Source organism: bacterium, assembly GCA_041649255.1.
Classification (GTDB): domain Bacteria; phylum Hydrothermota; class UBA3073; order JACQXS01; family JAQTXJ01; genus JAQTXJ01.
Map to the genome: position 1 here is coordinate 1 of JBAZNK010000007.1, position 57671 is coordinate 57671.

Consider the following 57671-nt stretch of genomic DNA (forward strand, 5'->3'; position numbering starts at 1 on the left):
GTGGTGGTGGCTTCGGCGGTAGAGGCGGCGGTAGAGGTGGCAGAGATGGTGGCAGAGGTGGCAGCAGAGGCGGCAGAGGCGGAAGCAGAGACAGCGGCAGAGGTGGAAGATAATTATTTCCGATAAAGCCTGATTAAATAGAATTTTACTAATGGGCAGATTGACGACGAGTCAGTCTGCCCATTTTTTATTTTACTTGTTGGGTAAGATTTTATAAACAAAAATTACAGCGATTGGGACGCTGTAATTAATCGAATTTTATGTAAGTTTGCGCTTTTTTAAGTCTTTTCCCGGGCTTGCCTAAATCTTCTATACTTCTTATTTTTGAGCCTTCTTCTCGGGCTTGAAGAATCAAATCTGATGTAATCAATCCAAAACCGGGAACACGAAGAAGTTCATATTTGTTCGCTTTATTAATATTGACGGGAAAGAACTCAGGATGATTATTTGCCCAAACTTCTTTCGGGTCGGCAATAAGCGAGAGATTTCCTGTCGGGTCAAAAGGAATCTCATCTTCCCTGAAATTATATTTTCGTACCAGCCAGTCCACCTGATACAAACGATGTTCCCTTGTTAAAATCTCATCGTTTGTGTGCGGGGACAGTTCGCCGGGAAGGTCGGGTTTGCCGAGTCCTCGTTGGTATGCGCTGAAATAAACGCGATTAAGGTTTAATTTTTTATATAATCCCCAGGAATATTTTACGATTTCCTTATCGGTTTCATCGGATGCGCCGACGATAAACTGTGTTGTTTGAGAGACTCTGCTGTAACGCGAGCCTTTTTCCGTTAATTTGCTAATCAACTGCATTGGATGAATAATATCTTTTATGTAATTTTTCTTTGTGCTTAGGTTGGAAAAATGTTTTTCGCCTGCCGTTTCTATATTAACGGAAACGGCATTTGCAAGTGCCACGGAATGTTTTATCGCTTCATCCGAAGCTCCCGGGATAACTTTTAAGTGTATATATCCTCTGAATCCTTGTTTTCTTAATATGGAAGCAGTTTCATTAATTCTGAGCATTGTATTATCGGGAGTGCCGATTACACCGCTGCTCAGGAACAATCCCATAACTCTTCCCGCATTATAATATTCAAGAAAAACTTTTGCGAGTTCTTCAGGCGGTATTGCGCATCTTCGCTGGTCATTTTCTTCACGAAGAGGACAATATTTACAGTCATTAGCGCAAACATTAGATATAAGGGTCTTAAAAAGTAACACTTCCCGCCTGTCGGGAAGAACTACCGGATATACCCATTTGTCGTCTTTTGAACGGTGTCTTCGGTCGGCATCCTGCATACTGCAAGCGCAGGCAAGGTCATATTGCGAGTCCTGCGAAAGGATTTGGAGTTTTTCCCGTGTGTCGGGAGTTTTGTTTATAAAGGCCATTCTAGTAGTTGTCTTGCCAGAAAACTATCGTCCCTGCTTGCGGCAGAGCAGGGACGGGTTTATTATAATATTACGAAAAATTACTATTCATTCATCCGTTACATTTGGTATAGACGTTATTACTTTTCCTTGAATGTGGAAATCTCTATTTAGGACAATAGGTTTATGTTTTTTGTTTTTGGATTTAGGTTTCAATACGATTGCATTTGGAGAAGAATGAAATTCTTTTATAGTTGCTTCTTTATCAATTAGGGCAACAACAATATCCCCGTTTTCTGCTGTAGTTTGCTGACGCACAAGCACCAAATCGCCATTATTGATGCCTTTCTCGTCCATGGAATCGCCTTCAACTTTCAGTAAAAAATATCTATGCGGTGGTCGAGCCAGTTTTACAGATACGGAAACCATCGTCTCTATATTTTCTTCGGCAAGCATTGGTGTACCTGCGGCTACTGTTCCTATAAGCGGCACATCAACCGTTTGTGCGTTCGTCTTATCGTCAGGAATATTTTTCAGGAATCGAAGTTTGCCATCCTGTTTGCGTTGCAAAATTTTTTTCTCTATCAAACCATCAATAATTATCGAGATAGAACGCGGAGATTGATAACCCATAGAGACCATAAGTTCACGCATAGACGGGGAATCTCCTCTTTGCATCATCGAATTGTAGATATGGCGTATTGCTTCTAATTCTTTTACAGAGAATGATGTTTTTTTCATTATACAGCAGTATACACTTTGAATAAAACTTGTCAAGTTTTTTGTGGGTATTGATTTGCCGCAAAAGTGAAAAGGCCCAAAGAGCAGTGAAAAGAAACAAATCTAAGGGGGTGTCCGCGAACAGACACAAATTAAAGTGAAAATGAATAGTGCAAAAGAGTATGGTGTATGTGCTAACGCAGAAAAAAGGATTTTTGTTGACAAGGGGCGCTATTTTGGGATAGGTTTAACATAATGAAAATAATTTTTTGTTTATTGGCTTCGCTGTTTTTGGCAATCCCGCTAAATGCGGATATGTATGGGTATAATGATTCCGTGCAGTTATATGTTCCGAAGGAAGGCGTTGTTTCTGCCGAGAAAATGGAAGAGTCAATAGAGAATACGGGGAAGTGGGTGACAATTGTTACCCGTGAAGACATAGAAAAAAACTTTGATATTACGGTGCTTGAGGCGATAAGAAATTTTTCCGGTATTCATATAATTCCGAGAGGACCTTTTGGCGGGTATACGGAAACGCATTTGAGGGGAGGAAGGGCCGGAGATGTGTTAGTGCTTATCGACGGTGTAAAAGTTAATAACCCTGCATCTATTGACAGGAGTTTTGACTGGGGTACGCTTTCGACTTCTGCCGTGGAACGGATAGAGATAATTCGTGGCCCTCAATGTGCATTATACGGGAGCGATGCAATCAGCGGGGTAATTAATATTATCACAAGAAAAGGTCAGAAAAATCTAATAGACAGCGGCAAAACATCAACTGTTAAAAGTTATGGAAGCGTTGTCTTAAGACCCTGTTTTATCCCTACTGCTATAAAAGGTATGTATAATATTTTTAGTGAACAAGCCGGATTTATTGGTGCGACAAATAAATTCGACTATTCGCTTTCCGTGTTTAATATTAATTCGGGAGGCTTGTCTCAGGCGTTAGGTCCGGACAGTTTGCCGGCTCCGGAGAAAGATGGGTATGTCAACAGAGAAGCTTTTGCGAAGTTGAATTTTTATCCGTTAAGTAAATTATCAATTGGATTAACCGGAGGATACAGGGATTCAAAAATAGATGTTGATGCGGGCCCATTCAGGGATGATTCTAATGCTGTGACTTCCGTTGTTTCTAAATTGGGTAGTTTTTTTATAAACCATAAGTTAACAAATTCGTGGAATTATAAGTTAAGCGTAGCAGCTAATAACATAGAGACGACGGATAAGGATGAACCTGATATGTTTGACAGTACAAAGAAAGATGACTCTTATGAGGGTAATTATATTATTGGTGAATGGCAGAACAATTTTAAGGTTAACAAGTTTCTTAATACAATAGCCGGTTTTGAATATGCGAAAGAATCCGGTAAATCCTGTGGGTGTGAGCGAAATGCGCATACGCAGGACACAACTAATTTGCCACTTAAGTATTTATCCAACCGAAGTGCATATGTAGAGATTATGCCTCATTACAGGAGCATATTTTTTAATCTTAACGGACGGATTGACGATTATGTAGAGTTCGGCGCATATAAAACATGGCAGGCTTCGTTATCTTTTCTTGTTAATTCCACTCAGGTTAAAGCTAACTATGGGATTGGATTCAAGATGCCATCTCTTTACCAGTTGTTTAGTCCCCAGTACGGGAACAGCGAGCTTATCCCGGAAACTAACCACAGTTTTGATGTAGGAGGGGAAAGCAGGTTTAAGAACGGGATAATGAGTATAACGTATTATCACCAGCATATAGTAAATTCCATAGACCTTCTGGATAGATATAGGAATAGGGAACCGGGGATAGAAATATGTACGGAGGGCGTGGAGATTTATTATCTTCTTTACATTACGAAAGACATAAGCACGGACATATCATTTACCGGACTGGACAAGATAAATAACGCAAAAGATTATTTGCTTCTGCCTTCTCTTGATTACAGATGGGGGATGACTTACAAATGGTTTAATGTGAAGTTTTGTTGTATTGGCAAGAGGCAGGACATTGATTATTTAAATGGTTTGACAGGGATTACGGATGTAAGGTCTTGTTCGCATATAGATTTAACGAATTCTTTCAAGTTCAAAGGAATAAAAATTCAACTAAAGATAGAAAATCTGATAGATGATAAATCTATGGAAGCGGAAGGGTATACTGCGACAGGGAGAGGTTTTAATATCGGGATTTCTTATTAAAGTTCAGAAAATTTGGGGTGGGTAACCGGATTTGAACCGGCAACATCTTGCTCCACAGGCAAGCGCTCTAACCGAGTTGAGCTATACCCACCACACATAAAATCAAAAAGAAAATATCAAAAATCAAAAAAAATACTAAAACCGGACTTAAATTAATCAAGTCCCTACAAAACACCTAAATATCAAATTCCAATCTGCCAAACTACAATTGGATTTTTTTAATCTAAAGCGGGAGACGAGACTCGAACTCGCGACCCTAACCTTGGCAAGGTTATGCTCTACCAACTGAGCTACTCCCGCACATACATATCAAATATTAGGAATTAAATATCAAAAATTAAAAAAAGCAACAAAAAAATTAAAAATCTCATAATAAAAGTTGGAATAAACCTCCGGTTCACAAGTTCAAGCATCGGAATTCTAAATTAGACGTAGTGAATCAGGTTTTTATAAATTGTAATATTATCCAACTTTTCCACAACAATTTTTATATTTTTTACCTGAACCACAAGGGCAAGGGTCATTCCTGCCTACTTTATCATCATTTCTCTTGAAAGTAACTACAGTTGGTTGTTCTTGTGGCATTTCATGTCTGCCCTGTATACCGCCAAATCCACTGCCCATATTTCTATGACGTTCAACTATAGCAGGTGTTGGAGCTTGAGCGTTAGCGTTGGCTACGTTCATAGCGGCAACTTCTTCTTTAACGGCTTTTGCCTGTAATTGAGCATTTTCATCTGCCTTTTGTTCTGCTTCTGTTCTTAATCTAAGAGCGAATAGATTTCTGACGGTTTCTTTATTTACGTTACCAAGAAATTCTTCGAAATATTGGAAAGCTTCTCTTTTATATTCAATCAAGGGGTCTCTTTGAGCATATCCTCGTAAACCGATACCTTCTTTAAGAGCATCCAGTTCGTACAAATGGTCTCTCCAATTTTTATCTATGACGTGTAACATAACCTGTTTTTCCAGGTCACGCATAGTATCTGCTCCAATTTGTTGTTCTCTCATAGCATATAAATTTAATATAGCATCCGTTAGTTTTCCTTGTAAGTCTTTTTTATCAGTTTGTACTTTTTCTTCTTCAGAAATCCTAAAATCAAACATAAAAGTGGTTCGTAACTCTCTCGAAAAACCTTCCCAGTCCCATTTTTCAGGGTTATCGCCTTCCACATAAGTATCTATTATTGTATTTATGGCTTCATCAATCCGTGCTTTTGCTTTTTCGGAAAGGTCTTTGCCTTCCAGTATTTCATCTCTGAGGCCGTATGTCGCATCTCTCTGATAGTTCAGGACGTTGTCATATTCAAGTGCATGTTTTCTAATGTCAAAGTTCCACATTTCAACTCTTTTTTGTGCGCCTTCGATTGCGCGGGTAATGAGTTTATGTTCAATAGGTTCGTTTTCTTTAGGTCCCCATCTGTCCATAGCGCCGGCAATCCTGTCAGAGCCAAACAATCGCATTAAATTATCTTCCAGAGAAAGATAAAACTTTGAGCTTCCCGGGTCGCCTTGTCTTGCGCATCTTCCTTTAAGCTGGCGGTCAATTCTGCGGGCTTCGTGCCTTTCGCTTCCTATTATGTGCAATCCGCAAGGAAGCGCTTCCGCGCATTTTTCTTTTTTCGTGCCTGTAGGACACTTGGAACAATCATCCGAACAACCTATACAACATCTTGGGCAATGTATAACGTCATCGGTTAGTTTGATATCCGTTCCTCTACCTGCCATATTTGTGGCGATGGTAACTCTACCCTTTTGTCCCGCTAAAGAGACCACTTCAGCTTCTCTCTGGTGTTGCTTTGCATTTAATACCTGGTGAGCTATCCCTTTACGGTTAAGCATACGGGATAACGTTTCCGAGACATCAACGGAAGTAGTCCCAAGCAGGACAGGTCTTCCCAACTTATTCATTTCTTCTACTTCTTTTATAATGGCGTCGTATTTTTCGCGTCTTGTTTTGTATATGGCGTCCTGGTATTCGATTCTTCTTATCGGTCGGTTAGTTGGAATATTAATGACTTCCAATTTATAAATATCAAAAAATTCTTTAGCTTCGGTCATCGCGGTTCCCGTCATACCTGCCAGTTTTTCGTACATTTTGAAGTAATTTTGTAAAGTAATTGTAGCGAAAGTTTGGGTTTCGGATTCGACTCGCACCCCTTCTTTGGCTTCAAGCGCCTGGTGCAAGCCATCCGAGTATCTTCTGCCCGGCATAAGTCTGCCGGTAAATTCGTCAACGATTATGACTTTATTTTCCTGTGTGACGTAATCTACGTCTTTTTCAAACAAAGAATATGCTTTTAATAATTGGTTTATCGCGTGCAAACTCTCCGATTTCTCGGCATAACTTCTTTCCATTGCCTGTTTAGCAACAAATTTTTCTCTTGGAGATAATGCCTGGTTCTTATCTATGATAGGCAGTTCATAGAACAAGTCCGGCAATGTGAAGAAATCCTGATTCCCCGGAGCAATGTTTTCCCTGCCTTTTTCCGTTATGTTTACGGAATTCCCTTTCTCGTCTATAGTATAATAAAGCTGCTCCTCTAATTTATGGATTTCGGTTTCTTCTTTTTTGATGCTTGTTTTCTGTGCAAGTTCTCCGCCAATTAATTTTTTTTCCGTAACTTCAAGTAATTTTAATATTTTGCCTTCTTTTTTAAGTTTCATTAACCTATTGTTTTTAGGAGAGCCTTTTTGGACAATAAATAATTTTTTCCCAGCCTCTTCTTCCTTTTCTTCACCTAATAATTTTTCGGCTTCGGCTACCAATTGGTTACAGAAAAGAGTTTGTTTGTGAACCATACGTTCAACAGTAGGTTTAAGTCTTGCATATTCCCGATTTATGACATGTTCAACTGCGCCGGAAATTATAAGTGGTGTTCTTGCTTCATCAATAAGAACGGAGTCAACTTCATCTACGATGGCATAATTGTGCCCGCGCTGGACTTTGTCTTCAAGTCTCCAAACCATATTGTCTCTAAGATAATCGAACCCGAATTCATTATTGGTGCCATAAGTAATATCGCAGTCGTAATGCGGTTTTCTTTCTTGCGGACTCATTCCATTCTGTATGCATCCTACGGAAACGCCGAGAAAATTAAATACTCCACCCATCCACTGGCTGTCTCTGTTTGCAAGGTAATCATTTACGGTTACAAGATGACATCCGTAACCCGTAAGTGAGTTAAGATACAACGGCATAGTGGCGACGAGGGTTTTCCCTTCACCTGTAGCCATTTCAGAAATTTTCCCCTGATGTAAAACTATCGCGCCGATAAGCTGAACATCAAAGGGAACCATATTCCATTCCCATTCCCTGTCCGTAACTATCCATCTTCTGCCGACAAGCCTTCTGCAGGCGTCTTTCACGACGGCATAAGCTTCCGGGAGCAAATCGTCTACTGTTTCGCCGGCTTTAATTCGTTCTCTAAATTCGATAGTTTTATGTTGAAGTTCTTCATCGGTGAGAGTTTGCAGGGTATTAAAGACTTTATTAATTTTTTCTACGGTAGGTAATATTTTTTTAACAACTCTTTCATTGTGGGACCCGAGTATACCAGCTATGGAGGTTAAAAAATTAGCCATATATTATTCTTTATTTAACTCCTCTGACAGGTCTTTTGTTATGTTGGGGAACTCCTCAATGGCTTTTTTATCCACCCATATTCTTATTTCGCCTGCTTTATTTGCGCTGAATGCCCATACATTCATATTTCTGTCATTAAAAATATTGAATATGGTTGCGGCTATTCCTTTTTTCTGGGCGAGGTTCCCTCCACATAATACGATGGTAACTAATTCCTCAACATAAACATTAGGATAAAGCAGCCCCTGCATCTGGATTTCTTTTGCAAGCCTGCCAAGGAAATAAGTAGCTTCTGCCAAATCCGTTTCCTCAACCTCTACTAAAACATCTACCTTATCTTTCCCCGGGACACTGAAGACATTTAATGATTCGATGTTTATGTTATGTTCCGACAGTGTGCTGCAAATTTTAACTCCGACGCCGGGTTTGTTCAAAACCGAAGATAACAAAATAAAAGGAGACGCTTTATCTATTTTTACTTCTATTTTAGAATTGGACATAACAGCAGTATTAAAAATTTAAAAACGGGATTTGTCAAGAGTTTTATTAGTTAATACCGCCTAACATAGTTTATATTTTTTACAGGGATTTCCCCCCTAACTACGTTAGTGATAAGAATCCCTTATGTTATGCGTTTTCTTTAGTCCCGGGCTTGTTACGGGATATGTCTTTGTTCCTGATACTCTGATAACTTGGTCTCCTGCCTATACGAAGCCCTTTCCGCCTCTGGCGGATTACTTACAAGCCCTTATGTAAATTAGGAAAAAGATTGTGGAGCATTAGCGACATCCCGCCTTGGCTGGATTGTCCGGAATCTTTTGCCGGAGGGATTCTTTAGAAACTCTTTCCGACATAGGCGGATTAGAGTTTCTTATCCTGCTCTGCTGGGTATCCCGTAGCGAAGTGTTGGATATCCGTAGCGAAGCGCGGGAGACGATTAACGAATCCCATAGAGACCCGCCCTCTTTTATTCATATATGTCTAGGGATACGATTTATCGTGTCCGCTTGCCTTTTCACTGTTCATTACTTACTGTTACTTATTCACTTTTTCTCTTGACATTTGTTTTAGAATAACTAAATTATTATCAGAAAGAATAGTGGTTAATATATATTATAACAAGAGTTTATGTATAAGGAGGTTATAATGAGACGACTTTTTTGGATTATATGTTTTTGTGCCGTTGTTCCCCTAACTTCTTATGGTTCTGGCATTTTGAAACTCGTTGATATGTGGTGGACGCCTTCAGATGCTAATACCGGCAACATCGCAGATAAATATGTAACGGTTACTAATACCGGCGATAAATGTGTGAATAACGCTTCATTGAGGTTGTCTTTAGCCAGCTATGGATTCTATCTCCAATATAGCGATGTTATTAGTGACACTCTCGCTTTTTTATGTCCCGGGGATACAGTTACACTTTTATATAAAGAAGCCCATAGATGTAATGAGAAGATTACTTGGGATACTATCCCTGTCTACTCACTCCCTATCTTTTCGGTTCATTACCAAGCCTGTCCGATAGAGTTGGATTCCTCATATAGTTACCCGTTCTGGGTTGGTCACCCCGATACTACTTCCCCTGATTCAATCAAGGTCCTTCTCACTATTGATTATCCCGATAGTGCAAAGTGTTGGGTTGGGGTTTCTCCAAATCCTGTTACAGTTCCGCCTCATGATTCTGCGTTAGTGTCTTTAACACTTGTAGATAGTGCTTATCATGACTCAACAGGTGTAGACGGGAGACCGATATATGTTGAAGGAACTGCTACAAGTAAAAAGGGAGACACTATTGGACTTACACAAGGAGCTATGGTACATCAAAAGTATATGCTTGGAGATATAGACTGGGGTGGTTGGAAATATCGTGCAGTAGAAAATTATTATGGATTAGCTGCTTGGGGAAATAGGAGTATAGACAATTCTACGATTGTTATGCGTGGCAACTATAATTTTATAACAAACGGAGGAACTCTTAGTTTGAACTGTGTTTCTTTATACGCTGACACATTAAACCCCAGTGCCTTTTATGGTTTGGTTGTAGCCTCCACCGGAGGCTTGGATGCGAAATATCTCTACATAGATGATGCCTCAACAGGACCCGGGAGTGATAACGGAGCTTTGGAAATATATTCTACCAATGTAAACTTAAGAAAATCATGGATACACAATGCGCGACATACCGGAATCAAAATAACTAAATCTACTCCCAATATTGCATATTGCCGTATTGATAGCGCAGAATGCGGCATTTTGATTGATACCTGTTCCCCTGTCCTCAATAATCTAATTATCAATGATTGTAATACGGATATTCGTGTTCGTAAAGGAAATCCAAAATTCATAAGCTGTGAGTTTGACCCAACTAAAACGGATATTAGTCTCGGTGACAGCATAAGCACGCTTCGCACTCTGTATCTGAAAGTATTTAACGGTAGTTTACCTGAGAAAGATGTAAATGTAGTTATTAAAAATGTGAACGGCGATACTGTATGCGTATGCGTTACAAATACTTATGGTCGTATTGACCGGTCGTTACTGGAGTATTTGAAATATAAAGATGGTGGTGGATTACACGATGTTTATTATGCTCCTTACACTATTTCCCTCAAAAAAAATGGATTCTACGAAGCCGATACCTCTGTGAGCTTTGCTGGAAAGGATTTGTATGTTGCCTTTGACATCAGCTCATTTGCAGTAGAGGAGAATACAAATATACCTGACGACTACAACTTATCTCTCACAAGTGTAAATTCTACATCTTCTAAATACACATTCTCGTATGCTTTACCTAAGACTGGCAATGTTAAAGTTTGCGTATATAACGTCCTGGGGCAGAAAATAGCTACTCTGGAAAATAAGGACAGGAAAGCAGGAGTGTATAAGGTTATATGGAATGGGAAAAATATGTCCGGTAAAAATTGCTCAAGTGGCGCTTACTTTGTTCGTATGAATACTGGCGAAATTTCCCGCTCATTACAATTTGTATTAGTCCGTTAGAAAATTAGGTGTAGTGACTATTTGTTTTTTGTTAGTATAAAAAACTAATATACTCGGATTTTCTATCCCCTGCCGTTTTCCCATCATAATCCCCTCTTCTCTGTGTCCTCTGCAGTAAAGATTTTTGTTGCCTGTTTGCAGTTCGTTTTTTAACTCTAACCTATCTGCTGGGTTGGTGAATGCCCATCTCAGCTGGACTTCAATCACTGTTAAAAGCAAATCTGTTCTTTTTGTTCTTCCTCAATTTTTTACTCTCTATTCTAAACTGTTCTTTTTCGTGTAATTCTTTGGTAATAAGCTCTTTCAGCTTGTGGTGGATTGCTTTCAATCCCTGTTGAAAATAAATCTGTTTTCTTTTCTCTGCGATCTCTGCGACTCTGCGGTGAAAATTTCTTTTTTTGTCATTTAGAATAACGGCATCACGTAAGTCCTGACCAGGAATATAATAGTTCCAGCGACAAGAGGAACTATCAAGTTATCGTCTACCGTTTGTTCGTTCATTCTGAATTCTACGACTTCAGCCGTCATTGCGCCAACACTTGCAAGTAGCGCTTCAAGCGGAGAAACAAAAAACATTGCCCCGATAAAAGCAAAAAGCGTTCCTACGAGTGTTCCTTCTATTAGTTTTTCCTTGCTAAGCGGGTGTTTGAATTTTCCAATGCGTATGCCTGCAATATGGGATATCGAATCTCCAAGTGCAAGTATCATTATTGATGCATAAGCGATATCTGCGGGGAAAAGCATTAAAACGAGCAATGTACCGGCAAAAAAGTAAATCACGCCTCTGCCGGGAAATCTCTTTAACTCTTCTTTTCTTTCAAATTTCAGAAGGAACCAGTGTATTATCGGGATTTTAACTTTTTTAGCTATTATGGAAAGTATAATTCCGAAGACAAGGACAATGAATATCCTTGCAGGATTAAGTATGCCGTATTTTATAAGGAGTAAAATTAAAACACCTGCGGATACGTGAAACACCTGCCTTCTCATTTCCGAAGTTTTAAGCATTTTGATAGAATATATTGTAATAATGAAAAGTCAAGAACTACAAATTTGGATGTTTTTTAATTGACTTTTCCCATTCCTACTGTCTGTCATTCTGAGTCGAAGACGAAGAATCTCTCTGTTGCCGTTCTCTACGAAAAACAAGTTTTACGATTTCAACGGCTGACTTTTTTCACTTGTTTCAACTTATCGTTTACAAAGTATAAACGGTACAAAGAAGGTTTTTTTATTTGAGGCTTTCCTATGTCGGATTCTTTTTTTAATTTGTATACCAGAGTTGTAATTTTCTGGTTTCGTTCATTTGTGTACCACGATACGACGTTATTGGGTTTCCCGATTATACTGCTAACTTCTTTTTTTGACATCCCCATAGAAAGATACTTGAGCTCTTCCTGGGTATGGACTCTTGCCGCACATCCCGAAACTAAAATCAAAACTCCAATAAATAACAATTCCATAATCTTCCCCGAAGTTCTAATCATCTAAAACTACAATATATTGCAATACCGAAAAGTCAAGAACTACAAATTTCCCTTGTTCGTTTAGAAACTCTTAGGCGTTAGCCTTAGAGTTTCTTATCCAGCTCAGCTGGGGTCCGTTATCCGTGGCTATAATTTTATCTGTTTTCTGTTTTTTATCTCTTTAAATTCTCTTCAAGTCCCTGTTAAATTATATGTTCTTCTTTAATCCTCTTATCCTGTAAATCCTGTCTAAATTTTCTGTATTTTGTTGTTTTTTTCTGTATAATCCGTGAAAATCCGTGTCTGTTATCCGTGGCTAAATTCTCTCTGTTCCCTATTGACCGAAATCCGGTCAAAAAACGCGAAATCCGTTCCAAAAACGTAAATTTTGCGGTTTTTTTGCATAATCCACAACCGCCAAAAACCACCCTAATTCCTTACCAATCAATAATTTTCACCCATTTCCTTCAATTTGTCACGCATCTTGCTTTACTATGTAGGTATGCAAAGTCCTGAAAAACAAAAAGGAGGTGAAAAACTATGGACCTAAAAATCGTATTAATCAGTATTCCGTTCTCTGTTATTTTTTTAACTCTAATTTATCTTTTCTCGGCGCCCTCTCTGCTTTATATCTCTATTCTATTCTCTGTTATTTTTGTTTTTGTTCTCTGCGTGCTCTGCGACTCTGCGGTGAGAAATTCTGTTGTCTGTTACAATAAATTACTACAAGTTACTATAAATTACTATTATTTACTAAGGAGGAACGATGATTCTAACTAACTGGCCTATGCAATTCAGGGGAACAATCAAACGCATTTCCCCCGAACAGGCAAAAAAGATGTTTAAATTCAATCTGCCGCCCGACGCGAAAGGCGTTACTTTCCAGTACAGGAAAAACAAAACCGTAATCTATTCCTATTCCCCGGAAAAGAACAATAATCACCTTCCCAAATCCCAACAATTCAAATCGAATTACGCAAACTTCTCCAAACTCAATAGAATTACTCACCGGATACTCAAAACTATCATCCACCCGGTATGGACTAAAATCGCGGACAGGGAAAAATATTTCTCCGGATACCATCTGTTTGTCAGTATAAACATTAAGCGAATACAAAAAGGTCTGGAAAACATTCTTTTCACTGTCGGCGACTTACCCGCTCCACAAATTCGTTCTATAGAAATTACGGATTCTTACATAGAATTCCAATTACAAAACCACAACCCCGAATACGAACTCGGCATCGTTATAATGGATTCCGAAACTCTTAATATAAACCAATTCCCTCCGGCATTTTACCCTGACGAACCTATCTCAATTCCTATTGAAGGAAAGCCAATGCTCTTCCTATATTACAAACAAGATAAAATCTACTCCCCCTCAGTCTGTATTTACCAGCCCTTGAGCCATCTAGGGCTGGTTATCCCGCTTCAGCGGGGCTTCCCAATAACCCAATAACTTAATGACCAATGACCCAATAACCAATGACTTAATAACCCAATAACTTAATGACTAATAACCCAATAACCCGTTCCGCCTTGGCGGAACAAAGGAGGTAACAATGGCAAGATGTTTTGGTGGACCGTATGGAACCATTAGGGGTTCCATCGGAAATTTAACTTTCTCTTATAGAAAGGGAAGTCAATTTGTTTATCTGAAACAGGACTATACGCCTTCGCCTGCAAGGCAGCCTGTAGGGTTCAAAAATGCGGGCAAAATGTTGTCGTTAACGATGAGGGTATACCACCTCTTAAGACCCGAACTCTACAAATACTGGCAAACTTACAAAAGAAATATGATGGAACATAGTTCTTTTATCCGGCAGAATTTGGGCGCTATTTTTCAAACTATCCCCGATAGAAAACAACCAATTACTAAAGACAACTGGGTAGACCTCTCAAAAATGGAGCTCGTTTATAACGGAAGAATATACGAACCCAAAATGAAAATAGAAAACCTTACTTACGATTCAAATAGACTCCATCTGAAATGGCATACAGGTGTCTGGAGAGACGGCAAACCCGACGACACTGCTCATATTATAGTTCTTTACTGCATTCCTTCCAATGAAGATATCAAAGTCCCGGATTGTTTGTATACAAGCTATCCCGATGCTCCTCCCCAAATACTGAACTCGATCCTATCCGATGGAACATCGCGTGGAATAAGCCGTCGAAGCAGCACAGCAAACTACGAACTCAAAATATTTTATAATAAGTCTGTCAGGGAACAAGGCGAAGCAACGATATTAATAGACGAAAACCTGAACCCCAAATTCCTATCCACATTCCTCTTCTTTTCTAATAATATTACTTGCTCCGATATCTCAGGTGCAGCTCTTATTAGAAACCCTTAATTGCCGAAAGGCAATTGTAGGGATTCTTATCCCGAGTCTTTTCCGGGAGAACTTTAGTTCTTAGAGATACCTATCCAGAAGCGAAGCGTAGGATCCTATTAACGAATCTTTTTCTCATTGAGTGCGTAGGATCGTCAGCTCTGTCATTCTGAATGAAATGAAGAATCTCTCTGTTTGTAGGGCAAGGCTTTAGCCTTGCGTCTGTTCTCTGTGTAAATCGCGTGGTTAGTTGGAGTTTGTTTCTTTAGAAACATTACTCCAACTTATCCAGCTCAGCTGGGAATCTCGTGGTTCCGATTTGTTAATCTTTCTGTAATTACAAATTTGGATTGACAAATCTAGATTTCAGGGACATTAATTATGCGTCTTATTGAAACGTAAAAATTTATTTCGTATTTGTAGGGACTTGATTCATCAAGTCCGCATGTTTGTAGATACGAATTAGTAGTCTGTCATTCCGCTTCAAGGGGAAAGGAAGGTAAAAATGGATAAATGTGATATCGGAGCACTTTTACAAAGAGTTGACCGTTTAGAACGTGAGAACCTGACTGCCGTCAGGCAAGTCAAATTAATGAAACTGGCAGGACTTGCGGTAGTATTAGGCATTGCCGTAATACTTTTTTGTGGAGCAAAAACATCAAACAATAAAGTCATCGAAGCCCAGGAGTTTAGAGTGGTGGACAGAAATGGAAAAAGTCATGCTATTCTTGGCATCTTGAGGGATGGAAACCCGGAATTGGTTTTTTGGGATGAAAATGGACAAAATCGTGCTGCTCTTTATATTACGGATGGAGTTCCGGGATTGACGCTTCGGGATGAAAATGGAAAGCAGCGCGCTTCACTCTGTCTTACAGGAGGAGATCCGAGATTGATGTTTTATAATGAAAATGGAGTGTTAAGCGTTCATCTCAGTGGTATGAAAGAAGATCCGGGATTGATGCTTTCTGATGAAAATGGAAAGGCAAGCGTTATTTTAACTGGTATGAATGGAAATCCGGGATTATCGCTTTTTGATGGAAATGGAAAGTCAGCCGCTATGCTCAGCATTATGAAAGGGAAGCCAGGATTGTCGCTTTTTGATAAAAACGGAAACCCTTTACCTGTAAGATAAGTTGGATACTTTGACCGACGTCGGTCAAAAATCAGGGACAGCGAGGCTGTCCGGTAATGCTAATTTATGAAAATTTACTAAATTGCCTAGCATATAAGATTCGTGCCTTATTTTTGCTTCGCAAAACTTTTTTTATACTGGGAACATTAGGCGATATTTTGGAGGTTGAACAATGTCATATTTTGATGATGCGAAAAGCTTGGTAGAACATGCAAGTAATCAGTTTAGTGAAATCAGAAGTATTTATGAACAATCTCTTCATGAAAAATCCATCAAATCAGAACTTTCAATTGAAATAAAAAATTTAATGGAAAACTTAAGATCTGCTTTAGACTTTACCGCCCATGGATTGTTTAGTAAATATGGCGACAAAACAAAATCAAACCTAAAGATATACTTTCCTTATGCAACAGAGAATCAGTCTAGATTGGATTTTCAAAATCAAAACAGGATTGAAAGATGCATATATGGATTAAATGTATCACGTCCTGATATTGTTAAAAGGATTGAGTCATATCAACATTTTTCTGACCCAAATAATATCTGGCTACCCCAATTTATGGATTTGTGCAATGAAAACAAACATCAACAATTAACGCCTCAGGAGAGAAGGGAAGTTAAACAACTTAAATTAACCTCTGGCGGAACAAATATTAGTTTGGTGGAAGGAGCTTCTATATCAATGGACTCAGGAACACAAATTCAAATGGGAGGGATGATAATACCAGGGGACCAAAGGTTCGATGTAAATAATCCTCCTGTAACTGTTGGTTCTGGAAAAAAGGAAATAATCACATGGGTTTCATTTCACTTCTCTTCAAATAATCAACCGGTTATTCCATTTTTAGAACAATGTGTAAACGGTGTTAGAAAGATTGTGGAGGAAACATCAAAATTGTAAAACATCAATTCTGGGAACGCAATACTTAATTTCTCATAAAACAAGCACGGTTTCCTATTTTTTACCTGTTAGTATAAAAACTAATATCCCCCGATTTTTCCCCTTCCAATCTTTTCTTTGCGGTAAGAAGCTCTTGGACGAAGTCCTTAGAGATTTCCTATCCTGCTTTGCTGGACTTTGCGTGAGAATCTCTTTTGTCCGTTTTTCTGTAATTCTGCCTGCCCGCCGCAGGAGGGTTAATCCTGTCAGAATTTCTTTTTGTGTTCTGTTTTTTGTGCTTTAGTGTTTTTGTGGCAGGCTGTTCTTTTTTCTAATCTCTTAAGTTCTCTTTCAATCCCTGTTAAATTATCTGTTTTCCGTGAAAATCCGTGTCCGTTATCCGTGGCAAAAAATTCTTTCTGCTTTTCTTTTTTTTTGTCTCTTTAAAGTCTCTTTCAATCCCTGTTAAATTATCTGTTTTCCGTGTTTACAAGCTCTTAATCTATTCTGTAGAGCTTGTTATCCAGAGGGGAATTCTGTGTGCATCTGTGGCAAGATTCTCTTTTTCTGTTTAGTGCAATTTTGTGCTTTAGTGCTTTTGTGGCAGGCCTTTAGTATAGTCCGTTAAACTTTTTCCTTGCTAATCTCTCCCGATTTATCGGGACATCATCACCAGTTTCCTGGTTGTTTTATAATTATTACTTTCTAATGTCACAAAATAAATCCCTCTCATCTTTATTTTCGCATTAAACTCATAACTCCCCTTCTCCAAAATCCCCTCATACACCACTTCCCTAATCCGCCCACATAAATCGTATATTTTTAATTCCGCATCCATCGCCTTCGCTACACCCAAATAAATCTTATCTTTTATAACTCTTAACTCTGTACTTTCTACTCTCAACTCTTTGTTTTTATCCTCTATCCCGGTTATTATACAGCTGTCTATCCAGCTTTTTAAGGTCGTTTCGCTAAACCCTTCCATCCCGTTATATACCTTGCCGTCCTGCTTGATTACATAATTAAGCGGAGGATAACCTCCTATCGAATAATCATTAAATACGGAACCTGTGGCGTCTATGAGGAAAAGAGCGCTGTTCCCCCTTGCATACGGCTTTACTGCGCTTGCGCTCCCTTGTTTGATAATCGAAATTACTTTTACTTTCCCTGTGCCGTATAAATCTTGTAACGCTCCCAACCTTGGTAGCTCCGAAACGCAAGTCCCTCACCCAAGCCCCCAAATGTTAATCAAAACCGCTTTGCCGCTGAAATCAGAAAGAGAATGATAATTGCCGGCCGTGTCTGCTAAAGTAAAGTCAGGAGCGGTAGTCCCGGGCGCAGGCCATTCGGGACTGTCTGCGTTATATACTGTCCATAAGGTATCATCGAACTTTGCCAACCCGCCACCCGTTGTTCCAATCCATTTCGTATGACCCTCTATCGCTATCGCATTAATTGAATTATCCGGCAGACCGGAATTATCCGTATTATAAACTGTCCAACTCGTATCATCAAATTTTATCAGCCCTCCGCCTGCAGTCCCAATCCATTTTGCCCCTCCCTCTATGGCAAGCGCGGAAATATAGTCGTACGGCAAACCTGAGTTTGTCGTATCATATACTGTCCAGTTGGTGTCGTCGAATTTGGCCAGCCCCCCTCCAATCGTTCCAACCCATTTAGTATGCCCCTCCACGGCAAGAGCATAAGTAAAATTGGATGGTAACCCCGAATTACCCGTGGTGTAAACAGTCCAGTTTGCCCCGTCTATCTTTACCAACCCGCCGCCGGTTGCAGCCCATTTTATGCTGTCTTCCACGGCAAGAGCATAAACGGAATTGTGTGGTAAACTCGAATTGCCGGTATTATAAACGGTCCATGTCGTGTTGTTGTACTTCGCCAATCCAAGAGCAGTCCCGGCCCATTTTGTCGTCCCTTCTACGGCTAACGACATAACGTATTTCACATTGTATGCTGTCCATGTTGTCCCGTCAAGTTTCGCTACCCCGTCATTGGCTGCGCCAACCCATTTTACGTTGCCTTCCACTGCAACTGCCCTGAAATAGTTCCCGGGTATGTTCGAATTTGAAGTGTCATACACAACCCAGTTCGTGTTATCAAACTTTGCTAACCCGCCGCCATATGTCCCTATCCATTTTGTAGTCCCTTCTATCGCAAGAGCTCTGATATAGTTGGACGGAAGTCCCGAATTCCCCTTGTTATGCGCCGTCAAACCTGCATTCACAGTATTATAAAGAAACACAAATAATATGATGATTGTTGCTCTGTATAATTTTTTCATAGTTTCCCTTCCTGAATTTGCCATTACTTGCCTGTCAGGTTATTCGGCCTGCAACTTTAAGCTGTTTTTACCCTCACTTTCTTGGAAAGTCAAGGAAAAATCCTTCAAGTTTACGGCAGAGAAAATAAGTCCCCCCCTTATCTTTAATCTGCCGCATCTGTTAAGGGATACTCCCTAATCTGTTGCAGGATCTGAGATAATCCCCTCAATTATATCTGTTTTTTTATCTCTTTAAATTCTCTTAAAGTCCCTGTTAAAAAAACAAACCTTTTCTTCTGTCTTTCTGTTATCCGTGGCTATAATTTTATCTGTTTTCAGTGTAATTCTGTGTGCATCTGTGGCAAAACTTTCTTTTTTTGTTTAGTGTTATTTCGTGTCTTAGTGCTTTTGTGGCAGGCTTTTAGTATAGTCTGTTAAACTTTTTCCTTGCTAATCTCTCCAATTGCTATATGTTTTCCACTAACTTATGCAAGAACCCAACTACACAACCAACATTTCCCGCGAACTCGGCTTAAAAGACCAGCAAGTCGCAAACGTCCTATCCCTCATTGACGACGGTTGCACCGTGCACTTTATCGCCCGCTACAGAAAAGAAAGAACAGGCAACCTTAATGAAAATGTAATAAGAGAAATTATCGAACTCAAAACCAAATTAGAAAATATTTACAAAACAAAAGTAACCGCATTAACCGCTATTGCCGAACAAGGTAAACTAACCGAAGAATTACAAAATAAAATCGAAAATGCCCAAACCTTAGTTGAAGTAGAAGACTTATACGCCCCTTACAAGAGAAAGAAAAAAACTAAAGCCGATATTGCCAGGGAAAAAGGTTTTGATGTCGTTGCTCAACAAATCAAAGACCAACAGACCATTAATATCCCGCAAGAACTTCTGGCACTGTATCCCGAAGAGGAAATCATAACCGGCTCAAAAGATATCGTAAGCCAGGATATTGCGGATAATCCGGTATTAAAAGATTTTGTCAGACAGTATTATGTGAAATACGGCAAAATCGTTTCTAAGGCGATAAACCCTGATAAACTTGACGAAAAACAAAAAGAGGAAGCTTATAAATTTAAGATTTACCAGAGTTTTGGCGGAAACGTTACCACCCTGAAAAGCTACCAGACGCTTGCCTTAAATAGGGGAGATAACCTTGGAATTCTAAACGTGGGTATGGATAAAGATGACAACTTTTTTGAAACGTTTCGTAAAAAGATCATCGTTAAACCCGATAATACGGCGCCTCTTGAGGAATGCGTTAAAGACGGATACGGCAAAATTTTTGCGTCTATCGAACGAGAAGTTAGAAACATCTTGACCGAAAAAGCAAACATTGATGCAATTAAGATTTTCCAGGCTAACCTGAAAGAACTGTTAATGCTAAAACCTCATTACGGAGAATCCGTTTTGGCGATTGACCCGGGTTACAGAACAGGCTGCAAAATATGTATTCTTGATAAAAATGCTTCTCCCGTTTATTTTTCAAAAATCTTTTTAGACAAGAAAGAAGAAACTCTCCAAACCCTGAAAACCTTGTTTTCAAAACATAAAATAGACGTTATTACAATTGGCAACGGCACTGCTTCGGGAGAAATATTTGACCTGATTAAAAACAATTTCGACTGCGCAACCGTGTTGGTTAACGAATCAGGCGCTTCTGTTTATTCCACTTCTGAAGCCGGTCAGGAAGAATTTCCTGCTCTTGATGCAACGGACAGGGGAACTATTTCAATCGGCAGACGTTATGTGGACAGCCTTTCCGAATTTGTAAAAATCCCCGTTATCAGCGTAGGCGTTGGAATGTACCAGCACGATATGAACCAGAAAGAGCTTGAACGAAAGTTAAGCGATGCGGTGGAAGACGTCGTAAACCTTGTCGGAATCAATGTGAACGGCGCTTCAACTTATTTGCTTTCTTATGTCTCGGGACTTAGTAAAAAAGATGCGAAAAAGATTTTCGAGAATAAACCGTATAAGTCGAGAGAACAACTGAAAAAACTTTTGGGCAAAAAAGCGTACGAACAGGGAGTCGGATTTTTAAGAGTCCCCGAAAGCGAAAACGTTTTTGACAGGACGGCGATTCATCCCGAACAATATAAAGTTGCAAGTTTTATTATTGAAAAAATGGAAGAGAGTAATTTGTTTCCGACATATAGAAACGATATGGATAAGCTGTATCCGGGTATTACAAACGAAGTCGTTCTTGATATTATCAGCAATTACAAAAATGCGGGTAAAGAATTAAGACAATACGAAGGCAGTTTAAAGTTGCGGGCGAGCATTAAAATAGAAGACTTAAAAATCGGGGATATGGTTGAAGGCATTGTGCGAAATGTAACGCAGTTCGGAGCTTTTGTCGACATAGGATTAAAGAACAATGCGCTTATCCATATCTCTCAACTTGCGGACAGATTCATTAAAAATCCGTTGGAAGTAGTTTCCATAGGAGAAGAACTAAAAGCCAAAGTCCTTGATATCGATATTAAAAACGGACGAATCAGCCTGAGCCTAAAACACTAATGCTTTATTTCTCTTTTGAATTTTGATTCTCTTCCTTCCTACTCAACCTACTTAACTTACTCGACTCACTAAACTCACTCAACTTTTTGATAAGTGCGTAGCGAACTTCTCCGCCAGCTTGCTTACCGATCTTTTTGGCAGGTCTGTTTGGAGGAAGTGGAGGGTTTTTGGGCTTTAGCCCTGTTTTCTCCCCCATTTCTTAAATGTTCAAAAATGTTTTTGTAGGGGCTTGATTTATCAAGCCCATTTGTCATTCTGAGCGTAGCGAAGAATCTCTCTTTTTCCTCTGTATCTGCGTTCATCCCTGCCTGCCGGCAGGCAGGTGCGTCTAAAAATTTTCTTTCCTCTGTGTCCTCTACCTTCTCTGTGGTCTCATTCTATTTTTTGTTATCCGTTACCCATCAACTGTCTTTTCTCTGTGCTCTCTGTGGTTAATCTTTCTGTATTCTTGTGTAAATCGTGTTGAATCTTGTGGTTTCAATTTGTTAATCTTCTAATCTGATATGCTATCTTTCTCCGAATAACTAATACACTAATATCCTATTAACGAATTCTCCCAACTCCCTCTTTTCCCTTGACAAAAAATTTCAATACAAATAAACTAACACCATAACTACGGGAACAGGAGGAAAAATGAAAACAATTACAATATTTGTTTTGTTGATTTTTTCGATAACAAAAACCTATGCGCAGAACTATCAAATCACCTTTGCAGGAACAGGCTCAAGCACAACCGTTGATTCCGTAAAAGTAGAAAACCTGACACAATGCACAAGTTTAAATCTTAGCGGGAGCGATACATTAGAGCTTGAAGTAACGGGAATAAACGAATTGGATTTGAATACCGTTTCGGATAATACTATGCATATCTATCCAAATCCAATGACAGGGAATTGTTCCATAGATTTTGAAGTCCGCCTCAGGCGGAGCAAAACAACTCTTAACCTGTATGATATAACAGGAAAAAGAATCTTGCAAACACAGGATTTCTTATCAAAAGGTCATCACACTTACAACCTGAGCGGACTTACCAGCGGCGTATATCTTTTAAAAATAAAGTCAGGAGAATATTCCTATATGGCAAAAATAGTAAGCAATAATTTATCTCCCGCCTTGGCGGGAACCGAAATAAAATATGTTGGCATAACGTCAAGCATAGATAAGCAAAATACGGCTTCAAATACAGGAAAGACTAAGAGTTTGAAAAGCGATAAATCAGTAATAAATATGCAATATACTACAGGCGACAGGTTGAAGATAACAGGAAAATCAGGGATTTATCGTACTGTTTTTATGCTCATACCAACCCACAGCCAACCCGTAACTTTTAATTTTGTTGACTGCACGGATGCAGATAGCAATCATTATGCAGTGGTGCAAATAGGCACACAGGTATGGATGGCAGAAAATCTTAAAACCACTAAATACCGCAATGCTTCAAGTATACCTAATGTAACTGCCGACAGTTCGTGGAAGACTTTAACAACTGGAGCATATTGTAATTATAATAACAATCCGGCTGAAGGCGATACTTATGGTCGTTTATATAATTGGCATGCGATAGCAGATAGTCATAATATGTGTCCTGTTGGATGGCACACACCTTCTGATAGCGAGTGGACAATTCTTACCGATTACTTGGGTGGCCCAGCAGGTGGCAAACTGAAAGAAAATTGCACAACGCTTTGGTGGAGTCCAAACACCGGCGCAACTAATGAAAGTGGTTTTTCGGCGCTTCCGGGTGGGTGTCGCAGCAGCTACCATGGTGGTGTGTTCAAAGATATGGGACACCGCGGTTACTGGTGGTCGGCTACGGAGTTCGATGCCTTCTACGCATGGTTCTATTTCCTGTTCCATAATTTCGTTTCTGATTGCAATTTCAATCTCGGTATAAAGGAGGATGGCCATAGCGTCCGCTGCGTTAAAGATTAATTAAATTCTCTTTCTGTTTTTCTTTAATCCGTGTAAATCCCTGCCTGCCGGCAGGCAGGCGTGTCCGTTATCCGTGGCTGAAAATTCTTTCTGTTATTTGTTTTAATCTTGTGTAAATCGCGTGAAATCTCGTGGTTTCAATTTGTTAATCTTCTAATCTGATTTCCTATCTGCCTGCCCGCCGTTTTGTTTGGCATGGTCCGCGGTTAAAAATTTCTGTAAACTTTTTCCTTGCAATCCTCCTAAATTAGTATAATAAATTCTTATATAGTGACCAATATCCTAATTAAGGTAGGAGATAATTGTTATTGTTGAATTATAAAAACAGGAGATTCTGATGAAAATATGCAACTTTGCCTCAAAACAAGGACAACTAATTTTTATAGCTCTTTTATTTATAGCTTGTACCGGTAAAGCAAGTATGGTAGAAAAGACCGATAAAGACGGTACCCCCTATAAAACGATAAAAATCGGAAATCAGGATTGGATGTCGGAAAACCTAAACGTAGAACATTACCGTAATGGCGACCTAATTCCGCAAGTCCAGGACGCCGATGAATGGGCAAAATTAACTACCGGCGCATGGTGTTATTATGAAAACAATACGGAAAATGGAAAAACTTACGGCAAGTTATATAACTGGTATGCCGTAAACGACTCACGTGGTTTAGCGCCCGCAGGTTGGCACGTTCCTTCTGATTCAGAATGGGCAATCCTTACAAACTATTTGGGTGGAGATAGTTTGGCAGGCGGGAAAATGAAAGAATCAGATACGACATATTGGAAAAGCCCAAACACCGGCCCAACTAATGAAAGTGGTTTTTCGGCGCTTCCGGGTGGTTGTCGCGGCAGTAGTGGTAAGTTCTACGATATGGGAAACTACGCTTTCTGGTGGTCGACTGCGGAGGTCAATGCGGCAAACGCTTGGAACCGTCACCTGTCGTACATTAGCGCTGATGTGTCCCGTTACTATGGCTCTAAAATATGTGGCTATACCATCCGCTGCGTAAAAAATTAATTAAGTTCTCTTTCTGTTCTTCTCTCTGTATACTCTGCGGTAAAATCTTTTTTATTTATCTTTGTTTTTTTAACTATTCAATCTCTTTCTTTTGCTGTTTTTAAACTTTTTAGTTCTTCTTCTCTGCGTTCTCTGCGACTCTGCGGTGAGAATTTCTGTCGTTTTACAAGATAATATCTTTCAGTTCTCTTTTTGGAACATGATGAACGTTCTGTGCGTCACGCCAGTATTTGATATCTTTCCCCGGTTCTAACTTGTCTATCACAACCGTTTCTTTAGGTTTGCCGATAGCCAGCGCAAGCAGTATCTCGTATTGAGCGGGAATATTCAAGGCTTTTCTTAGTTCTTCTTTTTTTATTGAAGCCAACATACATCCGCCAAGACCTTTATCTACTGCTCCGAGAAGGATAGTCTGAGCGGTTATGCCATAATCACATCCGAATGTTTTGGCTATTTCCGTATCCCCGAGTATAATTATGTATGCCGCCGGTCTTTCCCCTTTAACCGGACCGTCCCAGTCTTTGAGGTAACCTGCCCACGCAAGGTGCTGGAAAATTAAAGCATTTTTATCGGGCTCACAGGAAAGAATATATTTTAATGGCTGTAAATTAGCCCCGGATGGAGTTAATCTTGCAAGGTCAACTAATTCTTTAAGTGTTTCAATTGTTACGGTATGGTCTTCGTAAAATCTCCGGTAACTTCTGTTTTTTAATACGGTGTCTTTAAACATTTCTCCCCCTTGGTCTTTTACAACTCTACTATTAAGTTTGCCATTTTACCGTGTTTTTACCATCTTTCTTGATATACTGAAATCACCCGTTGATAAGTGTATGAAATATACGCCCGCTTTTGCTGTCATTCCGTTATTATCTTTCCCATCCCATATTAGAGTGGTCATTTGTTTATTAGGTGATTGAGTTATTGGAAAGGATTTTACTAATTTCCCACTTATATCATAAATCGTTAATAGTGCCTGCCTGCTCGGTAGGCAGGTATTAGTATAATCGTTATTAGTAGATTTGTTCCCCGAATAACTAATACCCGAATAACTAATAACGGTGTTTCCAATAAACGGATTTGGACTTGCAGTCAATTCCGCATTCCGCAATCCCCGATCCGAATTCGATTGTTCTTCTATGCCAAAACTTGGGATTGTTCTCTTCGCGCTCTGGTATACTTCCTTAGTTGTCCCCTGAACAAAGGCGACAATTTGACAATTTTGATAAACCCAACTTGTATTCATCGTAAAATTCCTTGATTTTGTAATGGAATCCCCAACAGGTATGGTAACGACTTCGCCGTTTTGATTCGGGAGCATGTCTCTTGCGACAAAAAATAAAGTATCTTCCGTTTGCCATGCATAAGGGATGTGAGTTTCGACTATTACAAATTGAAGCGTACCGGTTACAGGCGTTCCGCTTGTATTGGTAATACACGCGTTTGCCGCTCCCTGTCTTGTCCCTGTATTATAATCGCCATAAATTCTTATTAATAGGGGAGAGGAGATAACTTTTCTCGTATTAAAATCCGAACGATATTGTGCATAATTACCTGAACCCCCTCCGATCCTTTTAATAAGCCCATCAGAATATACTGTCGGATGTCCTGAACCTCCATAATAAGTGTCTTCTCTGTTAGTCATCTCCGTAGTTGTAAAAGTATCCCACCCGGCAGAGTTATGATACTCTATGAAACTCATAGAGTCACCCACTTCAGAAGCAAGCTTATGCATTGCTCCTGAGGAGTATATGCATCCTCCTCAAGCTACATCCGTAAATCCTTCCAGCAACACCGTTCGTTGTGAAGATACTGCTATCCCGGCATTAAAAGATAATGCAACGAGAGAAATCCAAAGCACATTAGAGAATTTCATAATTCCTCCTTTTTCTGATCCCATTTGTCATTCCCGTTTACCTACCGAAGGTAGGCGGCGGTCGAAGACCCCGCCTCCTTGGCGGTGGCGGGAATCCATCTTTCCAAATGTCCAAATTACTCTATTTCACTCAACCTACTCAACCTACTCAACTTACTCAACTTACTCAACCTACTTAGCTTACTCAACTCACTCAACTTATAGCAAGCCCTTTTCAGCTATGCTGGATTATAGTCAAGCTCTTAGGAGTTTTACTCCTTAGAGATTGCTATCCGGAATCTTTTACCGGAGAGATTCCGTATCCAGCTCAGCTGGACTCAACTCGCTTTACTCGTTACAAAACTATCATTGTTTTTGTGATAGAATTATAACCTTTTATATTTAACTTGTAGAAATAAACTCCACTGCTCACAGAACTGCCGTCATCAGTTTTCTTATCCCACGATGCATTATTAAAACCGGGTTTCTGTTCGGCATTGACAAGAGTTCTGACTGGCTTTCCGGTAATGTCATATATAGTTAAGTTTACTTTTCCAGTTTGTGGAATCGTGTAAGATATAGTTGTTCCTCTGTGAACCGGGTTGGGAGTGTTTTGATTGAGAGTAACTTTTGTCGGAGCTTTTATTTCGGATTCTTCCACGCCTAATTGAATTTCTGCCCTTATCATAAGGTCGCCGGTTACATTCCAATTTCCGCTTCCCTGTGTAAGAACTGTCCATCCCTGAACATCGGATTTGCCTGCGTTCCCACCGGTATTATTTATTCCCCCATCAGTAGTAACAAGAATAATGTTTGTATCCGGACTCCATCTTTCAGGTGGTATCAAAACGCCTACCCAAAAACTTACCCCCGCGTTAAAAACGGGTGGAATGGCAAAGTCAACCGTATTCCAGTTTGCAATACTATCTTCAATCGGTGAAAACATTGTAGAGTCTTTCAATGTTCCGGGCAGACCTGAATTATCATCCCATATATAAGCGCAGCAAAGTTCGGATACGCCTCTCCATATATGAACCATTGGTTTTGCCTGCATAACCTGACATTTTGCCGATGCAGTAAATTTTACAGCATAATATCCCGGACATCCACTGCTATTAGAAAACATATTAGTAGGAGTCCCATCATCATAAGAAAGTTCTACTCCGTATGTGTACGAAGTTAAAAACAAAGCTACTGCCAAACTTCCGAATATTTTCATTTTCATATCTCTTCTCCTTTTCTTTCTACCCGCCAGTTTGCCTGCCAGTTTGTTGAGCAGGATTGTCATTCTGAGCGTAGCGAACCTGCCTACCGCAGGCAGGGAATCTCTCTGTTTACTCTTTCTTTTACTTTTTTAATATATAATCCTTTTATTTATCATCACCCCCTCTAAAAGCAAAATTATTACTTCAATTATTATTATATTATATAGTTCTTTGTGAATTAAAAGTCAAGCGAAAAAGTTTGCTGACTTGTAGACCAGACTAGTAGGGCAAAGCACCTGTTCTTTATTCTATGTAATTCTCTAATCTGATTCCCTGCCTGCCTGCCTGCCGTTCTTTTTGGCAGGCCTTAATTCTATCCTTTTATTTTTGTTTGTTATTTTTCAATTTGTTCTTTTTTACTCTTAACTCTTTACTTTAAACTCTCAACTCTTTTTTGTATCCTGATAATCTGCGACTATACTTTGTTTTTTCTAATCTCTTCTAATCTCTTCTAATCTCTTAAAACCCCTGTTGAAAATAAATCTGTTATCTGTTTTTCTTTAATTCTGTAATCTGTGTAAATCCCTGTCTGCCGATCTGTTGGAATGTCCTATTCCTTTGTGTTTTTTCCTTTAACTCTATAACTTTCCTGTCTTTTGTTGTTTTTTCTGTATAATCCGTGTAAATCCGTGGCTATAATTTTATCTATTTTCCGTGTAATTCTGTGTGCATCTGTGGCAAAACTCTCTTTTTTTGTTTAGTGTTATTTTGTGTTTTTGTGGCAGGCTTCCTATCTTTTTATCTTCTCTGCGACAATCTGCGTTAATCCCTGCCTGCCGGCAGGTAGGTGCGTCCAAAAATATTATGTTTTCTGTTTTCTACAAATTAACCTTGACAGAGTAGTAACTTAAATATAATTTTCAGCATTAAAGAAACAGGAGGCAAAATGACGAACTATTTAAAAGACCTTAAGCTTTTCAAGGAGTTAAAGACGGATGAATTAAGCAAATTGTCTGCTATTTGCAAGGAAAAAAATTTCAAAAAAGGAGATGTTATTTTTTCCAAAGACGACATCGCAACGGAATTATACATACTAAAAGAAGGCGAATGTGAAGTGAAAGCAGCGCTTGGTGGACCAACGGAATATTTTACGCTTTTCCGCTTAAAAGGAGAACAAATTTTTGGTGAAATTGGTTTCCTTGAGGGAAAGAAAAGAACTGCTACCGTAAAATGCGCAAAAGATTCAAAAACTTTAATAATTAAAAGAAAAGATTTTGATAAACTTGTAGAAGAACATCCCAAAATAGGTTTAATGGCGTTTAAAAATTTATCCAAGATGCTTGCCGAAAGATTGAGGAGTATGGATGACCAGGTTGGAAACTTTTTTAATACTCGCTCGTCGTCAGGTAGATTGTTCTAAAAACTTTTATTTTCGTTGTAATAAATGGGACGTCCTTCCTGTCCGCCGTTCTTTTGGAGAATCCGCCTTAAGTGGAGCGGTGATAGAAAATGAAATTTTCTGCATTAGAAAGTATTGTTAAAAATGGTTTGAAATCCGATAAATCCGGGCATGATTTTAAACATATAATGCGGGTTTATAAATTTGCCCTGGAAATTGCAAAAAGCGAAAAAAAAGTAGATTTGGAAATTTTAAGAGCTTCCACATTGCTTCACGATATAGCCTTTTCAAAAGGATTCTTCAAAGGAGAACACGGGGACGTAAGCGCTAAACTTGCTAAACCGATTTTGTTAAAGTCCGGCTTTCCAAAGTCAAAAATCCCCAATGTTTTAATTGCAATTGAAGTCCATAATTACTGGTTTCATAATGAAAAGAACGTTCCTATTGAAGCAAAAATCCTTCGTGATGCTGATAAGCTGGATGCTATCGGTTATAACGGTATTATAAGAATGATTTTATATTGCATTAATGCTAACAAAAGTATAAAACAAGAATTAAGAGATTTGTCAAAAATAGAATCCAGGTTTGAAACCAAAAAAGGAAAACAACTCGCTAAAGAACGGATAAAAATAATTAAGGATTTCTCAGCTAATCTGGATAAAGAATAATTCTATTATAGCTTCTTACTAACCCCTATTTTTTTAATGGAGATGCTTGTCTGTAGCAGGTGAAAAAGTTCTTTTCATTTTGTTTACAAGCTTTTATTTTTATTCTAAAACTTGTGTTTTACTGGACATTCTTGCCTGTTTACCTGGCGAAGGTTCGGTCTACCGGTCTTCTTGGTAGGTTTTCCGTTATCCTGCGTAAATCCTATTCCGTTGATCTTTTTTTTCTGCCCCTCTAACTTTTTTGTCTTTTTCGTTTTCTGTTTTTCCTTATCCTGTTGACCTGCGTTTATCTGCGTCCAAAAATTTCTTCTATTTTATATTTTTCGTGTTTTCTTTGTGCTTTCATACTTTCGTGATTCTCTGTTTCCCGTTATATCTTTTCTGTCTTTATCTGTGCCTGCTCGGATTAGCCTTGCGAAAAGTTGTTAATTCTTTCCTTTTAATTGGGGTAATTTACGAGACTTCAAAAATCTTATTTCATCCGCTTTTGTCCTTATCTTGCCGTCAAGTTTTCCATACAAAATCGAAGATAAAAGCTCTGCATAAAGCGGTCCCGATTTTATTCCAAGTTTGGCAAGCTCTTTCCCGGTGATATTAATACGCACTTTGTTATATACGGTTAAGAATTTAAGAATTTTACTTTTTACGGAAGGCACCGCAGATATTACAAACAACAATGATTCTTCCTGCATAGAATGAAGTTGTTTGTATATTTCGCTTGGGAGTTTAGCTTTTTTTAATTTGGAAATTCCGGATAATAATAAGTCAATTTGTTTTAAGATAGAAAGTTCTTCTTTTGTTAATTTAATAAGAGTAGGTAATTTTTTGTAGTCAATAAGTGCGCAAAAATAAACAAACCAATCATTTTTTATCTCTTTGTTAAAACAAGGAAGTTTAAGATTTGCCGTAATGGCATCAAACAGCTTTTTATCTGGCATTTTCAATCCTATATGTTTCAGCAGTATCGGCTTAAACTCATTCATAAACTTGATTATTTCGTATCTTTTGGGCTCTTTCAGTATTAATACAATTTCATTCTTTATCCTTTCAGGAGTTAGTTTTTGTATAAACCCGCCGGAAATCGCTTCCCGTATTAATTCTGCAGTCTCTTTTTCCGGCTTGAAACCAAGCCTGCCGGCAAACCTGAATGCGCGGAAAATCCGCGTAGGGTCATCTTCAAAACTTTTATCGTGCAAAATTCTTATTAGTTTTAGTTTTAAGTCCTGCTGTCCGTTAAAAGGGTCTATAAGTTTATTCGTTTGTAAGTCCAGCGCCATTGTATTTATTGTAAAATCACGCCGTTTTAGGTCTTTGAGAAGAGTGGAGTTCTTAACGATTGGTAGTTTAGCTGGCGCGGAATATTTTTCTTCCCTGCAGGTTGCAATGTCAAGCTTGCCTGTCTTGAAAATTAATGTTGCAGTGCCAAAATCAGGGTGGACAATTAATTTCCCGCCTAATTTTTTCTGGAGCAGTTTGGCAAATGTTATGCCATCCCCTTCAACCGTAATATCGGGATTGTCTGTTTTTTTGCCGAGTAATTTATCCCGAACAATACCTCCGACAAGATAAACGGGTATGTTATTTCCCGAAGCAACGGCTTTTATTTCCTTTAAAAGATTCATTTTCAGATAATCTTATATTAATTTTAAACTGTCAATTAAATTCAACTTTATTGAATAAGTATTTTTGGCATCTTCAATTTTTTGCTTCGGGCTTTTTGATTTTGTCATTCTGAACGAAGTGAAGAATCTCGCAAATCAATGTTAATAAATATATTGTGAGCAATAATCTCTTCATATTTTTACCTTACTTTAATAAGTTTTATAGGGGTGTCGTTCTTATCTGTATTCAATTTCACAAAATATACTCCTGCCTTTGCTGTTTTCCCATTATTATCTCTCCCATCCCATTTGAGACTCGTCATTTGGTCATTAGGTAATTTGGTTATTGGAAAGGATTTTACCAATTTCCCACTTATATCATAAATAGTTAATAGTGCCTGCCTGCTCGGTAGGCAGGTATTAGTATAATCGTTATTAGTAGATTTTTCCCCCGAATAACTAATACCCGAATAACTAATAACGGTGTTTCCAACAAACGGATTAGGATACGCCTCTAATTCCGCACTCCGCATTCCAAAATCCAAATTTGACTGTTCCTCTATCCCTACTTTCCCTACAGAATCGGTTTTTATTAGATAAACATCAGAAGAATCAGTAATGTCATTTTGGAATCCCGTAATTATATACCCGCCGTTTTGGGTTTCCTGAACGAATTCTCCACCTGCGCCGTGATTATTTTTGTCATAAATTCTTGTCCACAAAGTATCTCCTGAAGAATCCGTTTTCACAAGATAAACATCAGGAGTGCCTGCGCTAAATGAATATGTCCATCCCGTAATTATATATCCCTTATCGCTTGTTTGTTGGACGGACTCTCCGTAATCCTGATTGGCTCCACCATAAGTTTTTGCCCATAAACTGTCACCCGAAGAATTTGTTTTTAGAAGATAGAAATCAGCTACACCTGCCCCGAATGAGTTTGTATAACCTGTAATAATATATCCGTCATCTTGCGTTTGTTGAACAAAATACCCGCCATCGTTTTGACTTCCGCCATAAGTTTTTATCCATAATATATCCCCTGAAGAGTTAGTTTTTACAAGATAAACATCCAATAATCCTGCGCCAAAAGAGTTTGTATATCCCGTAATAATATACCCGCTGTCTTTTGTTTCTTGAACGGAATGCCCATAATCACTGCCACTTCCACCATAAGTTCTTGTCCAAAGAGTATCACCCGAAGAATTGGTTTTTATAAGATAAACGTCGGCGCCACCTGTACCAAAAGAGTTTGTATATCCCGTAATAATATATCCGCTGTCTTTTGTCTGTTGCATAGAACGCCCGTAATCCTGGTTAACTCCGCCATAAGTTTTTGTCCAGAGAGTATCCCCTGAAGAATCGGTTTTTATAAGATAAAAATCGGCTCCACCTGCTCCGAAAGAGTTTGTGGAACCCCCAATAATATATCCGCTATTGTTAGTTTGTTGGGCAGAGTACCCATAATCGTTTTGAGTCCCGCCATAAGTTTTTGTCCATAAAGTATCGCCTAAAGAATTGGTTTTTATAAGATAAACATCTGCGTTACCAAAACCGAATGAGTTCGTGTAACCTGCAATAATATATCCGCCGTCTGAAGTGGACTGAACGGAGTATCCATAATCGTTATTATCCCCCCCGTAAGTCTTCTCAAAAGTACCAATCCCGTATACCTGCGAAAAGAATAATATTATGAAAAAGATAGAGCAACATTGTATCTTTTTATTGCGCTCGGGACAAAGTAATTTCATATCCATTTAATTCAAGTAAGTATTAGAAGATAATGCGTAGAAGTCAAGAAAAATGCATAATACGGATTTGAATTCGCGCAAGACACCAAATAGCTAATAGAATAATCAAAATATTCCTTTTCTTGTAGGGGCAGACCTATGTGTCTGCCCGTTCTTTTGTTTATAGGGTAGGTCGGAGCACGTGCTCCTACCTCTACTCTTTTTTTTAATTATGATACTGTATAATAGAAAGAAAAAATTGACATTACCAAATAACCATATATTCTAACAAAAATTAAAAAGGGGGAAAAATGAAAGTTTTTGAAAAATTCCGTCTTGCAATTAAAAAATCCAATTCGCTTGTATGTGTTGGACTGGACACCGATATAAAGAAAATTCCCCAGTTTCTCCTGAAAGAGAAAAATCCGATGTTAGCCTTTAATAAAAGCATAATAGACGCTACTTCGGATATCGTATCCGCATACAAATTGAATTCTGCTTTTTACGAATCACAGGGACTCGCAGGAATTGAAACTCTTATGGAAACGAGAAAATGTATTCCTTCAGACGTAATCGCAATTTGTGATGCTAAACGTGGCGACATCGGAAACACGAGCAAAATGTATGCAAAAGCGGCTTTCGAAATAATGGGGTTTGATATACTAACCGTTAACCCTTATCTTGGAACGGATGCCGTGGCGCCTTTTCTTGAATACGAAGACAAAGGCGTTTTTATACTCTGTTTAACCTCAAACCCGGGCGCTTACGATTTTGAGATATACGGGAAAGAACCTATTTTCAAAAGGGTAGCAAGTTTTGCAAACGAGTGGAATAAAAAATACGGCAATTGCGGGCTTGTAGTCGGGGCAACGATGAGCGATTTTTTAAGCGATATAAAAGGAATTGCGCCCGAACTACCTTGGCTGGTTCCGGGAGTCGGTGCACAGGGAGGAAGCGTAGAAGATGTGATAAAACACGGCGGTGAAAACCTGGTTATTAATTCTTCAAGAAATATAATTTATGCAAGTAGCGAAGAAAATTTTGCAGAAAAAGCACGCGAGGAGGCGCTTAAATTAAAAGATGAAATCAATAGACATAGAAAAAACATTTAAGTCCATCGGAATGAAAAAAGATGGGCATTTTTTACTTGCTTCAGGGTTGCATTCGGCAACGTATTTCGAGAAATTCAGAATACTTGAACATCCGGAGTTCCTTGTTCCGGTGTGTGAACAGATTAAAGAAAAATTCGGTTCCACTGATTTCTTAACCGTAGCAGGACCGACACTTGGTGGTGTTGTTATTGCTTATGAGGTAGCAAAACAATTCAACAAGAGGTGTATATTCGCGGAAAAAACTCCCGAGGGACTTGCATTTTTACGCGGTTTTAAGATAGAAAAAGGCGAGAAGATTCTTGTAGTGGATGACGTTCTCACAACGGGAGGCTCGGTTTTTAAGACTATTGATGCCGTTAATAAAAATGGCGGAATCGTTGCAGGTGTGGCGGTTCTTGTTGACCGTAGCGAGAATCCTATAGACTTTAAAGCTCCGTTTTTTGCAGTGTATAAAGCTCCTACAAAAAACTATTCGCCGGATGACTGCCCTCTTTGTAAACAAGGCATAGAACTGGTAAAACCGGGTGGAAAATAATAGGGGGAAGTTTAATTTTAACCCGAATAGTAGTTTATAGAAGAGAGATAAGTGTCTCTACCTGCTAACTTTGTTAATTGGTATTATTCTTTATCTTTTTGAACGTATAGTTTAGCGGCGGAGTTGGCAAGCCTGCGAATACGGGCAATATAGTTTTTCCTTTCATCCGGTGAAATCGCATTCCGCGAATCAAGAATGTTTAACAAGTGAGAGCATTTTAATGCATAGTCATAACCCGGATACAAAAGCCCTTGTTCCATTAATCTTTTAGCTTCGGATTCGAATTTGTTAAATAATTCAAGTCCTAATTGTATGTCTGCGGATTCGAAATTAAATTTACAAAACTCGTATTCTTCTCTTTTGTAGATGTCTCCGTATTTTATGCCGTTTGCCCATTCAAGGTCAAAGATAGAATCTTTTTTCTGTATAAACATTGCAATCCTGCCTAGTCCGTATGTTATTTCAACGGATACGGGATTAAGTTCAATGTTTCCCATTTCCTGAAAATAAGTAAACTGGGTTATTTCCATCCCGTTCAGCCAGACTTCCCATCCCAATCCTCTTGCGCCGAGCGTCTCGGATTCCCAGTCGTCTTCAACAAATCTTATGTCATGTTCTTTAAGGTTAATGCCGAGCGTGGAAAGACTTTTAAGATATATATCCTGCACGTTTGACGGAGCCGGTTTCAGTATTACCTGGTATTGATGAAACGCCTGTAAACGAAAAGGATTTTCTGCATACCTGCCGTCTTTCGGCCTTTTGGAGAGTTCGACATAAGCTACATTCCATGGTTCAGTGCCGAGAACTTTTAGAAAAGTAAGTGGGTTATAAGTTCCGGCGCCTACTTCGCCGGGATAAGGTTGCCCTATTAAACAATTATGTTCCATCCAGTATTCGTTTAATTTATGAATAATATTTTGTAATGTCATATTTTACCTCCATATACTTTTAAATGTTAACTGGACAAATCTCCAAGCATCAATGATGGGATTTATTTTGCTTTCGCTTACGCCGTATATTATAGTAATCGGAACTTCGCCTATTTTATATCCCATTCTTCCCAATTTTATAAGTATTTCTGATTCTGTCTGGTAATTAGAAGTGGTGAGTTTTACTTTTTTTAGGACTTCCGTAGAAATTGCGCGGTACCCGGACTGGCTGTCTCTTATCCTACTATGGGCTAAAAGAGAGACGATAAAAGAAGTCGTAAGATTAGTAAGAAACCTCAGAATAGGCATATTTTTCATAGAATAAGCTCTTGTTCCTATAATAATATCCGGTCTGTTATTTTTTTCTAATTGCCTGATGAATCTTTTGCTTTCCTGCGGTTTGTGCTGTCCATCACTGTCAAGAGTTATAACATAATCGTAGCCGTGTTTTATTGCATAATCAAAACCGTTTTGATGAGCAGCGCCTTTTCCCATATTTTGTTTGTGTTTAATTAATACTACTCCTGTTTTTTCTACTATGGATACGGTTTTGTCTTTTGACCCGTCATCTATTACTATGATATCTTTTTTATCCGCAGGCAAATCTTGTATAACAGCACTTATATTCTTTTCTTCGTTGTATGCAGGGAGCAGAAAAGCTATTTTCATTGACTCAATCTATCTGGATAAAATCTATCTGTCAAGTGGATATAATTATTAGTCCCATAGTTTATCAAACACATACCACTGTGTTACATATTTTCTAACGTAACGGTCCAGTATATTTGCCCATCCCTGAACTCCATCTTTAAGTTCCGGTTCGAAATAAATAGAATATTTATCGTTTTCTTTTACGCAGAATGCTGGGATTATTGGGGATCCTGTATGTTGGGCAAGAGTGAACGTACCCGATGGGAAATCCAGAGTAGTGTTGAGAAAATTTGCCTTAATTGCATGCCCTGAGTATCTACGATCGCCGACGGTTGCAAGTACTTTGCCTTGTTTTAGAGCAATGAGAATAGGTTTTAAGGACAATGAATAAGGATCTTTTGGATCTATATAGTGAGTTTCTATGCCTACGGATTTTCGTCTTCCTGTAAAAAATTTACGGGTATAAGTTGCAGGTTGGGGCAATGAAATTGATACAGGGGAATAACCAAGTAAACCCAGAACTGCTGCACCGAGTTCCCAGTGTCCAAGATGAGCGGTAAGGACAATAGCGCCTTTTCCTTTTTTTAACGCGGAATCAAGATTTTCCTTGTTAACAATTTTTACGTAGTCTTGGATGTTGTTTTTGTTCAGGGTAGGGAGCATAATAAATTCATAAACAAAAACCGCGAAATTAGTAAAAATAGTATAAACCATTTTTTTTGCTTCTATTTCGCTAAGATTTTTATATACTTTTTTTAGGTTTGAAATTACGTAAGCTCTTCTATCTTTATAATAGCCGTAATAATTAATCGGGGTAATTTTTTTTGCGATAAGTATGCCCAGTTTTCGTGGGAATATGGTAAGAATTCTAATCCCGAAATAAAACCAAGCCATTGTATGTAAAAAAATCGGGGAGACTGGATTCGAACCAGCGACCCCCAGCCCCCCAGACTGGTGCGCTAACCGGACTGCGCTACTCCCCGACTAAGATTCTAAAATTTTTATTACTTCTTTTAAAGCACTTTCAATCATCTTCAAGCTACTCATATTATTTGAGGGATTATTTTTTAACCTATTTTTTGCACCTTTGATTTTGTAATGTTCTTCATAGAGCAGTTTTTTAATAGAATTCAGTGTTTCAATATCCTGCTGAGTATATGTTCTTCTTTTATTCCCGGCTCTTTTTGGGTTAAGAATTTTGAATTTCTTTTCCCAGTATCGAATGGTAGATAATGGCAGCTCGGTGAGTTTTGCGACTTCAGAAATTGAATAAAAAAGCTTCTTAGATTCCACATTTATTTCAAAGATTTTTTTAGGAATTCTATACCTGCCGCATTTCCGACTAATGCCAAGGATTTTGCCGCTTCAATGCTAACTTGCCAGTCTTTATCGTGCAGACATTCTTTTAAGAGAGAGATAGATATGGAAGTGGTATCTTTTAGTTCTCCCAGAACTCTTGCTGCAGTAGCCCGTATGACTGGATTATTATTTTTTAGTGATTCTCTGACAAGAGGGAGCAATCTATTATCTTGCAATCTTCCTATTATATCCAGAGCTTCTTGTTTTTCAAGAATATCGTTTGAAAGAACGCTCTTTTTTAATGTTCGCAGTGCTTCTTGAGTGGGGCAGTGCATCCATTTATAAAGAAAAGTAGTACCTACAGCAAGGATAATGGCTATGATCGAAAGCAAAATAGACATTTTTTTTACTTTTTTGCCGTGCATAGCCCGTGCTTCCATTAAGTTTGGCAATATATCTTTTTCAAAAGAAGGGGCATTTTTAAGGATTTTTTCGTACATTCTTATGGCTTTCGCCCATTTTTTCTGTCTTAATAATTCTGTCCCCAATTCCATTTCTCTTATTATTGTTTCTTCTTTTGCGACAACTCGTTCAAGGTTTACTAATATTTTATCTGTAGGAACTTTAAGTTTAAGTGCATGACGATATTCTTCCGCCGCTTTAGCGTATTCCAGATTTTTTTCTAATTCTAATCCTTTATTAATAAAGTCGGTTGCTTTTATATATTCTTTTATGTTAACTCCACATTCATTACAAAATGTCCAGTTCTCGGGGCAATTATTTTTCCCACAATATAAACATTTCATTACTTTAACGCCTCCTTTTGACCCTCTTTTTGTAATCGTAAAATACTTTCAGAAGCGGCAAGTCGTACTTTGTAATCGCTATCTTCTTTCATCAGTTTGTTTAGGACAGGGACCATTGATTTATCTCCGGTCTCTCCAAGCGCCCTTGCTGCTTTATATCTAATCTTAGAACTGGAGTGATTCAATGCGGTCTTAAGCACAGGGATAGATGCTGTATCGCCTATGTTTGCTAACTCGTAAGCAGCTCTAAGTTTTATGTCAGTATTCCCGGAGTTCAGTAATTTATGTACTTCAGCGATACCTTTTTTGTCTTTAGCTCCGGCAAGGGCGAAGGCGGCTTCTATACTTATAACACTTTCTTTGTCCGATAGTAATTCCTGCAAGACCGGGATAGAAGTTGGATTCTTCACTTTACCTATTGATTTTATAGCTTCCACGCGTGGTTCAAGCTCTTCTCTTTTTAGTTCTTTTGTTAAAGTTTTAAGACCGAGCGTATCTCCTCTCTTGGCAAGAACTTCTGCGGCGGCAAGTTTTTCTTCCTCAGAGCCTTTTTCCACCGTTGTTCTCAATATATCCATTATACCCGGTTCTTTAATTTCCGTTAAAGTATTTATAGCAAGAAATTTTATACTTTTTGCTCTTTGTGCCGAATCAGCAAGACTCATAAGCCCTATATCAAGAGGTATCTCTTCACCCTGTGCAATTAAAAGTTTTTCTAATGTTTTTATTGGAATATTAACAGTATCTTTTTTGTCAGGAACTTTTTCAAATTTACGTACCATTTTCTCCGGCAATTCTTTAAGAGAGGGCAAAGATGCTTGAGATGGCGCAACTTTACGGAATTTTATGTCTAAATCCGACCTCTCAAGCCTGATTCGTTCTTCCTGTGAACCACCAAATTTTTCCAATGCAGCTTCTATGGCGTAATCTTTTTTCTTTAGATCACCGGCAGGGATTTCTGTTAATCCTTTATCTATACGGTATGTTTTTTTCGTGTCTTCAATTTGTTGCTCGTCCAAGAGAATTTTGCTGTTATCGGTAGAAACTACCTTATTCGGGTTGGGAATAGGTATCTTGGTTTTAACGCTGTCATCCGCCCCTAACAACATAAAAAGAATGAATGTTATCATATTTTTATCTGCTCTTTTTTATAAATTCAATGATTAGCTTAGATGTATTAAGCCTTGTTATTTCTTGTTTTGACTTTAGAAGACTGCGCAAAACATGATTTGTTCTAAACCTGTATTTGCCAAGTTTTAAACTTACTATTGCACTGTAAAGTCGGTTCCATGGCTCAGTTGATATTAAATCTTTTTTTATTAGGGGTAAAATGCTTTTGTCTCCAAGCTGGATTTTTGATAGCGCCAATAAACTTCTTTGCCTTATCTCGGCTACCGAAGGTTCTATATCTGTGAGATCTTCATCTGCAGTTATTGTTGCCAGCCCGCGCACAAGATAAAAAGGACTCAATAAAGGCATTTTATACGTAAGGTTAATGTTTGTCTGGGAAGTCTGAACAAGGTTATTCATAAGGATTTTGTTGATAACTGTTAATTCTTTTGTGGTTAATGTTGTACTGAACCTTCGTAACATAGATGCCGCAAGAACTTTTATATTCTCGGAAGTGTCATTGAGAAGTGGTTTTACAAAAGGTAGCCAGTTGGTGCTGTAATTGTAAAGTATTTCCTTATTGCCTAATAAATTGAATGCATACAAAACTTTGAACCTTGAATCCCTGGAATCGCTTTTCAAAAGAGAATCTATTAAATCTAACCCGTTTGAATATTTTAGGTTAAGCAATAATACGCTCGCGCCTATACGTAAATCAATGTCTTTTGAATCCATAAAATAACTGAGATAGGGTAGAATAGTTGTGTCCCCCCTGTTTGCGAATATCCACGCAGATGCAAGTTTGGCAGATGTGCTCCCGTTATACAATGTAACCCTTAAATCTTTTAATGCGGAATTGTCATCCAGATGAGTTAATGCCGCAAGAGAATAAATCCGCTTCATCTCATTTTCGCTGTGAGAAAGAACTTTAAGAAGAGATCCGCTTTCTTTGTCCCCTCTTAACCCCAGTATTAACGCAGAAGAATTCCTTACGTCCAGATTCGGCGAATTCAATAAACTATGTAACTCCTTCGTGGCAAGAACCGGCAAACTGTTCATATGCCATACCCATGCTCCTCCACAAATAAGAACAACCCCTACAATAATTAAAGCTATTTTACTGCGAATCCGCGCCTTCAACTTTTCCCCTATTAACTCTAACGCTTTTTCAGTGCTGTCATCCGGTAAAAGCGAATGCAATTCAACAAAGGCTTTGTGTGCTCGTAACAAGTGCTCTGACTCAAAAAGCTTCTTCGACTCTTCTTTTAAAAAAGAGATTCTTCCTATTATTGAATCAATTCTTTTTAACTTCTCGCCCGCTTCTTTTACCAGATGCAGAGACTCAATTGCTTCGTATTTGGCTTTTGCTTTTTCGTATTGATACTTTTGCTCAAACTCTTTTGCTTCTGCTAAAAAACGGATTTCCTTTTCATATAGAGAAATGTCAGTGCGGCAGAACTCACAAATTTTATCTTCTGTAGATATAGTTTTTTTGCATACGGCGCATTTTTTGAATAAAGTCTTACCACAGGAAATACAATGCTTTGAATTGTCTATTAACTCCTTATCACAAAAAGGACACTTCATTTTTTTCCTTTCTTTTTCTTCTTACTTCCCCTACTTAACCTTAAACTGTTTCTCTCCAAATGCTATCTTTACAACTTCATCTATATTTTCTACAAAATGAAACCTAAGCCCTTTCCTAACATCAGAAGTAAATTTGTCAACATCTTTTCTATTCCACTTTGGTAAAATTATCGTATGAATGCCTGCCCGCTTTGCCGCAAGTACTTTTTCTCTTATCCCGCCTACAGGTAAAACCTTCCCGCGAAGCGTTATTTCGCCTGTCATTGCTATGCCGGGATTTATCGGTTTGTTCTTTAAAAGAGATATTAACGCCATAACTAACGTTATCCCCGCTGAAGGCCCGTCTTTCGGAGTCGCTCCCTCAGGAACGTGTATGTGAAAAGCGTTGTCGTTGAAAAAATCGGGAGATATCTTATATTTGGACGCTGATGCCCGTACATAAGATAATGCAGCCTGTGCCGACTCTTTCATCACGTCCCCAAGCCTTCCCGTTAAATTAAATTCTTTCTTGCCTTTCATTTTTGTTGCTTCAATAAATAAAATCGTTCCCCCGTCCGCAGTATACGCCAACCCCGTTACTACCCCCGGTTCGCCGGTTCTGGCTTTTAATTCAAAGAAATATTTGTGCGGCCCTATCAAATCAGGAATGCTCTTATCCGTTAATATCGTTTTCCCTTTCTTCCCGGAAGCTACTTCTTTCGCTACTTTCCGCATACAACCTGCAAGCTCCCGCTCAAGGTTTCGCACTCCCGCTTCACGAGTGTAGTTCTGGATTAAATCTCTTACTGCCGTATCCGTGATTTCTATGAGTTTTGAATTAAGTCCGTTTTCTTCAATCTGCCTCGGAATTAAAAATTGTTTTGCTATGTTGACTTTGTCCTCAAGTATGTAACCCGGCAACTCCAGTATCTCCATCCTGTCCTTCAATGCTGGCAAAATCGGGTCAATTATGTTTGCCGTAGTAATGAACATTACTTTCGAAAGGTCAAACGGAACTTCAAGATAATGGTCTGAAAATGTTTTGTTCTGCTCCGGGTCAAGCGCTTCAAGCAGTGCCGCTGTCGGGTCGCCGCGAAAATCCGACCCTACCTTGTCAATTTCATCAAGCATAAAAACAGGGTTATTAGAACCGCATCGGTGTATCCCCTGAATTATTCTCCCCGGTAATGCGCTCACATAAGTCCTGCGATGTCCCCTGATTTCAGCCTCATCACGGACTCCGCCAAGCGAAAAACGTATGAACTTCCGCCCCAGTGCTTTCGCAATAGACATCCCTAATGAAGTTTTGCCTACACCCGGTGGCCCCACAAAACACAAAATCGGCCCCTTGGAATCCGCTTTAAGCTTGCGAACCGCAAGGTACTCAATTATACGTTCTTTTACGTCTTTCAAATCATAATGGTCTGAATCTAAAATCTTTTGCGCTTTCTTTATGTCTAATTCGTCTTTTGTTTCTTTTTCCCACGGCAGCTCGATTAACCAGTCAAGATAAGTCCTGCTTACTGAATATTCGGGCGATGCCGGAGATATTATACTCAAACGGTTAATTTCTTTTTCTACTTTTTCTTTTACCTCTTTCGGGAACTTCGTGGTTTTTATTTTTGATTTTATTTCTTCCAAATCGGCAGTATGTTCGTCTTTTTCGCCTAATTCCTTTTGTATAACTTTTAACTGCTCCCGTAAAAAGTACTCCCGCTGAGTTTTCCCAACCTTCGACTGGACGTCCGAACGTATTTTTTCGCCGAGTGTTAGTATGTTTTCTTCTTTTGCAAGTATAGGAATCAAAGCTTCCAACCGTGCTTTCGGGTCACGGAGCTCAAGCAGTTCCTGCCTTTCTTTTACGTTTAAATTCAAACTGCTTGCTATCGTATCTGCAAGATGGGACGGTGAACTCGTGTTCATTACATATATTTCAAGGTCATCCGTAAGATAAGGCGCAAGCTTGACTATTTTCTGGAATGTGTTTGAAACCGTGCGAACTAACGCCTCAAGCTTTACACCGGGAGTCGGTGTTATGTCGGGAATGCCTTTAATGGCTACCTTCATAAACGGTGTTCGTTCTACGACACTGGTTAACTTTATACGCTCTATACCTTGTGTTACTACACGAATGGTGTTATCCGGGAATTTTAATGTCTTTAAGATTTTGACTGCCGTGCCGATGTGATAGAAATTATTTTCGTTATGTTCGTCTAAATTTGCCGCTTTAAGGGTGAAGGTTCCGACGATTTTGTCGGGAGTGCTTGATATGTGGTCTATTAGTTTTATGGTTTTCTCGTCTTTAACGACAAGAGGCATTGTCATTGTAGGGAAAATGACGGTATCTTCCAATATCAAAACCTCAACGCTTTCAGGTAATTGGGACATCCCGCCCTGTCGCAGATCCCGCTGTGGCGGTGAGCGGTGATTTATTTTTTCCATTAACCCAAATACTACTAAATATCCCCTCAAAAGTCAAGATTTTATTTAGCTGGAGTATTTCCTAAAAAATTAAATTCTTTCTGATGCCAAGCATCAATGTTAAGCAAAGTAGCTGTTTCCCCTTTTTCTTCCTGATATTCTGCCCACTGATTCTCTGATACTCGGATGTCCTATCTCTTCTCTGTGCCCTCTGTAGTGTTGTCATTCTGAGCGTAGCGAACTTGTCCGCCGATCTGTTTGGAGGAGAATCTCTTTTTTTCTTTCTGTTGCAATCAGTTATAGCAAGCCCTTGTCTGTCCGCCGTAGGAGGAGCGTGGTGGCTAAAAATCTGGTTCCTGTGTTTTATCTCGTACATTCTCTTTCAATCCCTGTTAAATTATCTGTTTTCCTTTATCCTGCCTGCCCGCCGGAGGAGGGTTCATCTGCGACAATCCCTGTTTACCTGCCGTAGGCATGGCCTGCCGGCAGGCAGGTGCGTCCAAAAATTGGATTTGGTTTTTCCGTTACTGTCTAAACTATCTACACTATCTAAACCATCTAAACTGTTTCTCCCTTATTTCCTTGACAGAAAACCAAAAGATATATATTTTGTAAGTATGTATCATATAAGAAATTGGATTTTATTTTCTCTCTTTCTCCCCGTAATCTCCTCTAATTCCTTTGCCCAATACCCCGGCTGGACTGTTTATGACACAAGTAATTCAGATTTGCCGAATAATACTGTTTATTCAATAACCATAGAAGGTAAAATAAAATGGATTGGAACTTATCATGGTGGTTTAGCAAAGTTTGACGGAACGAACTGGACTGTGTATAACACAAATAATTCCAACTTGTCGAGTAATACTGTTGGAGAAATAGCAATAGAAGATAGCATAAAATGGATTGCAACTGAATGGGGCTTAACAAAATTTGACGGCACTAACTGGAATGTTTATAAAGAGAGTAATTCAGGTTTACCTAATGATCATATTAATTCAATAGCAATAGAAAACACTGTAAAATGGATGGGCACTTTCGATGGTTTAGCAAAATTCGACGGCACCAACTGGAATGTATATAATCCGGGCAATCCAGGTTTATCGGATAATACTATTTGGTCAATAGCAATAGACGACAGTACAAAATGGATTGGAACTAATGGTAGTGGTTTAGCAAAATTCGACGGCAACAATTGGACCTTTTATGACACGAGTAATTCAGAATTGCCGGATAATTGGATTCATGCAATGGCAATGGAAGGAATCACAAAATGGATTGGTACGGTCAGTGGCGGGTTGGCTAAATTTGATGGCACTAACTGGACTGTGTTTAAAACCTCCAATTCCGGATTGCCTCATAACGACGTTCGCGCTCTCGCAATAGAAGGAAGTAATATCTGGATTGGGACTAATGGTGGTGGTCTTGCAAAATTTGATGGCACTAACTGGACGGTTTATGACACCTCCAATTCCGGATTGCCTCATAACGATGTTCGCGCTCTCGCAATAGAAGGAAACAATATCTGGATTGGAACTGATGGTGGTGGTCTTGCATTATATAATACCACAGGAGTAGAAGAACAGTCGAATTTGGATTTTGGATTTCGGAATTTGGATTTGAAAATAGGTGAAAACCCCTTCTCTCAATCAACCGTCATCACTTATTCTGTTCATCCTAATAACTATTATACTAATACCCTATTAACTATCTACGACCTTTCCGGTCGTTGCGTAAAAACATTAATAAACGAACTTAAACCCGCCGGCTCTTATTCCACAACCCTATCCGCAAACGACCTGAAAACAGGTATCTACTTTCTAACCCTAAATACGAACGGGACAAAAGCTACAAAGAAGTTAATTTTGATTAGATAGACCGAACAAACAAAAAATGAAAAAGATATGGCTAATAATCTTGTTCTTTTGCTCTCTTCGTTCTGAGGCATACTCAGGATGGATGCAATTATATGGGTTCGATTGGAATAGTTTTTCCTCCGTTCAACTTACAAAAGATGGGGGATATATTGCAGGGGGAAGTACAAATTGTACCGGGGATTGGAGCGGAGACCCATTTTTAGTTAAAGTAAACTCTGTGGGGAATACTCTATGGGAAAAGACTTTTATAGATACATTTATACATTATTATGCTAATAAAATTAGTTGTGTTATAGAAACTTCTGATAGCAATTATATAGTTGTAGGTTTTATAGGAAGTTATGCATGGGTTGCTAAAATTACTCCCCTACAAAACACCTTGTGGAGTAAGGTATTTGCGCGTGATACAATAGAAAGTTATTTTTTCTCAGTAGTCGAAACGGATGATAAAAACTATCTTATTGGTGGATTAGCGGGGAGCAGTCATGACCGTTATGATGCATGGCTTGTTAAAATGTCTTCGGATGGCGATACTTTATGGACTAAAAAATTTGGTCAAACAGGAATTGACGAAAACATTTTTAATATTTCTAAAACTATGGATGGAAATTATGTTCTTGCAGGAGCAACCCAAGAGTTTTCCCCTCCTTATTATTGTTACGTTTGGCTTTATAAAGTAAATAGCTCCGGCGATAGTATATGGAGAAAAGACTATAAAGATAGTTTGTATTATCGAGAAATATGTTCAGTGATTCCTACTGTGAATGGAGGATATCTGTTTACGGGACGAATAACTCCTAATGGAGAAGGTCAAAATACGAAAGGATGGTTCGTTAAAACAGGCGCAACAGGTGAAATTATCTGGACAAAAACTCTGGGGGATTCTTTTTCCAATATGTTTTGTTCGGCAAGACAGACATACGATAAAGGATATATCTTAACGGGACATACTTATTCGTATGGAGCAGGGTATGCTGATATTTGGCTTGTTAAGACAGACAGTCTGGGAGATACTACATGGATGAGAACTTTTGGAGATAGCACTACATGCGAAGGGGCAAATGATGTGCAGCTTACAACAGACGGTGGGTATATCTTATGTGGTGATTATTGGGAGCGGTGCGCTGTCCTTATCAAAACTGATTCTCTTGGAAATGTTGCCGTTGAAGAATCTTCCTCTCCAAAATCCAATCCCCCTTCGACTACGCTTAGGGTAAACCAAAACCCATTCTCTCAATCAACACTTATCAGTTATTCTGTCCCTCCTAATAACTATTATACTAATACCCTATTAACTATCTACGACCTCTCCGGACGTTGCGCAAAGACTCTAATAAATGAACAAAAACCCGCCGGATCTTATTCCATAACCCTATCCGCTAACGACCTGAAAACAGGTGTCTATTTTGTGAAGCTGAAAACAGGCAACTATAATATAACAAAGAAGTTAATTCTAATGAAATAAAACGAGAAACTATGACAAAGAACATTGTATTGTCTGTTGTTTTCTTACTCTCTGTTTCCCCTTGTATTTACGCTTCCTCTAATTCGCCTTGGGGAGTCAATGCCTTATGGGATGCTACCTCTCCCGGAAATTCCAATGATAAATGTAAAGATTACAACAAACAACTCGATTCTCTCCTGTCCGGAGGTTTTTCCTGGATAAGACCGGCAAATATGCCGGAATGCGAATCGCAGGCGAATGATTTTAGATTCGACCGGCAGGATTCCATCGTTAATTTTGCTCATAGACCCGCTTTTGATACATTACAAAATTTTATCTCTTCCCATTCCGGAAAATACGTTAATCTATAAACAAATGAATATATTTTTAATATTACTTCTGTGCTTTTCTAAAAATACCGAATTCCTTGTGAATGATGACTCAACCGGCGGATGTCCCCAAACTTATCCAAATGTTGCAATAGACAAAAAAGGTAATTTTTTTATGACGTGGGAAGACTACCGCTCTACGGATTATGATGGCGATATTTATTGCCAAAAATACAGTGCCGACGGGACTCAGACAGGATTAAGTTTTAAAGTTAATAGTGACGAAGGTGGAATATCTTTGCAACACTGGGGACAATGCAGCCCTGTGATTGCAACGTCTGATTCGCAAAGTTTTATTATAGTATGGGAAGATTGGCGAAACGGCGAACCGGATATTTTCTATCAATTATACGATACAGATGGGAATCCACAAAGAGGAAATATTAAAGTAAACGATGATGCAAATAACAAACAACAATTTTATCCTTCAATTGCAATGTCCACTTCCGGTAAATTCATAATTGTGTGGGAAGATTGGCGGGATGACAATGCGAATATTTATGGCCAATTATATGACTCAATCGCTACCCCTTGCGGAGGAAATTTAAAAATAAATGAGAATACGTCTAATAAAAATCTTTTCCCTTCCGTAGCAACTCTATCTACCGGTAATTTTATGGTAGTCTGGGAAGACTATAGAAATGGCAGCGCAGATGTGTATGGACAAATATATAATAACGGCACTCCAATTGGAAATAACTTTAAAATAAATATCGACACTGCTGGTTATCAAGGCAAACCCTGCATATCTTCGGTAAATAATAACGAATTTATAGTTGTATGGGAAAGCGAAAATATAAATTCAAATATATGTGCTCAATTATATGATTTGTCCGGAACCCCTTGCAAGACTAATTTTACTATAATGTCTAAAGGAAAATATCCCTTGGTTAAAGGAAACAATTCCGGATATTTCATAACAGTTTGGGAAAATAGTGTAATGAATAACTCCATACTTTATAAAGTATGGAATTCATCCGGGGATTCTTGCACCTCGGAATTGATCGCTACATCAGGAACGAAAGCAAATTCTCCTCGTGTTGCCCTGAATGATTCCGGAATTTTCATTATAACATGGATAGATAATAGAGAAAATAATCCGGATGTTTATTATCAGAAATTTGTTCTCCCCGGTAATGTTATTGGAACACAAAATAAAGTAAATGACGATTACGCCTCTCCGTGTCAGGACTTTCCTGCAATTGCAATGGACAGTATGGGTAACTCTGTAATAGTATGGTATGATTACAGAAATGGTGCTATAGATACTTATAACGACCCGGATATCTATTGCCAAAAATATACTTCAACCGGAGTTGCTAAGGAAAATAATATCAGAATAAATGATGATGGGACGGGAAATCCGCAAATATTCCCGACACTTTCTATGAATTCTAAAGGGGATTTTGTAATAGTATGGGAAGATAAAAGAAATGGTAATTTCAACATATACGGGCAAAGAGGCGCTTTTAACCAAACGGGTTTATCGACAGGAAACTTCAGAATAAGTACGGGAATATATCTTAATGCCTGGCCGACAGTGGCAATAAATAATTCGGGAAATTTTGTCGTGTTCTGGAATAATTGGCAAGGGGGTAGAATTACGGTTCTTGGACAAAGGTATGATTCTGCAGGCATTCCCATTAATGGAATTTTTGAGGTTTATGGGAAGAGAAGCTTTGATAGAATGCTTCCTGCCGTTGCAATGTATGATTCCGGAAACTTTGTAGTTGCCTGGGTAGATAATGGGCAAGATATTTATGCCCAATTATATGATAAAATAGGAAACCCTGTGGGAGAAAATTTTAAAGTTGATGATGCCCTTACTACAAATGAATGCTTATTCATTTCAGTTGCCACGGATAAAGGAAAATATTCTCCTTCCTATGGCAATTTTATTGTTGTATGGGAGGATAAAAGAAATGGAAGTTGGGATGTTTATGGGCAAATCTTTAATCCTGATGGCTTTCCTATTGGTAATAATTTTAGAGTTAATGATGATAATATTTCCGGAAGAAACCATGAAAATCCATCTATAGCAATAGATGATTCCGGTCGGTTTGTTGTTGCGTGGACGGACTTCAGAAGCCAGAGCGGAGATTTAAATGTAATGGCTCAATGCTATGAATCTAGCGGTATTGCAATTGGAAATAATAGCCCGATTAATCAAGATATGTGGTGGGGAAATCACCAGTGGACATGGAAAAGTATAGCAATGGGAAATGAATTAATAGGATTCGCATGGCTTGATAATCGTAGGTTGAAAAGCTGGGATGTATATGCAAAAATTACTGATTGGAAGAATATAGTTGTTGAAGAAAATGATTATCATCAGAATAAGATGTTTTCTATGCTTGCAAATCCTTGCATAAATAAAATTATTATAAAATCTGTCTCCTCAGGAATTGATAATGATATAAGTTTTGAATTGTATGATATTGTGGGAAAGTTTTGCCAAATATTGTCCCCGGATAATGAAAACTGTAACTGTATGACTTTTTCTGTCCCTAAACTTGTTTCGGGAATATATTTCCTAAAAATAAAACAACTTACAAAAAATACATACATCAAAACCCTAAAAGTTGTAGTCTTAAAATAATATTAACTATCGCTCAACCGCCTAATCTCTTTTAATCTGATAGACATGTGTCCGGTCGAACATCTTTTATCTGTTTGTTAATCCTGTCAATCTGCGTCCAAAACTTTTATCTGTTCTTCCGTTTTTCGTGTCCCTGCCTACCGCAGGCAGGTGTGAAATCTTGTGGTTCCAATCTGTTTCCCCTGTCTATGTTTTTGTCCCTGATGTTCTGATCCACTGATAATCTGCACTCTGATTTTCTGATACTCTGATATACTTTCTATCTTCCCTTTGCGGGCGGAGTTTACCCCGCTGTGGCGGGGTGGTTATAATCTCTTATTCGTGGTTTATATTTAGTGGAATTTTGTGCTTTAGTGTCTTTGTGGCGGGACTTTTATTTTAAAAACCCCGCGCCTGGAGGGACTCGAACCCCCAACCGTCCGGTTCGTAGCCGGATAGTCCCCGCCCGCCGTTCAGACTATTTATTGGAGTTACTTGATAGGCGGGCCCGCCCGCCGAAGGAGGGTATCCAAATTGAGCTACATCATATTTATCTTATCGTGGCCTTTAGTTTTTCTCTGCCATTTCCTGATTTCCAGTATTTTTCTACCACTCTCGCTTCCGCACGATTTTTACATTCCTGGATATATATTATTTTCCAAGGCATATATCCTTTTGTCGATTTCGTCTTTCCGGAGTTATGCTCTTGTAATCGTTTTTCGGGACACTCTGACATTCCAACATATAATCTATTTTCGTTGTTTGCGATTACATAAACATACATACTTAAAATTTTAGAGGATAAAAACCCCGCGCCTGGAGGGACTCGAACCCCCAACCGTCCGGTTCGTAGCCGGATACTCTATCCAATTGAGCTACAGGCGCATCATTTCCATTTATACTTTCTGTTATCTATATCCCCTGTAGCCGGATAGTCCCTGTCTGCCGAAGGCGGATATCCAACCTGCATGCCAATCTCTTTGGCATGTTGAGCTACAGGCGCATCATTTGAATTTCTTGGTCTATTTTTCTCTGATCCGCTGATTCTCTGGTCTTCTGATAAACATACACCGCCTGGGACTTGAACCCAGAACCCTCGGATTAAGAGTCCGATGCTCTGCCAATTGAGCTAGCGGTGCATAAATCTTAATTCCTATTTCTCTATACGTTAAAGCAAAAAAAATCAAGTTTTATTTTTGCAATATCACATATTTCCACACTATTTCCCCCCATTCGTATTTTCTTAATCTTCAAATCCTTATTTTTATCCGTGCGTATCTTTTTGAATTCTCTTCCCTGCCTACCGCAGGCAGGTAGGCGTGGCTAACTTTTCTCTGTTTTGTTTTTCTGCTCTGTGTTACTCTTCTGTATTCTGTCCTTTGGTTGTAATTTTTGCCAACTCTTTACTCCTTTTCCCGTGTATTTCTGTGCTCTTCTGTGGCTAATTTTCTGTATTCTTTCTGGGGTTGAATTCTTAAAAAAATTAAAATCTTGACATATACCACTTCTTTTCATATTTATACCAACATATTAACGTATCAACAATTTTACAAGGAGGTAGTATGCGTAAGATGTTTTTTGTAGCGCTTTTTGTTATGAGTTATGTCTCCGTGGAAGCATCCAAAACGACGATGCTTTTCTCGAAAGGACATAATTATCAAAATATAAACCAAACAAACCCATTCGTCGTTAAAGGCACAAAAGGCCCAATAGATACTTTACAGCCGGATTTGCTTCCGCCTTTTGATTGCTGGGGCAAGGATGACAGACAGGAATACGAAGCCACTATGTTTACTCCTGTGAAATCCTGCTCTATAATGGCTATAATTCACGGCGTAATGAGCGATACCGCAGCTTCAAAACCCTGCAGCTTGTTTATTTGGGATGATGCGCCTAGTGATATCGGTCCAAGATTGTTCAGCATGGAAACTATGGCAACGGCAACTGACTCGGGAATATCCTTAAATATATTCCCCTTAAGTTCTCCTATATACGTTACTGGTCCCTTCTGGGTTGGTAATTACGAATGGGATACGCTTATGCCTACAACTGCTTTTGATACTATAAATAGTCTGCCTTCTGCTTATAATAATGATGGCGACTGGTATAGCGAAAATGTTGATTATTTTCACGGCGTTATCGTTAAATATGATACCGTAACTATTCACAAAAAATGGACAATCCTTGTCTATATGAATGGTGATAATGGCTCCGAATATAATGCTACGATTGATGTTAACAAACTCGAAGCAGGTATGGATACCTCCAAATATACCGTAGTCGTTCAATATGATAGAAACCCTGGATTTGATACCTCAAATGGAAACTGGACTTCTGCCCGCAGATACCTTATCACTCCCGACCTTAATCCCGGTATGACAATTCGTTCGGAACTTAAATCGGACCTCGGGGAAATAAATATGGGCGACCCGAATTCTCTTGTTGATTTTGTTAGATGGGGCGTTCAGAATTATCCTGCGGATAATTATGCTCTCATTATGTGGGGCCCCGCAGATGGATGGTATAAAGGTGCAAAAAAATCCTCAATCAAAGGCACGAGCTATGACGAAACCGATGGTAGTTACATAGGCGTTGCGAGCGGAGAATATGGACGGGCAATGGATAGCGTGAAAACTATTTTGGGCAAAAATCTCGATATACTTGCTAATGATGCCTCTTATATGGGAATGCAGGAAGTCGCTTATGAAGTCAAAAACAATGTCGATTTCTTTGTCGCTTCCGAATACTCCATTCCTCAAGATGATTATCCTTATGACGAAATACTGGATTCGTTAAATGCTAATTACTCCGTTACTCCTGAAGAGTTCGCAAACATAATGGTCGATAAGTATACTAACTATTATAATGGCACTGAAAATGTCACTCTATCTTCCGTTTTACTCAATAATAAATTTGTTCACCTTTCCGCTTGTGTAGATACCTTTGCAGTAAAACTTATGCAGGCAGGCGGGAGAACCAATGGTGACATAGACAACGCAAGATACTATACCGAAGAATATTTTGAATCACCCAATGCTCATATAGATTTATATGACTTTGCCGCTCACATTAAAGGGAAATCAGGATTATCATCGTCGGTAAGAAATTGGGCTGATTCAGTTATGAATGCGGTGAATTCCGCAGTCATAAGAAAAGGAAGCGTTGGCTTTGACAGCTCTCACGGAATGGCGATTTATTATCCGTATGATGTGGACGATCTGGATACTGCTTATATGCAGTTATCATTTACTCAAGATTTTCCTAACTGGTGGGATTTCATAAATGGCGATACACTCGGCATATCGGATAATCCAAAAATCCCGTACACTTTGACGTTGCTTTCACCAATGCCAAATCCCGTATCTTCATACACTAATGTAAGATATACTCTTCCGAATAAAACGAATATCTCCTTACAGCTATTTGATTTAACGGGCAGATTGGTAAAGACTTTTTATTCCGGTGAACAGGTAGCAGGTAATCATACGCTGAAACTGCAATCTGTCGGATTAAGCAAAGGCATATATTTTGTGACGCTCAAAACAGGCACTCTTACAAAAACTCAAAAACTCACAATCCTCAGATAACTATAATCTGTAAAAGACAAGGGGACAGGTTTTCACCTGTCCCCTTCTTGTTTTGCTCTGTTTGTCATTCCGAGCGTAGAGAACTTGTCCGCCGATCTTTTTGGAGGAGAATCTCTTTGTTCTCTTCTCCCTGTGTCTTCTGCTCTGTTCTTTGTGTTTTGTTTTATCTATTATAATCTCTTTCCATCCTGTTAATCCTGTCTTATTTTTGTATTTCTTTCTTTCGTGTTTTCGTCATAGCCTGTTGGTTTTTATCTCTGTGCTCTCATTTGTTTGTCTCTTCTGTTTAACTCTATAACTTTTTGTTTTTCTTTATTCGTGCCTGCCCGCCGATCTTTTTGGAGGGTGCGTACAAAAATTCTCTATTTTTTTTCGTGTCTTCTTTGTGTTTTCGTGTTTTCGTGGCAATCTGTTTTCTGTTATTCTGTTCTCTGCGATTACTTGGAGTTTTCCCGCCTTGACCGGGATTAGTCCAAGTTATCCGGTTTTATCTGTTTATCCAAATTATATATTTTTGTTTTTTTATTTTTTACTCTATATTTTCCATTTTTTTGTTACCTATGTCCCCGGTTTATACCCCAAAAATCTATTTTCCGCTCTCTGTTTTCGTTCCTGATGTTCTGATCCACTGATAACCTGCACTCTGATTTGCTGATACTCTGATATACTTTCTATCTTCCCTTTGCGGACTCTGCGACTCTGCGGTGAATATTCCTATTTTTTTTATTGACTTTACTCCAAAACCCTCTACAATACGAAACATAAAATAATATTGCCGAAGTGGCGGAATGGCAGACGCGGCGGATTCAAAATCCGCTTTTCGCAAGGAAGTGAGGGTTCGACTCCCTCCTTCGGCATTATTGTCTTTTCTGTAAAATTCTCTTTGTAGTGGTAGGACAGACATTCTTGTCTGTCTATGGGCTGTCTTTTATAGGAGAGTATTCGTTAACACATCTCTCTAACTTTTTTAACTATGAAAATTAAAATACTAACCTTGATTGCAATAATTCTTCCTTCAATAACTACTATTTCCGCTGAATCTCTTCTACCGAAATCTTCTGCTTTCCTTTATGCCGAACCCTCTATATTGACAATAGGGGAGACCCCTGATACTAACGACGAAAATTTACCATCTTCGGAAGCTTTATACTCCGGCTCGGAAAACGATTCGTTTTTTAACTCCTTCGATAATAATTCAAATAACAAATACAATTGTATATCCATTGAAACAGGCGGAAGTATACTTGGCGCCCTGACGGCAATTGCCGTTAGCCTCCCTCTCAGCTCTATGCTCGAAGACACGAGTAGAAAAATCAATCGGAATCTTATAACTCACCCCTCAATTTCAAGCCTGGTTTTAACGCCGATATTAACGTCTATCGGAGCCTCTTTAACCGGAAAAATATTAAAACAAAAAGGCTCTTATCCAAAATCATTATGTGGAAGCTTGCTTCAGGGATTTATCTTATCCGCAATAGGCGCGACTGCCGGCGTAATCGTAGGAACGGCTGAAAATATGGTAAAAGAAAGAGAACCAACTAGTTTCTTTATTATAACCGGCGCCTCTCTCGGCTGGGAATTAGGTACCATTTACGGCAGCGCTCAAGGCTATAATTGGAAATGATCCCATTGTTACTCCCCCGTATTCTTTTATCCGTCTTAATTCGTGAAAATCCCTGCCGGATAGCAGGCGACTAATCCAAAATACTCTTCCGGGCTTGTTTTAAAGATTATTTCAACACGATTACTTTACTCGTAACCGTTTGTTCCCCGGAAGTAAGTTTCACAAAATAAACTCCTGCCTTCAACTCTTTCCCATCAAGATTTAAATTATAACTCCCTGCTTTTTGTATCCCATCCACAAGCTTTCGCACTTCCCTGCCGGAAATATCATAAACCTTTAACGATACTTTGGAAGATATGGGTATTGTATATTGAAGAGTTGTTTTGTTTATAAATGGATTTTGACTTGCCCTGAGCGTAGTCGAAGGGGTTTTGATTTTTGATTTTTCTTCCACGCTTTCGGTGGGGTCTGCTCTCATAAGATAAAGAGCAACTTTATTATTTGCGGCATACTCGGATATGGTCCCTACCGTAATATAACCGCTGTCGCAAGTTTCCTTAACAGAATAATTATCTACACCGGGAAAAGTCTGAACCCATTCAACTGTTCCTGTTTTATCGGTTTTGACTAAAATCCCTTTTTGACCTGTGAGGATATATCCACTGTCCCGGGTAGGATAAACAGAACGGAAATAGAAATAAGGTAATTCTTTTGTCCATAAGGTATCCCCCATTGAATTTATTTTTAGTAAGTATGTAGGAGTCCCATACGCAGCTGCTATGATATAATTGTTATCCAATGTTTTACGGATACACTGTCCAAAAACCCCCATAGTTAAATGCTTAGACCATAAAGTATCTCCTGCATTATTTATTTTTAGTATCATCAAATAATAAATACTGTTAATGGAATCAGTCCCAACTACTATATAATTACTATCGGATGTTCCGCAAATCCCTCCCCCTTTACCCATTTCATAAGCATTAAAATTTTTACCCCAGACAGAATCCCCATTTTTATCCGTCTTTAGTAATAACATATTACCATTACTGTAAAAACCCTCTACAATATAACCGGAATCTATTGCCTGTCTTACACAATGCCCTTTGCCTCCGTTATTAAAAGCCCTTGTCCAAAGAGTATCTCCAATGCTATCGGTCTTTATAAGATTGACATTGTTCCCCCCTATTGCTCCTGTTATTATATATCCCCCGTCATAAGTAGTATCTAAGGAATAGCCGAATTCATCAATATAGGAACTGCCAAATTCTTTCTCCCAGATAAGAACCCCATTTCTATTTACTTTTAATAACCATATATTGTTTTGAATATTCCCAACCACAACATAACAACTATCTCTGGATATTACCAAATCATATCCATAACTGTTCCCTGAACTGTCGTATGTGCTCGTCCATGTTGAAGAATAAATTGCGTTTGTTATAAAAAGTAATCCTAATGTCAGCACAAACTTTTTCATTTTTATTTAAATATCGTTAATTCTTTTACTATACTTTCGCTTCCTGTTTCCATTCTCAAGAAATACCTGCCCGATGACAAAGAACTTGCATTAAGAGTTATTACGTTTTTTGCCTTTGCATTGCCATTAAATAAAGTCATCTTTTCTCTGCCGGAAATGTCGTAGAGACGAAGAGTAGTCAGTGGACATTGGTTAGCGGTCAATGCAGGTAACTCAAAACTGATTACCGTTGAACGAATAAAAGGATTAGGCGATATAGAAACTGATGGAAAATAATTTTTATTGGAAGAAGTTTCTTCAATGCCGGTAAAAAACATACACGCATCCCAAGTGTTTTTTTCTGTTCTTATAAGCCATAAATCGTTTTTGCCCCTCCCATAAGAATTGGTGTACCCGACTAAAACGTATGCGCTGCCAGAAACTTGTACAAAAGAATATGCATCACTGGAATATTTTCCGGTGAAACATTCATAATAACCAAACGGGTTAGAGTAATAAAAATAACTAAAGTTCAATATTGTAGCTTGATTTGGAGTCGTGCAACCCCCTAACCCCACTATTACATAATTCGTGTCATTAATTTCTGCAATAGAACGCCCTATTCCATAAAAATTATCCAAATAAAAATTAGAAATTATTTCACCCGCGGAATCCGTTTTAATAAAACATATTCGGTAACCGGAATAACCATAGTTCCCTATCATGGCATATCTATTGTCTTTTGTCTCGATAACAGAATATAAATACCCATTCCCAAATGTTTTTGTCCACATTGTGTCCCCATTTGCATTCGTTTTTATCAAGTAGGAAACTGTAATTCCGGCTACAAGAGAAGAAGAGTATCCGGTTATAATATACCCGCTGTCCCTGGTCTGCTGAACGCATCGTCCGTAGCCGTAGTCCTTAAAAGTCCTTGTCCATAAGGTGTCGCCGTTACTGTCAACTTTTATTAGCCATACGTCTTTGCCTGAATTTCTTGTCCCAACCGCGACATAACTACTGTCTGTTGTATTTGTAGTAGAATAGGAATAAGCATACTCGCCTGAATCCCCATAAGCCCTTGTCCATACCGTATCGCCGTTTATGTCCGTTTTTATAAACCATATATTGCTTTCTCCAACGCCAAAAGACTTTGTATAACCGACTGCGATATAACCGCTGTCTGCCGTTTTCTGAACCGAATATACACCGTCTGAATCCGCACCACCGAATGCTTTGCTCCACTGCATTACTCCAAAAGTATCTGTTTTTATTAACCACGCATCTGTTTCCCCCGCACCGTAAGAATCAGTGCAACCGGTAAGAATATAACCCGTATCCTGTGCGAAACACATAGAGTACCCATAGTCGTTGCCGGAACCTCCAATGGTTCTCGTCCACGTGCAGGAGTAAATATTCCCGGCGAAAATAACCAGG

The 57671-nt window shown here is 38.8% G+C and carries 44 protein-coding genes and 6 tRNA genes (1 of these 50 running past the window's edge); 20 read left to right on the forward strand and 30 right to left on the reverse strand.

The features are described from left to right. Positions 1 to 247: 247 nt before the first annotated feature. Positions 248 to 1387: a radical SAM protein gene (locus WC614_05915; GenBank protein ID MFA5032540.1), complete on the reverse strand. Its 1140-nt coding sequence runs from the start codon at positions 1385 to 1387 to the stop codon at positions 248 to 250. 87 nt (positions 1388 to 1474) lie between these two features. After that, a complete protein-coding gene (gene lexA / locus WC614_05920) occupies positions 1475 to 2107 on the reverse strand; it encodes a transcriptional repressor LexA (GenBank protein ID MFA5032541.1) in 633 nt (210 codons plus the stop codon). 234 nt (positions 2108 to 2341) lie between these two features. Here lexA and WC614_05925 point away from each other — a divergent pair, with 234 nt between their 5' ends. Continuing rightward, a complete protein-coding gene (locus WC614_05925) occupies positions 2342 to 4276 on the forward strand; it encodes a TonB-dependent receptor (GenBank protein ID MFA5032542.1) in 1935 nt (644 codons plus the stop codon). A 13-nt stretch (positions 4277 to 4289) separates the two neighbouring features. Here the strand turns inward: WC614_05925 and WC614_05930 are convergent. From WC614_05930 to WC614_05945, 4 genes are all read right to left on the reverse strand, one after another. After that, positions 4290 to 4367, reverse strand: a tRNA-His gene (locus WC614_05930). A gap of 136 nt (positions 4368 to 4503) precedes the next feature. Beyond that, a tRNA-Gly gene (locus WC614_05935) sits at positions 4504 to 4576 on the reverse strand. 162 nt (positions 4577 to 4738) lie between these two features. Further along, positions 4739 to 7861, reverse strand: coding sequence for a preprotein translocase subunit SecA (gene secA, locus WC614_05940; protein ID MFA5032543.1), 3123 nt, complete (start codon positions 7859 to 7861; stop codon positions 4739 to 4741). A gap of 3 nt (positions 7862 to 7864) precedes the next feature. Then, positions 7865 to 8362, reverse strand: coding sequence for an ACT domain-containing protein (locus WC614_05945; protein ID MFA5032544.1), 498 nt, complete (start codon positions 8360 to 8362; stop codon positions 7865 to 7867). Between the two features lie 646 nt (positions 8363 to 9008). On the opposite strand from WC614_05945, the gene WC614_05950 reads away from it, so the two are divergent. Then, entirely contained in the window at positions 9009 to 10865 is a 1857-nt protein-coding gene (locus WC614_05950) for a FlgD immunoglobulin-like domain containing protein (protein ID MFA5032545.1), read from the forward strand. A gap of 405 nt (positions 10866 to 11270) precedes the next feature. Here the strand turns inward: WC614_05950 and WC614_05955 are convergent, their stop codons facing one another. Together WC614_05955 and WC614_05960 are read right to left on the reverse strand one after the other, a co-directional pair. Then, positions 11271 to 11873, reverse strand: coding sequence for a diacylglycerol/polyprenol kinase family protein (locus WC614_05955; GenBank protein MFA5032546.1), 603 nt, complete (start codon positions 11871 to 11873; stop codon positions 11271 to 11273). A 152-nt stretch (positions 11874 to 12025) separates the two neighbouring features. After that, positions 12026 to 12352 carry a hypothetical protein gene (locus tag WC614_05960; GenBank protein MFA5032547.1) on the reverse strand — a complete coding sequence of 109 codons (327 nt, stop codon included), beginning with the start codon at positions 12350 to 12352 and terminating at the stop codon, positions 12026 to 12028. A gap of 745 nt (positions 12353 to 13097) precedes the next feature. Here WC614_05960 and WC614_05965 point away from each other — a divergent pair. From WC614_05965 to WC614_05980, 4 genes are all read left to right on the forward strand, one after another. Beyond that, positions 13098 to 13790 carry a hypothetical protein gene (locus WC614_05965; GenBank protein ID MFA5032548.1) on the forward strand — a complete coding sequence of 231 codons (693 nt, stop codon included), beginning with the start codon at positions 13098 to 13100 and terminating at the stop codon, positions 13788 to 13790. Positions 13791 to 13893: 103 nt separating this feature from the next. Continuing rightward, positions 13894 to 14688, forward strand: a complete 795-nt coding sequence (locus WC614_05970) for a hypothetical protein (GenBank protein ID MFA5032549.1) — start codon at positions 13894 to 13896, stop codon at positions 14686 to 14688. A 484-nt stretch (positions 14689 to 15172) separates the two neighbouring features. Then, the gene (locus WC614_05975) at positions 15173 to 15799 is read left to right on the forward strand and encodes a hypothetical protein (protein ID MFA5032550.1); all 627 of its coding nucleotides are present in this window, start codon (positions 15173 to 15175) and stop codon (positions 15797 to 15799) included. A gap of 172 nt (positions 15800 to 15971) precedes the next feature. After that, entirely contained in the window at positions 15972 to 16700 is a 729-nt protein-coding gene (locus WC614_05980) for a hypothetical protein (GenBank protein MFA5032551.1), read from the forward strand. Between the two features lie 634 nt (positions 16701 to 17334). Here WC614_05980 and WC614_05985 read toward each other — a convergent pair. Both WC614_05985 and WC614_05990 read right to left on the reverse strand, forming a co-directional pair. Then, positions 17335 to 17877: a T9SS type A sorting domain-containing protein gene (locus tag WC614_05985; protein MFA5032552.1), complete on the reverse strand. Its 543-nt coding sequence runs from the start codon at positions 17875 to 17877 to the stop codon at positions 17335 to 17337. A gap of 27 nt (positions 17878 to 17904) precedes the next feature. Further along, positions 17905 to 18978, reverse strand: coding sequence for a hypothetical protein (locus WC614_05990; GenBank protein MFA5032553.1), 1074 nt, complete (start codon positions 18976 to 18978; stop codon positions 17905 to 17907). 466 nt (positions 18979 to 19444) lie between these two features. Between WC614_05990 and WC614_05995 the strand changes: the two genes are divergently transcribed. After that, on the forward strand, positions 19445 to 21502 hold the full coding sequence (locus WC614_05995) for a Tex-like N-terminal domain-containing protein (GenBank protein ID MFA5032554.1): 2058 nt from the start codon (positions 19445 to 19447) through the stop codon (positions 21500 to 21502). A 122-nt stretch (positions 21503 to 21624) separates the two neighbouring features. On the opposite strand, the gene WC614_06000 is transcribed toward WC614_05995, so the two are convergent. Next, on the reverse strand, positions 21625 to 21804 hold the full coding sequence (locus tag WC614_06000) for a hypothetical protein (protein ID MFA5032555.1): 180 nt from the start codon (positions 21802 to 21804) through the stop codon (positions 21625 to 21627). Between the two features lie 331 nt (positions 21805 to 22135). On the opposite strand from WC614_06000, the gene WC614_06005 reads away from it, so the two are divergent. Together WC614_06005 and WC614_06010 are read left to right on the forward strand one after the other, a co-directional pair. Further along, positions 22136 to 23434: an FISUMP domain-containing protein gene (locus WC614_06005; protein ID MFA5032556.1), complete on the forward strand. Its 1299-nt coding sequence runs from the start codon at positions 22136 to 22138 to the stop codon at positions 23432 to 23434. Positions 23435 to 23771: 337 nt separating this feature from the next. Beyond that, on the forward strand, positions 23772 to 24452 hold the full coding sequence (locus WC614_06010) for a fibrobacter succinogenes major paralogous domain-containing protein (protein ID MFA5032557.1): 681 nt from the start codon (positions 23772 to 23774) through the stop codon (positions 24450 to 24452). Positions 24453 to 24615: 163 nt separating this feature from the next. Here the strand turns inward: WC614_06010 and WC614_06015 are convergent, their stop codons facing one another. The 3 genes from WC614_06015 to WC614_06025 form a co-directional block, all read right to left on the reverse strand. After that, the gene (locus tag WC614_06015) at positions 24616 to 25182 is read right to left on the reverse strand and encodes a nitroreductase family protein (GenBank protein ID MFA5032558.1); all 567 of its coding nucleotides are present in this window, start codon (positions 25180 to 25182) and stop codon (positions 24616 to 24618) included. 45 nt (positions 25183 to 25227) lie between these two features. Further along, entirely contained in the window at positions 25228 to 26184 is a 957-nt protein-coding gene (locus WC614_06020) for an Omp28-related outer membrane protein (GenBank protein MFA5032559.1), read from the reverse strand. A gap of 475 nt (positions 26185 to 26659) precedes the next feature. After that, the gene (locus tag WC614_06025) at positions 26660 to 27529 is read right to left on the reverse strand and encodes a T9SS type A sorting domain-containing protein (GenBank protein ID MFA5032560.1); all 870 of its coding nucleotides are present in this window, start codon (positions 27527 to 27529) and stop codon (positions 26660 to 26662) included. 926 nt (positions 27530 to 28455) lie between these two features. Between WC614_06025 and WC614_06030 the strand changes: the two genes are divergently transcribed. Next, complete coding sequence (locus WC614_06030; GenBank protein MFA5032561.1) at positions 28456 to 28929, forward strand: cyclic nucleotide-binding domain-containing protein; 474 nt, start codon at positions 28456 to 28458, stop codon at positions 28927 to 28929. A gap of 89 nt (positions 28930 to 29018) precedes the next feature. Further along, on the forward strand, positions 29019 to 29576 hold the full coding sequence (locus WC614_06035) for an HD domain-containing protein (GenBank protein ID MFA5032562.1): 558 nt from the start codon (positions 29019 to 29021) through the stop codon (positions 29574 to 29576). Between the two features lie 425 nt (positions 29577 to 30001). Here the strand turns inward: WC614_06035 and WC614_06040 are convergent, their stop codons facing one another. Then, positions 30002 to 31198, reverse strand: coding sequence for a CCA tRNA nucleotidyltransferase (locus WC614_06040; protein ID MFA5032563.1), 1197 nt, complete (start codon positions 31196 to 31198; stop codon positions 30002 to 30004). Positions 31199 to 31377: 179 nt separating this feature from the next. After that, positions 31378 to 32928 (reverse strand): T9SS type A sorting domain-containing protein, encoded by a 1551-nt coding sequence (locus tag WC614_06045; GenBank protein MFA5032564.1) that lies wholly within the window; start codon positions 32926 to 32928, stop codon positions 31378 to 31380. Positions 32929 to 33218: 290 nt separating this feature from the next. On the opposite strand from WC614_06045, the gene pyrF reads away from it, so the two are divergent. Both pyrF and pyrE read left to right on the forward strand, forming a co-directional pair. Further along, a complete protein-coding gene (gene pyrF / locus WC614_06050) occupies positions 33219 to 34019 on the forward strand; it encodes an orotidine-5'-phosphate decarboxylase (GenBank protein ID MFA5032565.1) in 801 nt (266 codons plus the stop codon). Further along, on the forward strand, positions 33988 to 34554 hold the full coding sequence (gene pyrE, locus WC614_06055) for an orotate phosphoribosyltransferase (protein ID MFA5032566.1): 567 nt from the start codon (positions 33988 to 33990) through the stop codon (positions 34552 to 34554). Before pyrF ends, pyrE begins: the two co-directional genes overlap by 32 nt. An 83-nt stretch (positions 34555 to 34637) precedes the next feature. Here the strand turns inward: pyrE and WC614_06060 are convergent, their stop codons facing one another. The 9 genes from WC614_06060 to lon all read right to left on the reverse strand — a co-directional run bounded on the left by WC614_06060 (position 34638) and on the right by lon (position 43357). Next, positions 34638 to 35483: a glycine--tRNA ligase subunit alpha gene (locus tag WC614_06060; GenBank protein ID MFA5032567.1), complete on the reverse strand. Its 846-nt coding sequence runs from the start codon at positions 35481 to 35483 to the stop codon at positions 34638 to 34640. 3 nt (positions 35484 to 35486) lie between these two features. After that, on the reverse strand, positions 35487 to 36152 hold the full coding sequence (locus WC614_06065; protein ID MFA5032568.1) for a glycosyltransferase family 2 protein: 666 nt from the start codon (positions 36150 to 36152) through the stop codon (positions 35487 to 35489). 48 nt (positions 36153 to 36200) lie between these two features. After that, entirely contained in the window at positions 36201 to 37028 is an 828-nt protein-coding gene (locus tag WC614_06070) for a lysophospholipid acyltransferase family protein (protein ID MFA5032569.1), read from the reverse strand. A gap of 14 nt (positions 37029 to 37042) precedes the next feature. Next, positions 37043 to 37117: transfer RNA gene (locus tag WC614_06075), tRNA-Pro, on the reverse strand. A gap of 1 nt (position 37118) precedes the next feature. Continuing rightward, positions 37119 to 37427, reverse strand: coding sequence for a MerR family transcriptional regulator (locus WC614_06080; protein ID MFA5032570.1), 309 nt, complete (start codon positions 37425 to 37427; stop codon positions 37119 to 37121). A gap of 2 nt (positions 37428 to 37429) precedes the next feature. Further along, the gene (locus WC614_06085; GenBank protein MFA5032571.1) at positions 37430 to 38239 is read right to left on the reverse strand and encodes a HEAT repeat domain-containing protein; all 810 of its coding nucleotides are present in this window, start codon (positions 38237 to 38239) and stop codon (positions 37430 to 37432) included. Then, positions 38239 to 39369, reverse strand: a complete 1131-nt coding sequence (locus tag WC614_06090; protein MFA5032572.1) for a HEAT repeat domain-containing protein — start codon at positions 39367 to 39369, stop codon at positions 38239 to 38241. The genes WC614_06085 and WC614_06090 overlap by 1 nt, the downstream gene beginning before the upstream one ends. Before the next feature lie 4 nt (positions 39370 to 39373). Further along, positions 39374 to 40936: a zinc ribbon domain-containing protein gene (locus WC614_06095; protein MFA5032573.1), complete on the reverse strand. Its 1563-nt coding sequence runs from the start codon at positions 40934 to 40936 to the stop codon at positions 39374 to 39376. A 30-nt stretch (positions 40937 to 40966) separates the two neighbouring features. Beyond that, positions 40967 to 43357 (reverse strand): endopeptidase La, encoded by a 2391-nt coding sequence (gene lon, locus WC614_06100; GenBank protein ID MFA5032574.1) that lies wholly within the window; start codon positions 43355 to 43357, stop codon positions 40967 to 40969. Between the two features lie 596 nt (positions 43358 to 43953). Here lon and WC614_06105 point away from each other — a divergent pair. Genes WC614_06105 through WC614_06120 form a run of 4 tightly spaced genes read left to right on the forward strand, consistent with a single transcriptional unit; the run spans position 43954 to position 49645 of the window. Further along, positions 43954 to 45213 (forward strand): T9SS type A sorting domain-containing protein, encoded by a 1260-nt coding sequence (locus WC614_06105; protein ID MFA5032575.1) that lies wholly within the window; start codon positions 43954 to 43956, stop codon positions 45211 to 45213. Positions 45214 to 45229: 16 nt separating this feature from the next. Beyond that, positions 45230 to 46678, forward strand: a complete 1449-nt coding sequence (locus WC614_06110) for a T9SS type A sorting domain-containing protein (GenBank protein ID MFA5032576.1) — start codon at positions 45230 to 45232, stop codon at positions 46676 to 46678. Between the two features lie 11 nt (positions 46679 to 46689). Then, positions 46690 to 47028: a hypothetical protein gene (locus WC614_06115; protein ID MFA5032577.1), complete on the forward strand. Its 339-nt coding sequence runs from the start codon at positions 46690 to 46692 to the stop codon at positions 47026 to 47028. Positions 47029 to 47032: 4 nt separating this feature from the next. After that, positions 47033 to 49645: a hypothetical protein gene (locus tag WC614_06120; GenBank protein ID MFA5032578.1), complete on the forward strand. Its 2613-nt coding sequence runs from the start codon at positions 47033 to 47035 to the stop codon at positions 49643 to 49645. Between the two features lie 529 nt (positions 49646 to 50174). Here the strand turns inward: WC614_06120 and WC614_06125 are convergent. The 3 genes from WC614_06125 to WC614_06135 all read right to left on the reverse strand — a co-directional run bounded on the left by WC614_06125 (position 50175) and on the right by WC614_06135 (position 50763). Further along, positions 50175 to 50408 (reverse strand): GIY-YIG nuclease family protein, encoded by a 234-nt coding sequence (locus tag WC614_06125; protein MFA5032579.1) that lies wholly within the window; start codon positions 50406 to 50408, stop codon positions 50175 to 50177. Between the two features lie 27 nt (positions 50409 to 50435). Next, positions 50436 to 50509 (reverse strand) — tRNA-Arg (locus WC614_06130). Between the two features lie 181 nt (positions 50510 to 50690). After that, positions 50691 to 50763, reverse strand: a tRNA-Lys gene (locus WC614_06135). Between the two features lie 423 nt (positions 50764 to 51186). Between WC614_06135 and WC614_06140 the strand changes: the two genes are divergently transcribed. From WC614_06140 to WC614_06150, 3 genes are all read left to right on the forward strand, one after another. Next, positions 51187 to 53211 carry a clostripain-related cysteine peptidase gene (locus tag WC614_06140; GenBank protein ID MFA5032580.1) on the forward strand — a complete coding sequence of 675 codons (2025 nt, stop codon included), beginning with the start codon at positions 51187 to 51189 and terminating at the stop codon, positions 53209 to 53211. Between the two features lie 774 nt (positions 53212 to 53985). Then, positions 53986 to 54068: transfer RNA gene (locus WC614_06145), tRNA-Leu, on the forward strand. Between the two features lie 116 nt (positions 54069 to 54184). After that, entirely contained in the window at positions 54185 to 54835 is a 651-nt protein-coding gene (locus tag WC614_06150) for a hypothetical protein (GenBank protein MFA5032581.1), read from the forward strand. A gap of 106 nt (positions 54836 to 54941) precedes the next feature. Here WC614_06150 and WC614_06155 read toward each other — a convergent pair whose 3' ends face one another. Next, on the reverse strand, positions 54942 to 56255 hold the full coding sequence (locus tag WC614_06155) for a T9SS type A sorting domain-containing protein (GenBank protein MFA5032582.1): 1314 nt from the start codon (positions 56253 to 56255) through the stop codon (positions 54942 to 54944). Between the two features lie 2 nt (positions 56256 to 56257). Further along, positions 56258 to 57671, reverse strand: partial view of a T9SS type A sorting domain-containing protein gene (locus WC614_06160; protein ID MFA5032583.1) — the 3' portion only. Its footprint extends 26 nt past the window's final position; 1414 of the gene's 1440 nt are visible here — the last part of the coding sequence; its start codon lies off the right edge, out of view; its stop codon occupies positions 56258 to 56260.

What these genes read in the sequence shown, in the direction of transcription:
- WC614_05915 (MFA5032540.1), bottom strand. Translation starts at nt 1,387, where the DNA reads ATGGCCTTTATAAACAAAACTCCCGACACACGGGAAAAACTCCAAATC.
- lexA (MFA5032541.1), bottom strand. Translation starts at nt 2,107, where the DNA reads ATGAAAAAAACATCATTCTCTGTAAAAGAATTAGAAGCAATACGCCAT.
- WC614_05925 (MFA5032542.1), top strand. Translation starts at nt 2,342, where the DNA reads ATGAAAATAATTTTTTGTTTATTGGCTTCGCTGTTTTTGGCAATCCCG.
- secA (MFA5032543.1), bottom strand. Translation starts at nt 7,861, where the DNA reads ATGGCTAATTTTTTAACCTCCATAGCTGGTATACTCGGGTCCCACAAT.
- WC614_05945 (MFA5032544.1), bottom strand. Translation starts at nt 8,362, where the DNA reads ATGTCCAATTCTAAAATAGAAGTAAAAATAGATAAAGCGTCTCCTTTT.
- WC614_05950 (MFA5032545.1), top strand. Translation starts at nt 9,009, where the DNA reads ATGAGACGACTTTTTTGGATTATATGTTTTTGTGCCGTTGTTCCCCTA.
- WC614_05955 (MFA5032546.1), bottom strand. Translation starts at nt 11,873, where the DNA reads ATGCTTAAAACTTCGGAAATGAGAAGGCAGGTGTTTCACGTATCCGCA.
- WC614_05960 (MFA5032547.1), bottom strand. Translation starts at nt 12,352, where the DNA reads ATGATTAGAACTTCGGGGAAGATTATGGAATTGTTATTTATTGGAGTT.
- WC614_05965 (MFA5032548.1), top strand. Translation starts at nt 13,098, where the DNA reads ATGATTCTAACTAACTGGCCTATGCAATTCAGGGGAACAATCAAACGC.
- WC614_05970 (MFA5032549.1), top strand. Translation starts at nt 13,894, where the DNA reads ATGGCAAGATGTTTTGGTGGACCGTATGGAACCATTAGGGGTTCCATC.
- WC614_05975 (MFA5032550.1), top strand. Translation starts at nt 15,173, where the DNA reads ATGGATAAATGTGATATCGGAGCACTTTTACAAAGAGTTGACCGTTTA.
- WC614_05980 (MFA5032551.1), top strand. Translation starts at nt 15,972, where the DNA reads ATGTCATATTTTGATGATGCGAAAAGCTTGGTAGAACATGCAAGTAAT.
- WC614_05990 (MFA5032553.1), bottom strand. Translation starts at nt 18,978, where the DNA reads ATGAAAAAATTATACAGAGCAACAATCATCATATTATTTGTGTTTCTT.
- WC614_05995 (MFA5032554.1), top strand. Translation starts at nt 19,445, where the DNA reads ATGCAAGAACCCAACTACACAACCAACATTTCCCGCGAACTCGGCTTA.
- WC614_06000 (MFA5032555.1), bottom strand. Translation starts at nt 21,804, where the DNA reads ATGAACGCAGATACAGAGGAAAAAGAGAGATTCTTCGCTACGCTCAGA.
- WC614_06005 (MFA5032556.1), top strand. Translation starts at nt 22,136, where the DNA reads ATGAAAACAATTACAATATTTGTTTTGTTGATTTTTTCGATAACAAAA.
- WC614_06010 (MFA5032557.1), top strand. Translation starts at nt 23,772, where the DNA reads ATGAAAATATGCAACTTTGCCTCAAAACAAGGACAACTAATTTTTATA.
- WC614_06015 (MFA5032558.1), bottom strand. Translation starts at nt 25,182, where the DNA reads ATGTTTAAAGACACCGTATTAAAAAACAGAAGTTACCGGAGATTTTAC.
- WC614_06020 (MFA5032559.1), bottom strand. Translation starts at nt 26,184, where the DNA reads ATGCATAAGCTTGCTTCTGAAGTGGGTGACTCTATGAGTTTCATAGAG.
- WC614_06025 (MFA5032560.1), bottom strand. Translation starts at nt 27,529, where the DNA reads ATGAAAATGAAAATATTCGGAAGTTTGGCAGTAGCTTTGTTTTTAACT.
- WC614_06030 (MFA5032561.1), top strand. Translation starts at nt 28,456, where the DNA reads ATGACGAACTATTTAAAAGACCTTAAGCTTTTCAAGGAGTTAAAGACG.
- WC614_06035 (MFA5032562.1), top strand. Translation starts at nt 29,019, where the DNA reads ATGAAATTTTCTGCATTAGAAAGTATTGTTAAAAATGGTTTGAAATCC.
- WC614_06040 (MFA5032563.1), bottom strand. Translation starts at nt 31,198, where the DNA reads ATGAATCTTTTAAAGGAAATAAAAGCCGTTGCTTCGGGAAATAACATA.
- WC614_06045 (MFA5032564.1), bottom strand. Translation starts at nt 32,928, where the DNA reads ATGAAATTACTTTGTCCCGAGCGCAATAAAAAGATACAATGTTGCTCT.
- pyrF (MFA5032565.1), top strand. Translation starts at nt 33,219, where the DNA reads ATGAAAGTTTTTGAAAAATTCCGTCTTGCAATTAAAAAATCCAATTCG.
- pyrE (MFA5032566.1), top strand. Translation starts at nt 33,988, where the DNA reads ATGAAATCAATAGACATAGAAAAAACATTTAAGTCCATCGGAATGAAA.
- WC614_06060 (MFA5032567.1), bottom strand. Translation starts at nt 35,483, where the DNA reads ATGACATTACAAAATATTATTCATAAATTAAACGAATACTGGATGGAA.
- WC614_06065 (MFA5032568.1), bottom strand. Translation starts at nt 36,152, where the DNA reads ATGAAAATAGCTTTTCTGCTCCCTGCATACAACGAAGAAAAGAATATA.
- WC614_06070 (MFA5032569.1), bottom strand. Translation starts at nt 37,028, where the DNA reads ATGGCTTGGTTTTATTTCGGGATTAGAATTCTTACCATATTCCCACGA.
- WC614_06085 (MFA5032571.1), bottom strand. Translation starts at nt 38,239, where the DNA reads ATGAAATGTTTATATTGTGGGAAAAATAATTGCCCCGAGAACTGGACA.
- WC614_06090 (MFA5032572.1), bottom strand. Translation starts at nt 39,369, where the DNA reads ATGATAACATTCATTCTTTTTATGTTGTTAGGGGCGGATGACAGCGTT.
- WC614_06095 (MFA5032573.1), bottom strand. Translation starts at nt 40,936, where the DNA reads ATGAAGTGTCCTTTTTGTGATAAGGAGTTAATAGACAATTCAAAGCAT.
- lon (MFA5032574.1), bottom strand. Translation starts at nt 43,357, where the DNA reads ATGGAAAAAATAAATCACCGCTCACCGCCACAGCGGGATCTGCGACAG.
- WC614_06105 (MFA5032575.1), top strand. Translation starts at nt 43,954, where the DNA reads ATGTATCATATAAGAAATTGGATTTTATTTTCTCTCTTTCTCCCCGTA.
- WC614_06110 (MFA5032576.1), top strand. Translation starts at nt 45,230, where the DNA reads ATGAAAAAGATATGGCTAATAATCTTGTTCTTTTGCTCTCTTCGTTCT.
- WC614_06115 (MFA5032577.1), top strand. Translation starts at nt 46,690, where the DNA reads ATGACAAAGAACATTGTATTGTCTGTTGTTTTCTTACTCTCTGTTTCC.
- WC614_06120 (MFA5032578.1), top strand. Translation starts at nt 47,033, where the DNA reads ATGAATATATTTTTAATATTACTTCTGTGCTTTTCTAAAAATACCGAA.
- WC614_06125 (MFA5032579.1), bottom strand. Translation starts at nt 50,408, where the DNA reads ATGTATGTTTATGTAATCGCAAACAACGAAAATAGATTATATGTTGGA.
- WC614_06140 (MFA5032580.1), top strand. Translation starts at nt 51,187, where the DNA reads ATGCGTAAGATGTTTTTTGTAGCGCTTTTTGTTATGAGTTATGTCTCC.
- WC614_06150 (MFA5032581.1), top strand. Translation starts at nt 54,185, where the DNA reads ATGAAAATTAAAATACTAACCTTGATTGCAATAATTCTTCCTTCAATA.
- WC614_06155 (MFA5032582.1), bottom strand. Translation starts at nt 56,255, where the DNA reads ATGAAAAAGTTTGTGCTGACATTAGGATTACTTTTTATAACAAACGCA.